The sequence below is a fragment of the Candidatus Nomurabacteria bacterium genome, assembly GCA_020631905.1.
Lineage (GTDB): Bacteria > Patescibacteriota > Saccharimonadia > Saccharimonadales > VXPC01 > JACKGQ01.
Window position 1 is genome coordinate 458,609 of record JACKGQ010000001.1, and the last position, 57,671, is coordinate 516,279.

A 57,671-nucleotide genomic window follows, 5' to 3' on the forward strand; every position below is an offset into this window, starting at 1 on the left:
CGATTGGCTAGATTCGTCGCAAGTTGCTGTCGAAGTTCGACGTGGTGGTAAGGTCGAAGAAAAGCTATATGCGACTGGCGATAGTGTCTTTGCGAATATCCCAACTGTTGTCTTGATTAACGAAGGGAGTGCGAGTGCTAGCGAAATCGTGGCCGGCGCACTTCAAGATTATGGTGTTGCTAAATTAGTCGGCAAACAAACTTTTGGCAAGGGCAGTGTCCAAAATATAGATCAGCTAGATAATGGCCAGTTGCTGAAGATTACGACAGGACATTGGTTTACGCCAAACGGCAGAGGTATAGATAAAGAGGGGATAGCCCCAGATGTTGAAGTCGAGCTGACAGACAAAGATTATGATGCAGGTCGTGACCCGCAGCTAGACAAAGCTCTAGAACTTATAAAGCAGTAATAGTAATAATTTTTTGAAAGCTAAAGCTTCTGATTGCATGTAGCAATAAATACCATAGCCATTTTTGTGGGTAGTTTGGTATGATGTTGCGAGTTGGTATAACGCGCACGTGCTCGTGGCCAAAGTAGTGTAAAAAATGATTTATGAACAAGCCTGAATGGCTAGAAGACAATTTTCTCTTGCTCAATGTATCGCTTCAGATACACTTCGCTCGACAGAGTTTGCTTCCATCTCATTCATCCTAGCCCATAAAACATTCAATACACTACAATGCCCACATGTTTACCAGCGCTAAATATGGCAGAAGATGAAATAATCTTCGGTGGGTCTAACGCCCTCAAAGCCAAAAGCGCTATAACAAACACGTAAAGGCGCGTCTTTTTATTTTTTGGAGGTTATAAATGAAACTGATTAACATTCGATTCTTCACTAAGAACTCAGAACCAAGAACTCAGAACTCTCTGGCAGCAGGAGTTTGCGGTGCGTTTCCGGTAGATCTGAAAACCACGTATGAGGAGCTAGATTGGTTTTTCTTGGCGAGGAAGCTCCAAGGAGATGTAGATTGGCTACTTCGACTGAGCCCCACAGCCAAAAAAATCAAGCTAGCCCTCAAGCAAACTCAGAGTGCCGGGCTTTGCCTGGCAGCAGGAGTTTGCGGTGCGTAGTTCTCAGAAATACATAATTGTCACTGGCGGGGTAATATCTGGTAACGGCAAAGGCATAACCAGCGCCAGTATTGGTGCCTGTCTAAAGGCGCGAGGAGTGAAGGTGAATATGCTGAAATTCGATATGTACCTAAACGTCGATGCGGGTACACTCAAACCAGGCAAACATGGAGAAGTCTTCGTAACCAAAGATGGTGCCGAAACTGACCTCGACCTTGGTCATTACGAACGTTTCTTAGATACCGAGATGACTCACAAAAGCTCAATTATGCAGGGGCGAATTTTAAAAGAGATAATCGACAAAGAGCGGTCTGGCGGCTTTAAAGGGGATGATGTACAAGTCTTGCCGCATGTAACTAACGCCATACAAGATAAAATTCTCGAAGCTGCCGAAGGCTTTGATGTGCAAATGGTTGAGCTTGGTGGTACGGTTGGAGACTACGAAGGCATGGCGTTTGTCGAAGCGGTACGTCAGTTTGCCCACAGGGTCGGCCGCGAGAATATCATCTATGTCCACGTCGTTTATTTGCCTTACTTAGAAGTAAGTAACGAAATCAAAACCAAGCCTGCTCAAAATGCCGCCCGTGACTTGCGGAGTATTGGTATAAACCCAGACTTTTTGGTTGCGCGCTGTGAACACGCCCCGCAATCAAACACCATTTTTAAACTCAGTTTATTTACAGATATACCCGAAGAACGCATCGTGGTCTTGCAAAACGCCTCGACGGTTTACGAAGTGCCTCTAACGCTCGAAAAGCGAGGTATGGCCAGTGAGATAGCCCGGAAACTTGGAGTCAAACATCAACCAGATTTGTCTGCCTGGAAAACAGTGGTTAGCTCTGCCAAGAAGCAATATTCCAAGACAGTAAAAATCGGCATGGTCGCCAAATATCTAGACAATCTCGATACCTACATGTCAGTTACCGAAGCCCTAAAAGCAGCTGCCTGGAGCGAAAAAGTTAACCTCGAAGTAATTTGGGTAAATGCCGAAGAGATCGAAAAGCTTAATCAGCGCGAGTTGGCTCTAGAGCTCATGAAATATCATGGTATTTTGGTTCCAGGAGGCTTTGGTGAGCGGGGTATCGAAGGCATGATTGCCACAGCCAACCAAGCTATCCATGCTAAAATTCCGTATTTTGGTATTTGTCTTGGCTTGCAAGTTGCCACAATCGCGTTTGCCCGCAATCAAGGTTTAGTACGAGCAAACTCTAAAGAATTCAACCCAAAAGGTGATCAGCTGGTGATTTCGACTATGCCTGGTCAAGAAGGTAAGGAAATGACTGGCGGCACGATGCGCCTAGGTAACTACCCCTGTGATTTAACCAAAGGCTCGTTAGCCGAGCAGCTATATGGCAAGCCTAAGATCGTCGAACGGCATCGGCATCGGTTTGAATTCAACCCAGAATATAAAGACATGCTTGTAGCAGCTGGACTGAAAATAACTGGTATATGCCCAGAAAACGGACTTGCAGAAATTATTGAGCTTGGCGACCATCCATATTTTATTGGCTGTCAGTACCACCCTGAGTTTTTGTCGCGCCCAACCCGACCACATCCGCTCTTTAGTGGACTAATCCGAGCGGCTAAGAAACGCACCTAAATTAAGGAATAGACCTATACTTGTCCATAAACGAGAAAACCCCGAGCCCCACGAGAGGGCTCTAGGGGGCTCTCAATCGTGGTTTCGGGGTGTGGTAGATCAGAAAAAGACGAGTAACACGCCGGCTAAAACGGTCACGATGATCATGATCGCAACCACCGACGTAACGAACCAATAATCCTTACTCTTACGCGTCTGCTTGTTTTCGGAAACAAGCAAGATTGTCAGCATCAAGCCCATCAGAAGGCAAAGAATGCCAATAGTAATGTCGAAAACTTTCAACTGTCCTACCTTATAAAAAGTGGTTGCTCCACTACATACGCACCATGCGCAGTAACATGATTATATAATAAAGTAATGTATGCAGCAAAGTGTATTTTGATTAATGTGCCTACGTCTAGTTATTTCTGTTTTTAATCCGATTAACGTGGTATATTAGTGCTTATGGATAAGCAGAAAAAAGTACTTTTTGTAGAAGATGACAATGGCCTAGCAGCCGTATATGTAACCAGGCTCGAAGCCGAAGGCTTTAATGTTCGTCGTGTCGAAAACGGCGAAGAGGCCTTAGCAGCCGCGCTCGAATACAAGCCTGACATTGTATTGCTCGATGCAATGATGCCTAAGGTAAGTGGATTCGATGTTCTCGATATTTTGCGCAACACCCCAGAAACTGCCAATTTGCGGGTAATAATGCTTACTGCACTTAGCCAAGATAGTGATAAGCAGCGAGCCCAAGAACTGGGTGTCGACGATTACTTGGTCAAATCTCAAGTGGTTATTGCCGATGTCGTCGAACGAATCAAACACCATCTTGGCATCTAGACTCAAGAATTGACTCAGGTAACTTGTAATATCAGTATAAAAATGCTATAATATCTTGGTACTGGAAAGTATCCAGTGTTCTTCGAAAAACAAGGGAACTGAGATGGACGAAGCTACGATTATCACTTTGGTGTTGTTCTTGCTGGCACTGGCTTTCATTTCCGGCTACGGCGCTGGACTGGTACTGAGCGAGACGCCGAACAAGCGTCCGAACAAGTATGTCCATGCGTTGTATGCCATGACGGTCGGATTTGCGACCGCTGCGTTCGCGATTCGTTTCGACTACAAAAACCTTGAGATCGGCAGCTACTTGTTGCTGGTGCTTGGGTTTGGACTGATTTCAGTATGGTCTATCAAGGTCGTGGCGTTCGGTACCAACGCTTTCAAGGGTTGGGGATTGATCTGGCAGTTTGGCTATTTCGTCGTCGGCTTGCCGGCGCTGATGGTGGCGCTTGCTTAGGTGACTACTTGTTTTTGATATAGAGGGGAGCACATGGCTCCACCCAGGTTGAGGTTAGCTGGCAAGACTAGCACTTGAACCTCCCTGGGCTTTAGGGCTTGAGATTTCTCAAGCCCTATTATTTTTTGCTATAACCATAACCTTTACAAAAACGCATAAACATGCTAATATTTAAGATGTAAATATCTAAAAACAAAAAAATGCATAACATCGACTCAGATCCCACCTTAACCGTTCCAAGTAGTTTGGTGGAGTTGCGTGAGCAAAGGCACAAACGAACTGCCGAAGCAGCTCTGGCTCAATTTAAATCTAAGCTTCAAGACGTGGCCGACCCATATATTGGTATTGGCTTGTTAGAAGGTACGGTTGAACGTGGTTCGACTACCGACGAGTACACGGTATTTTCGAAAACAAAGGTCATTCTGGGCGAGCTCGGTATGGATGTCGACAGCTTTTTAGAAGGAGACGATGACAGCGCAAAGATCGAGTTACTAGGCAGCAATTTTGTGGCGAGTAAGCTCGGACCGCATGGGTTTAGCCTTAGGGTAGTCGAAAGGCCTGATTCCGGAGAGTTCAAAGCAAAGTTAGCTGCAAAAGTCGAAGGACTGCCAGTATTGACAGCCTGTAATGAGCTACTTGCCAAAGGTGACATCCGTGAAGAGCAGGTGGTCGAAGCCAAGATAACCGATAGACTCGAGCAACTTTGGATACTCGAAGCTATGTTGGATGTGACTTTGGACAAAGAAGATAAAGACCTGCAATTAGAAGCTGCACTAGACCGGGCAATGGCCGATGGCGCCAAACTTACCATGGAAAACAAAGATGGCAGTCGTATCTATCGGCGCTGGAATAGCTTCATCGAGCTCGGAGTCTGGATTCGACCTGGTAAAACTGGCGAAGAAATAGTTGGTTTGTCGGCGCGGATGCATGACCAGGCAAATCAAGAATATCTAAATCAAAATGTATATGTAACCGTAGAGCCACTAATCGAAACTTCTGAGGCAGAGTCGTTTTTTGCCGAGTTGGAATACCGTGGACTAGAGTTAGCCGATGAAATAAAATGGGTTCTCACTAACCCGGGGCAGTCGAATCGCTACGGAGGCCCATACACTCTGATGAGCCGCGAAGTCGCGAAATGGGTCATGGAAGGCGGGGTAGATGAATATAGATTGGCTAAAATTTTTAAATTCGATAGTGATGCCTACCTAGGCACAATAGATGCCCTAAAATCAATAAATGTAGATGTACTCGGTGAAGGCTTTGCAACACTTGTTGGGTTGATGCAAGACTGTCTCGAGCCAACAGGACAGGGTTTACCAGCGATTCATGCCACTAATATTAGAGGCGAAATAAAAGAAGGTGCATGTGCAGATATGGCTACTTATTACCTTAGAGCAAAACTCAGAGAAACTAATATTGGACAAGACAGTAATCATGTGCCTGCTTGGCACAAATTAAATGAAGGTGTAGAAACAGTTATTACCAAAGAGCCGGCGAGTATCAATGGTATCAAGGTACCTCCAGGTGCTTTACTGAAACAACAGGCGGATGGTGGGTACTTACTCCAGCGATTAACACCTTGGGCGCTCGGGCAGTCAGAATCTCGATGGCAAGTTTTTGGTGCGGAACTCCAAAAAGCAGCCTCACTGGGTAACACATTCCATAACTTGAGCGCTATAGCAACTAGATACTTGGTATAAACATAAGCTTTACAAAATAACATAAATATGCTAGTATTTATGATGTAATAAGAAAAATAAATATGTCTACAACTATAGAAAAACCAGTCGGCGCACCTTACGACCAAGATGAAACTAGTAGTTTTGATATGAACTACACCCAAGCCGCCCCAAGGCGTGCCAATGAAATCGGTGCAGCTCGCTTATTTAGCTATAGAGTAGTTGATGGCCAGAGGGTTGAATACTTTGCAGATCGACCGACGGTTAATCGTAATACTTTTCCTATCGAAGGCCATGTCGATGTTAGAAACTGGAATACACGCAATACCGAACACGAATTAGTCGGCATTGCAACAGTTATCGATAGCCAAGGCGAATATGCCGATGCCTATGCCAGGCTGTACGACTCGTTCCAAGACGAACTAGGCGCAGGAATCAAAGATGTAGATATTGCCAAAGCCGCCTATCAGACAGTCCTAAAAAATATCAAGTATGACTTAACAGCGACCGAGCAAACATATAAATTTGTCCGAGACAATCCCGATACTGGTGTGAGCAACAGGGTAGATCTGGGAGAATATATCGATCAGGGTTATGGTGTGTGTAACGAAATGATGCTGATGGCTGGCTGGATTCTTGGGGAAGCAGCTCAGAGAGGTCAAATGAGTAGTGGCGTCAAAGTCTCTTGCCATATTAATCAAGAAACTAAAGCGTATATGGGCGCTCACGCTTGGGTGCGAGTTACATTGCCAACTGGCGAAGTTTATATTGCCGATCCTGCCCAGCACTTTTTCGGGACGCTAGAGCAAGCACTAGAAGATAAGCAACGAGGTGAGCAGCGCTGGGAATACTTTACCGATAAAGGTGAGCGCGATCGCTACAGGGCTAAGCTGGCTGGCAAAGCAACGACTACTCAGGTCGAAGTAACGCCAGATGCAGATCCTGATAAGCTCAAGATAATTCAGACCAATGGCCGGTTTTATGGACTCAAACGAGACGGTAAGCTAATAAGACACATGGAGCCAGTAAATTATATAGTTAAAGATGGAAAAGTAATTGTCCATCTTATGGTTAAGGAAGAAGGCAGGAACGTCGACGACGCTGCAATCTTCTGCGCTTTGCCGTTAAAAGAATTTATTGATCTTCAGCCACCAGGTGTAATGCGCGAACAAGCCGAAGCCGATTACAATAATTTTATGTCAAATACGCGCGGTAAGAGCGATACTAAAGAGGTTCCTCGGCCAGAGATTACCTCTGAGACAAAATTACAGGCCGAAATTAGAGATCAAATTGCGGATGTTGAAGCTGAGCTCGCCAAGGTAGAGGGGGAGTATCAGCAACTACAGACTATGGCCGGCAATCACTTGAATGCTTTAGAGATGGTCGGCTTATACATGGCTCGGAAACGTGACGCACAGGCTCGTGATGACGGCCAAATGTCTAACGATATGGAGAGAGAAGCCGGAAAATACTACCGACAATTACCTAGGGAATTGCAAAATCAGTGGCAGAGATTCTGGAATCTTTCGACCGAGATCGAAGCGTATCAACAGCGAATAGTTGAGCTACGAGCTCAATATAAAAGTAGCGGCCTAATTGCGAGTGTACCCAGATAGCCGGTGACTATTCGACGATAACTTCTGTGCGTGGAGCGGTTTTGCCGGTGAAACGACGAACGTTGCGAGTGTTGAACTTAACTACACCGTCTTTAGCGGCATGAATCGAGAAATTACGGGCCATGTAAGTGCCTTCGCCTGAACGTTTGGTAGCGCCTACCTGACGAACGATGATATCGCCAGTTTTGACAGCCTGGCCAGCAAAACGCTTAACACCAAGCCGTTTACCAGCGGTTTTTTTGGTGTTTTTGGTACTTCCTTGGCCTTTAACCTTTGACATCGACTTACTTCCTTATTTTCTTACTAAAACTAATAATTCTCGCGCAACAACTTGGCCTGGCCTGTGGTAGATCAGATCTTGCCGACGAGCATGTTTAAAATCTAGCCGATTATAGCCGAATTCCTCGAGAGAGTCAAGTAGTGGCAAGTGCTTGAAACTGGAGCTTAGATCTTGGAGCTTAGATCTTGGAGCACTTACTGCCCAGGCAGGGACAGCTATGCACATCCGAGTGCCAGATCTGGTTTGGGAGGCTAAGTTGCGCAAGAATTGGCTAAGCAGGTGATTTACATTGGTTATGTTTTGTTCGAGCTGTTCCAGCTCGGGCAGCTTAAAGTAGGCTTCGCCAAGAAATGTCTCGCAGGCAACAGCGCCGATCTCTGGTTTGGCTGAAACCGGTTGGTTAACATCTTTTAAGAAATCTAGCCAGTTAGCCGAACAGGCATCAGCAGGTTCGTAAGTTGTGTGGCCACCTTCAGGTACAATCGATGATGTTAACTTTTTGTTGGCCCAGATGCCATTGTCGGCGGCCATCTTAACCATTCGCGGCTCAAGGTCGGTGTTCGCCCTATAGGCTAGACCCATTAAGTACGCTTCGATGTTTATGACGCCAGTACCACAAAAAGGATCAAGGAGGTATTCGTCGGATAAATCTTCGAGTTTAGGGCAGGCAAGATTGATGATGATTTGGGCTAGTTTGGGTGGCAACATGCCGACTTTTGCGTCGCGGGCTGGACGGGAACGATCGCGGTAAGTATAGGCGTCGAGGTCTTGGATAGCGACAGTTTGGGCAATGATTGTCTGATTATCCCGCCGAACAAGACAAAGCTCCCAGCCTTTCGAGTGGAGTTTGTTGTGCAGAACCTGAGCGTCGTTTAATGTTTGGCTATAGGTTGGGACAAGCCGGACGTTTCGTCCGGTACGTTTAACTGCTTTTTTGATGTTTAGGCCAAGTTTTTCGATCTGTTTCTGGCCAAAATCTAGACCGTAAACAGATACACCAATCGATAATTTTCCTTCGGGCCACTGCTGCACATGTTCGACGCAGGCAACAGCCAAGAACTTTTCTATATCGGCTAATTTAGTGGAGTCGAGAACAGTTAAGACTTTGGCAAGTTTAGTACTACCACCGAGTCGATAAAATGGAACTTGTCCGGACTCGATGTCGAGCAGGGCAATTTGACCGAATGTATCAGCGATCGCCGCGTCTCCAAAAAGGCTCTCGAGCTCGGCGAGGCTAAGTTTTGGTTGTCGACCCAAAAATATAATTGTTTGGTAGTTCACTTCAAATAAGTATAATTGACTGCAGTCGAATAAGGAATCAAACTTGAAAAGCTCCAGAATTAAACTATTTATCAACCTGTTGACCTTTGTTGCACTTGGAGCATTGATATTTTTCTCGAGAGCTCAAATTAGCGATGCCCTACATCAACTAAAAGAACTGAGTGTTGGCTTTTTGGTGCTACTCGTGCCGACTCAGCTGGTTAGCTACTACGCAATCGCCCAACTATACTATTCTTACTTTAAGGCCACCAATACGCTGGAAAAACTAACTCTTAAAGAAATGTATTGGATTAGTTTAGAGCTAAACTTTGTGAACTGTGCATTTCCGAGCGGTGGCTTGAGCGGCTTCTCGTTTATGGGTTTACGTCTGCAACCCTATGGCATACCGGTGGCGGCGACCACACTCTCGCAGATAATTCGTTATTTTATGACTTTTATAAGTTTCTTGGTGCTATTAGCCGCAGGCACGCTTTTTTTGGCTTTTGGTAACCATGTAAACGGTATTGTCTTGTTGGTAAGTAGCGGAGTCTTTTTTGTGACGGTAACCGGCACCTTGATTGTCGTCTATATTATTAGTAGCGAACATCGGATTAAGTCGTTCATGCTGTCTTTACCAAAGACAATCAACTGGATTCTACGGAAAGTTGGTCGGAGGTCTGGGTCGTACTCGATTAATCTTAATAGGATTGAGCGAGTTTTTTCGGAGTTACATAGAGATTACTTACTACTAAAAAAGGACCCAAGCATACTCAAGCGACCATTCTTGTTTGGGCTAATGACAAACGCATGCGAGGTCCTGACAGTTTACTGGGTATTCTTAGCGTTCGGTTCGCCTGTAAATCCTGGAGCAGTAATTTTGGCTTATGCAGTGGCCAACATGGCATCGGTGATTTCAATTTTGCCGGGAGCTGTTGGCATGTATGAGTCGCTAATGGTTTATGTGGCAGCAGCGGCTGGTTTGTCGCGGGGGTTATCGATCTCGGCAACTTTAGTATACCGAGTGTTTATGCTGTTAATTTTCGTACCTTTTGGAGCAGTTCTTTATCAAATGTCAGCAAATCGACGCAAAACGCAAAATACCCATACTCTAGATGGATAACATAGTTTTGAGCCCGGCAGATTTTGTGGCGCTGACCAATCAGACGCTTGAGTTTGCCATGCCTTTTGTAACCATCGAAGGCGAACTAGCCGAATTTAAGATTCGAAAAAACCAGTGGGTATATTTTAAAGTAAAAGATGACTACGCCAGCGTGGACTGTTTCGGAACAGTTTTTATGCTGCCAGGGCCGCTAGAAGACGGGATGATGATAAGAGTCAGTGGCCGCCCCAGACTACATGAACGATTTGGCTTTAGTTTTTCGGTGCAGTCGATTATGCCGGCAGGCGAGGGAAGTCTAAAAAAAGCTTTTGATTTACTCAAAGCCAAGCTAACCACCGAAGGCTTGTTCGATACACTTCGTAAGCGTAGTTTGCCGTATCCTCCAGACACAATTGGAGTCGTTACATCGGCCGAAGGAGCGGCGATTGGTGATTTTTGTAAGGTTTTGCAAGCACGTTGGCCGTATGCTCAAGTTATTTTAAGAGATGCTTTAGTCCAAGGCGAAAAGGCTCCAGATTCGGTAGTCGCTGCCATTGATGCTTTTAATCGAGATAGTCAACTTGCGGATGTACTGGTGATAATTCGTGGCGGCGGCAGTTCCGAAGACCTAAGCGCGTTTAACGATGAAAGAGTTGTTCGAGCCGTAGCTGGCAGTCGGATTCCTACGATGGTCGCCATTGGCCATGAACAAGACGAGTCGCTTGCCGAACTTGCGGCTGATGCTCGTGCTAGCACACCAAGTAATGCAGCCGAAATGCTAACACCGAGCATAGTTTCAGAAAAGCAAATTTTCGCTGAATATGTAAAATTCCACCGAACGGTATTGAGCCAACTCAAAGACAGACTAAAGCTGGAGTTGTCGACATTTAGACAAAGATTGACCAACAGTAATCGTCGGATACTTGATGCCGAGACCTACACGCTGCAGGCATATCGCAAATCTTTGCAACTACTTGACCCCAAACATGTTTTAAAACGTGGCTATGTTATAGTCCGGAGTCGAGGCAAGTTAATTAAAATGAGTCACCAGCTAAATAACGGACAAGCTATTAGCTTGCAGTTTTATGATGGCCAGAAAGATGCAATAATAAAGCCATGACAAAACGGAGTTATGCAGAAATTAAAAAAGAGCTCGAAGCCGTCTTAGACTGGTTTGAATCTGCGGATATTGATTTGGATGAAGCAATTGCAAAGCACGACCAAGCTCAACGCTTAATCGACGAATTAGATGCATACCTAAAGCAGACCAGTAAAAAATTGATCCAGAAATCATGATCTATATTTTGTTAACGTTAGCAGGCCTAACTATTTGTTTCGCTTTCGTATTATTAATTGGGGCACCATATTTACCGACCGGAAAAAAACAGATTGAGCAGGCTTTAACGTTGTTAGATTTGCGGCCTGGTCAGACTTTATACGAGCTGGGTGCAGGGAGCGGGGGCTTGACTTTAGCTGCCGCTAAGCAAGGTATTCATGTAACTGCTTACGAAGTTAATCCAATCTTGGTGTTGGTACTCAAGTGGCGATGTCGCAAGTTGAAGCATGTAAATATAGTTAATAAAAATTTCTGGAAAGCAAACCTGCAGCCTGCAGATGGCATTTATGTATTTTTACTCGACAGATTTATGAGTGCTTTGGATGTCAAGATAAGTAAGCAGGCAAAAGCCGGAACAAAACTAGTTAGCTATACATTTAAGATTCGAGATAAAAAGCCTGCCAAAACGCTTGGACCAATGTACTTATATGAATATTAGACTACTGGTCTGCCAAAAGAGCTTATGGTAAGATATGCTCTAAGATGAAGCGACTCAACGATTCCAGCCAGGGTAGCGTACAGGTTATTCTACTTATTCTGTCAACGAGTCTACTGGTCTTTTCGTTAATTTTTGGCTTTTGGGCATTTGCAAGTCGCCAAGATTATAAAAATAATGTCGACAAAAAAATCGATGCAGCAGTCGAATCCGCAAAAGCCGACCAGAAGCTAGAAGACCAAGCTAAATACGACGAAGAAGCGAAGTCGCCATATACTAGCTATACTTCTAGTGAGAGCCTTGGGTCTGTAGAGTTAACTTACCCAAAAACTTGGGACGCCTACATAGTTGAAGACGCCGACAGTAGTAATAAACCGGTTGATGCATATTTTAACCCAGGCTTTGTACCTGGAGTTAGTACTGGCTCATCGTATGCATTAAGGTTTGAGATTATCGACTCAACTATCGACAAAGAACTTAGTCCATTCAACAGCAAAGCTACAACTGGGTCGGTGACCGTCAAGGCTTATCGGCCAGCCGCTGTCAAAAATGCTCGAGCTGGCTACCGTATTGATGGAGAAATCTTTACGAATCGCCAAGGTAGCTTGGTTCTAATTCCTGTACGCGACAAAACACTCGAAATCTGGACCGAGCAAGAGAAATACGTCAAAGATTTTGAAAGTATTATTTTAGCCAATTTGAGCTACGTGCCGTAAAGTCTTATGTTTGCAGACAGAATCTAAAGGCTTTAGAATAAATCTCAGCATGGAGGGTAACTTGTATACGCTAGGTGGCGTTCACAAATCTGAGGGTATTTATTTTTCGTTGATTTCTGAACTGCGAAATCCTATCTTAGAACTGAAACTTTTAGCAGAGGCTAGAGGCGATTTACAGGCAGTAACCTTAGCCAAGCAAACACTCGAGCTATTTGACGGCTTTTTATTTTTGAACGATGTTACATTTTCTGGCGATCAGCTTCAATTGGTACCGTGTAATTTGGCATCGGAAACCGATGATATTTTGCATGGTTTGGAGCCACTTGCGCGAATCTATGACATTGGCTTGAAGCGTTCTAGTACAAAAGCTCGCGTTAATGCGGCTCTAGATAAACAAGCATATGCACACGCCACTCACGGTTTGGTATATGGGGCGATTACTAGTCTGCAAAACAAACCAGGTAGTATAATTCAAATTCATACCAGCGGCGGCAATACCCCCAGTCTAAGAGTATTTTCGCCAGATTTAGAGCATGCAATCGAACCTCAAGCATCTGGTAGACTCAAACATATGCCATTACCTCAGAGTGATGGGATCGGCAGCGGCTTTACTTTAGCGAAACTACTATTTCAGCAGCTGGGTAGTAAACTGAAATACACGAATAATCAGTTTGGTCATGGGGTGAGTGCTGGATTTATGCCAACCAAACAACTTTCGCTGGTAGATATAATTTAAGTATGAAATTACTGGTAGTCGATCAGAGTACGGTGGTGCGCAGTTTCTGCTCTAAAACTATCGAGGAACTTGGGCATCGGGCATATACCGCCAGTAATAGTCATCTGGCAATAAAGCTCTTGGATGAAAATATAATTGATGGCTGTATTATCAATGCCCATCTACCCGGCAACAGTGGACTTGAACTGATCTATGAGATGCGTAGCTATAAGGATTTGGCAGACCTACCAATCACGCTTATGGCAGAAGATAAGATCGCTCGAGATTTCGCTATCCAACTCGATAAACTAAAAGTAGTAACAATAATTCAGAGATCGGAATTATCGGAGTCGACCTTAGCTAGGGTTGTAGCAGTAATGCAGAATCGGGCAGCATGAATTACGTCGTAGACAAGGCGATAGTGCTTGGTAGAATTAACTACGGCGAGGCCGACAGGATAGCCACATTAATTTGTGAGCAGACAGGTAAGGTGACAGTCTTAGCAAAAGGTGTTCGGCGGCCAAAAAGCAAACTCGCCGGCGGTTTAGAAATTTTTAATATCAACGAAATTACCTATATTCCGGGCAAAAAAGATATTTCAACCTTGGTCTCTTCGCGTTTACAGAAACCCCACCACAAGCTTGTGCAAGATTTTACTGCTAGTCAGAAAGTATTCGAGGCCTTTAAGTGGTTGAATGGTCATCTAGAGGCTGGCACAGGGGCGGAATACTATAGCTTGCTGGCAGGTATGTTGGAGTTGGCCGAATCGAACCCTAATTTAGCGATGATCTGGTTCTACATGCGAGCGCTAGAGCAGTCTGGCCACAGCATAAATCCGTTTCATGATCCTAGTGGCAACAAACTAACCTCTGCCCAAACCTATGCCTTCGATTACGACTCATCAGTATTTGTACCAAAAACCGATGGGGAATATAGTCAAGAAGATATAAAGCTGTTACGACTAGCCTTGGGTTTGAGTATCGAAGATTTTGCGCGAATAGGTTTAAGCGATAAACAAGCTGAGCGAATTCTGCTCTTAATTAATCGATCACTTCAACTCAACTTTTGAGTAGCCCATTTAGCGCTAGAGTTATCGATTGCAAACCGGTATACTTTGGTGTAATGAGTGAAGTTAGCCTAGAAGACATTGTTAGTTTATGTAAACGCCGTGGATTTATTTTTCAGGGCAGTGAAATTTATGGCGGTCTGGCCGGTACTTGGGATTACGGACCACTTGGTGTTCAGCTTAAAAAGAACCTAACCGATCTATGGTGGAAGACCTTTGTGGAAAGCCGCGAAGATATGGTCGGTGTAGATGCAGCAATTCTAATGAACCCCAAAACCTGGCAGGCGAGTGGCCATGTCGATACTTTTACCGACCCGCTTGTAGAGTGTACTGAATGTCGCGGCCGATTCCGTGCGGATCACCTAGAAGGTTCAAAATGCCCGAACTGCGGTAAAGAAAACACAATGAGCGAACCACGAGCCTTCAATATGATGTTTAAAACAGCAGTTGGTCCAGTCGATGACGGTGAGTCAGTGTCTTATCTTAGACCAGAGACAGCTCAGGGTATCTTTACCAATTTTAAGAATGTAGTCGATACGCTTTATCCGGATGTGCCATTTGGAATCGCCCAGATTGGTAAGGCTTTCCGCAATGAAATTAGCCCGCGTGATTTTGTTTTCCGAAGCCGTGAATTCAACCAAATGGAAATTGAATATTTCGTACACGAAAATGATTGGCAAAATAAGTTTGAACACTGGCGTACAGATATTAAAGCTTTCTTAGCGCAAGCTGGTGTCGACACTGACAAAGTTACCGAACTAGAAGTGCCAGAAGATGATCTGGCTCATTACAGCAAGCGGACTATCGACTACGAATTCGAATACCCACACGGTAAAGACGAACTACTTGGTCTGGCTTATCGAACCGACTTCGACCTGCAAAATGTGGCTCGTGAGTCTGGCAAGAATGTGGAATACCGGCCAAAAGACGGTGGGTCTGCATATGTGCCGCATGTTATCGAGCCAAGTTTTGGAGTCGAGCGGCTAGTTATGGCTGTGCTAGTAAGTAACTACAAGGTCGACGAGCAAAATGGTGAACAGCGGGTTTATCTAAGCTTGCCAGAGCATATTGCCCCAGTCCGTTATGCTGTCAGCCCACTGCTCAAAAACAAGCCCGAGCTGGTCGACAAGGCCAGGGAAGTCTACAAGATGCTCAAAACCAAATACGGCAATGTGATGTGGGACGACAATGGTAATATTGGTAAGCGCTACCGCCGCCAAGACGAGATTGGCACACCATACTGCGTAGTTGTCGACTTCGACACCATTGAGAAAGACGGCCTTGTAACCGTCCGAAACCGCGATACTCTCGAACAAACCCGAGTTAAACCTGAGGATATTTAATCTTGAAAATCACTAAGCTTGGTCACTCGTGTGTATTGGTTAAGGCAAACGGCTTGGTAGCCTTGTTCGACCCAGGTGGTTGGGCAGAACGCGAACTAATCGATGCTGTCAAACATGTTGATCGGATTGTTTACACTCACGAGCATGGTGATCATTTCGATGCGGACATACTTAAGAGTTTGTTAGTAAAGTTTCCGCAGGCGCACATTGTCTGTAACCGCGAGATTGCTGGGCTCATCCAAGCGGCTGACATAACAGCTATGGTGCGCGAGGAGACCGATTGCACGCGCAAGTTTGAGTCACCCCACGAATGTTTGCCAGTACCAGGCAGCACACCACCAGCCGAGAATGGTTATCACTTCCAAGGCGAGTTTACTCACCCCGGCGATAGCCAAAGCTTTAAAGAGACCAAAAAGGTGTTAGCCATGCCGTTTATTGGCCCGTGGGGCAAAACTGGCGACTCGATCGACAAAGTCTTAGAGCTCAAGCCAGAGTACGTTTTGCCAATACACGACTGGCACTACACTGAAGAGGCTAGGCAGTGGCTCCAAAGTCTACTAAAAAGCGTTTTTGAGCCCGCTGGGATTAAACTGCTTACGAATGTTAACGGTCTTGAGCAGAGTATTGAATAATTATAATTTTACTTGACATGTATACCAATGGTAGTATACTAACGGTATACAATAAATTATTAAGGAGTATTGAATGAGTGGCGTGTCGTCCGAATCGTTATTAAAGTCGTCTTGGTCTATCTTAAAAGCTGATACAAGGATTTTAAAAACCCAACTCGTAGGGTTTTTAGTTATGACGCTACTAGGGGTAGCGATGGTAGCTGGGGTATTTCTGTTAGGTGATCTGACCATTAGCAGAGATGAGTTTGCTTTTGCTATGACACCAGCCTCGATAGTGTTTTATTTTGCGATGTATATAGCCATAACATTCGCAAGTTCGGTTGTTCAAGCGACCGTACTCGCATATTCATTAGCTAAATTTCGTAAACAAAAGCTAACAGCTAGCGAAGTTTGGAGCCAGGTAAAGCAGTCAATGGCCGGTTTGGCATTATTTTCGTTGCTAACTGCTACGATTGGTCTAGCTCTCCGATTACTCGAAGAGAGATTGCCTTTAGCTGGCAAAATCGCGACATGGATCTTCGGCGCTATTTGGGCAATAGCTTCGATGTTCTCAGTAGCAGTAATTGTCGATAAAAAAGAGACCGACCCAATCGAAGCGACCAAAGAGTCTGCAAAAGTCATCAAAAATACTTTTGGGTCAAACGTTCGGGTTAATCTTGGCCTAACTAGTTTAGCCTTGCTAGGAGTGCTAACGGTGGTGGTTACCGGAGGCTTAGCTAGCGTCGGACTATTCTTAGTCGCCGAAGCAGCAGGTGTTGCTGGCATAGTTCTATCCTTTATAGCCTTGCTCGGATTACTCGTGGTAGTCTCGACATTATCTGGCATTATCAAGGCTGGTTTGTATGAATATTCGGTAAGCGGTAAATCTCCCGCAGAGTTTAACGAGAACTTGCTTAAGTCTGCTGTTACTCAGAAGAAAGCTAGAAAAGCATTTCGCTGGAGCTAAGTCAGATGCATTTAGACGAATACGAAGAAACACTTTTGACTGGCTGGGAAGAGACCTACAAAAAAAGTCAGTTAACCTTGTGGACACTTCTAGCTTTGAAAGATGGCCCTAAATACATGAATGATATTAAGGAGTTTATTGAAGAGGCCACAGATAAGAAGCTGACAGTCGATGATAAAAGCATGTATCGGGCTTTACGAAGATTCAACGAGATTGGGCTAACAATCTACACAGAACAAGAGTCAGCTGGAGGACCCAAGCGGAAACTGCTCGAACTCTCAGCTTCTGGTAGGAAAGTCTTAGATAATTTTATCTATCGCAACATCACTAGCATTATTAATCACCCAAAGAATAAACATCTGTTTACATAGTGCTACAATACAGTCATGAATAAGCTTATGCATTTGATTAAGCGTTGTTGGCGGGCTAGCAGGCAAGGGCACCGGATTAATTATGTAGTGATTGGAATTTTGCTGGGTTTAATCTCTGGGTTCTATCTTTTCCATCGAGAGTCGAGTGTCGATAAGCGGTTGCGAGAAATTGCCGAAGCTTCGTATCCGGATGACAGCAATAAACAGCGCCAAGCTCTGCGGGAATTTAGAGACAGTCTCGATGAACTTTATAGTTTTTCACAGAATGGTGGCGTTGAACAGGCGAGGCTCGATGCCCTCGACGCCGAAGGCAAGAACGATATTAATACCATCTATTCTGTATTAGAGTCTGGTTTCGCTAGTAATGGATATTATCCCGGTGAAGTTAATCAAACCAATCTGGACGGCATTGCATATGAAGCACTTGTCGACAAAACCGGCAACTTAATTGCAAGCGAGTATACGCTCGAAGATAGCGAGCCATTCAATACTTTTGGTAGCCAGGCTCCGGAACCTCGTTATCGTTATGCCGGTTACGACTGCTTGCCACTTCAAGAAGTAGTTGCTTGCCAACATTATGTTTTGTTTGCTTGGTTGGAAAGTGGTAATATCTATACCAAGAAATCAATCAACTAATTTTTCAAAACAATGCTAAATAAAGTAATCCGACGTAAGCAGCCTAAGGGTAACTTTGCTTTTATTGATAGTCAAAACCTTAATCTGGGGGTTCAACGTATCGGCTGGAAGATGAGTTGGCGTAAATTGCTCGAGTATTTACAAGCCGAGCACGGTGTAACCAAAGCTTTTTTGTTCATTGGCTACATGCAGGAAAACGAGGATCTTTACAAGCAAATGCATGAAATTGGCTACCACGTGATTCTCAAGCCAACCTTGGATATGTTCGAAGAAGTTGCTAAAAAGGAAGACAAAGACATTAAAGGTAATTGTGACGCCGACTTAGTGCTCGAGGCTATGAAGCAGTGGCCGAACTATCAGAAGGCGATTATTATTTCTGGGGATGGTGATTTTTACGGCCTAATTGAGCATCTGGCTGAAAAGAATAAGCTACTAAATGTGATGGTGCCAAACTGGCAATACTCGAGTTTGCTAAAAGACTTTGAGAAGTATATCGTACGAGTCGATAAGCTCCAGAACCGACTCCAGCACTACGACAAAAGAAAACCCAAAACCAAATTTAGGCATACACAGAAAAAGCAACGGCCTAACAATAGTCAAAACCGCAACAAAAACTAGGCTAGTTTTGTGCTAAGATGACACCCAGATTGTGATGGGTAAATTATGAAACAAACAGAGGCTTTAGCTATCTTGGAGAGTGGTCCAAGTGTTTTGTTAACTGGTGCAGCTGGCACCGGCAAAACATATGTGTTGCGTGAATTTATCGAGCGTGCTCGGCGTCGTGGCAAAGTAGTCGCGGTTACAGCCACAACCGGGCTTGCTGCTACACATCTGAACGGTAGTACTATCCACGCCTGGAGTGGTATAGGGATTGCCGATGAGTTTCTACCGCAAACTATCTCAAAATATAGTAAAAGTCGTATCGAACAGATAGAGTCCGCGGATATTTTAATAATCGACGAGATAAGTATGTTACATGACTTTCGGCTCGATATGATCGATCATGTGACACGTAAAATCCGTGACAGTGATGAACCATTTGGGGGTCTACAGGTAGTTCTCTGTGGTGACTTCTACCAACTACCACCAGTCAATCGGAGTGACAGCCGCCAGGGTGGTTTTGTAACCAGTTCAAGGGTTTGGCAAGACCAGGTGTTTGAGGTTTGTTATCTTGAGGAGCAGTATCGCCAAGCTGGTGACGAGCTGTATGCCGCCATTCTAAATGGTATTCGGGCCGGCAAATTAAAACGATCTGAGCTAGAAGCTTTGATGCAGCGTACAAAATCGATCGCCGATCCTTGGCAGGCTTCGACAAAATTATTAACCATTAATGTCGACGTTGATAGCATTAATATGGCAGAGTTACAAAAACTCGAGGCAGACTCGCGTGAGTTTGATATGCAGACGACTGGTGGCAAACAATATGTTGAGACACTCAAAAAATCTTGTTTAGCCAACGAAACACTGGTTCTTAAAGTCGGTGCAAAGGTGATGTTTATACGTAACGATCAAGCAAAGAGATACTCAAATGGGACTCTGGGGGAAGTGACAGAATTCGAGCCCTACACCAACTATCCAGTAGTGAAACTCAAGTCGGGCAAGACCATCACAGTCACCCCCGACACCTGGGAATTAGTCGATGGCGAAAAAAAGCGAGCCAGCCTTACCCAGATTCCGCTTCGATTGGCTTGGGCAATAACTGTCCATAAAAGTCAGGGCATGACTCTAGATTCCGCTCAAATTGATCTGAGTAAAGCCTTTGTTGAAGGTATGGGATATGTCGCTTTATCTCGAGTACGCTCGTTAGAGGAGCTGTATTTACTGGGAATCAACGGTCGTGCGTTACAAGTAAGTCCTGAAGCAATTCAGATCGACAATACTTTACGTCAAGCAAGTCAATCTGCTTCACGACGCTTTAAACAAGCTATCGATAACTGGCAAGCAGACATACCAGAAGCATCGGAAACAGCTGTGAAGGGAAGTTGGGCAGAAAAGCTTACGAAGATGCGCCAGAAATACCCGAACGCATACAAGCCTTGGAAAGAGGCCGAAGACGGTCAGCTCCTAGAATTGTTTGGTGAAGCAAAAAGCATTAAGCATATTAGTCAGCAGTTAGGCCGCCATCCCGGGTCGATTAAAGCCCGACTCAAGAAACACCTTGGAGAAGACATTTTGTAGATTATATACACTACTGGTAGTGTAGTGCGCGACCTATACACTACTGCTAGTGTCTGTGGATAAGTTGACAAAGTTTTTCAGCTATTTATCAGATTTTAGGTTGCAGTGGGTAGTCGTGGGTAGTATAGTGGTGCTAGTGGGTAAATGTGGGTAACTACATTGAAAATAAAAACCACTAAAAACAAAATCAGGAGCAAGGAGTTCTAAAATTGCCACAAAGCGTAGACTACTTCGAGAGAAAGCTCGACGACAAACGTCGTTTGACTATTCCTGCGAATGTCCGCGCCGAGTTTGCTGATGGTTATGTGATAACCAGAGGCTTTGGTGAATACTTGCACTTGTACCCTAAAAAAATCTGGGACCAAGAGGTCGAAGCAGCCTTGCAGGGAAGTATCCTTGACGAGCGTGTTGCAGACCTAAACGTCCAATTCAGGATGGGCAAAAGCGAAGGTATGCTCGATCAGAAACAAGGTCGAATTACATTTGAACAACACCAACTTGAATTTGCCAAGATTGAAGGCGATATGCACGCAGTGCGAGCCGGCAAATACTGGCGGGTAAGTAAGAGCTGATTTGTTATAAAGCACATTAACAAGATGGCGTTGTCGATTAAAAAAATCGATAGCTAAACACGACTCGAGATCAGCGAATTGGCAGTCAGCCGGAGTATCGGGGTACTTCGTTATCAAAACCCTTGCACCTTCCAATAAACACCTCCCAAAACTCCACCTCACACATAAATCTCTCTTTCGTGGACCCACTCGCATACTTTTTGCTTTGCGTATTTTCAAAAAACGCATATAAATATCTGTATGATGAGCCACGAAATTACAAAAACAAAAACAGTTCAAAATAAAAAGTTGACTGCTGATTCGGTGACCTTGCAAAAACAAAAATTAAATCAAGACAACACCGAGATAAGTCATCGAGGTCAAAATGTCTGATTCAAAAATAAACAATCATATTCCGGTTCTATTGAACGAAGTTGTTGAATATCTGAAGCCAAAAGCGGGCGAGAGGTATTTAGACTTAACTGCTGGTTATGGTGGGCACGCGTCGGCGATAATCGCTAGAACTGCTGCACCCGACCAAGCAACCTTGGTTGACCGAGATATGAACGCTGTGCAAGCATTAAACCAAAAGCTGCCAAAATCGAAAATTGTTCAAGCTAATGCGGCTGAGTATCTAACTGATAGTCTAGACGTAGCTTATGACATAATTTTGGCGGATATTGGTGTATCGTCACCGCACATAGATGTAGCGAGTCGTGGTTTTAGCTTTATGACTGAGGGTCCGCTAGATATGCGCATGGATCAGAGTCAGCAATTAACAGCTGAAACGGTAGTCAATGCGTTTTCGGAAGTGGAGCTGGCAGATATTCTGTATACCTATGGCGACGAAAAATTTAGCCGACGTATTGCTCATGAGATCATAAAGAATCGACCATTGTATAAAACGACCGAACTAGCTGGAATCATTCGAGGCTGTTTAGGTACACGTAAAAGCGCACACCCAGAAGCTCGCAGTTTTCAAGCATTACGGGTATTCGTAAATGACGAAATTAGACAGCTCGAAGTAATCTTGGCGCAAGCACCTTTCCGACTCAATCCGGGAGGCAGGTTAGGGATAATCAGCTTCCATAGTCTTGAAGATAGATTAATTAAGCAAAAGTTTAGTGAACTTGGTCAAAATACATATGATAGTCAGTACCGTTTACTGACAAAAAAACCGATATCGCCATCTAACATTGAAATAGTTTCCAATCCGCGGGCTCGCAGTGCAAAGCTGAGAGTTCTGCAGCGAAAATAAAAACAAAAGGGGCATGTATGTCGATTCACGTAAAAGACATGTCGCACCGTGAACAGCGTATCGACGTCCGACGCGGTCGCTAGTCACGAAGCCCGACGGGAACACCTAAAATAGGTGTTCCCACCAAAACAAACACAAAAAGGATAATTAATGACCTACGCCAGTCTTGCTGCACAAAGAAGCAACTACATACGCCATCAGAATACTGTTAGTTTTTCCGGCAACAAAACAAAACTCGGTCCGATCAGCAACTTTGTTGTCTTGCTAGTTTTGGCATGTCTGTTGGCAGTAATCTACTTATCTCAGGTAATTAGGACTAACAACTACAGCTATAGCTTAAATGCACTCACAGAGCAGAAATCTAACCTCGAAAAAGACACCGCCGCGCTAGAAGTTCAGTCGGCGCGATTACAGTCAATTGAACGCATTAGTGATAGCCAAGTAGCTGCAAATTTGGTTGAGCCGAGCGACGTAAAACTGATAAACTAGTCTGCGCGCGCTATGAACAGTCGAACCCAGACAGCTAATGCCAATGGCCGCTTAAAACTATTCGGTCTTTTTTTGGTTGTGTTAGGGGCAGTATTTGTTGTTAGGCTATTTTATTTACAAATTATCAAAGGCTCTGAGTACCGTAGTGCTGCAGATGCTAGCCAGGTAAAATCACTAGAGATACCTGCCAAAAGAGGTGATATCTATGCTTATAGTGGCAGCGAAAGAGTTCCGCTAGTTTTAAATGAACGAAGATGGCTAGTGTTTGCTGACTCGCAATTTATCGATGATATTAATGGATTAGTCAACCGGCTCAGTGAGTATGGTATAGACCTTTCGGATTCACAGAAAGCCCAGCTAGAGGATGGAAGTCGGTACGTAGTCTTGGTTAAAGATTTCAACGATCAACAGAAGAGTCAGCTACAAGCTGCAGAGTTCACTGGTATATATTTTCAGGAAAGATCTGTCAGAGCATATGCAGAAGATTCACTTGCGGCACAGGTGCTGGGTTTTGTTAATGCTGATGGCCAAGGTCAATATGGTATAGAAGAGTTACTTGCTAATGAGCTCACTGGTACACCAGGCAAACTCAAGGCGATTACCGATTCTCGAGGTATACCGCTGGCTTTCGAGGAAAGTAATATCGATATTGCCCCAGTTGATGGCCAGGATGTAACTCTGACCATAGATGTTGGTGTTCAGAAACTTGTTGAACACGCAGTTGCCGATGAGGTTGACAGAACAAATGCCAGAGGTGGCACCGGAATAGTTATGGATGCTGACACAGGTGCAATATTGGCAATGTCTAACTATCCTAGTTTTTCACCAGCTGCCTATAATCAGGTCGAAGACATTAGTTTATTCACCAATAACACAATTAGTTCGGCAATCGAACCGGGTTCGGTGATGAAAGTACTAGTGGCGGCAACAGTACTAGACAAGGGGCTTGTCGGCACAGAGTACGAATACTACGATCCCGATCAGGTTGTGCTCGATGGTTCGGTGATTAGAAATGCGATTGATTATGGCGCCCAAACACGCAAAATCGAAGACATACTGATCAGTTCACTTAATACTGGTTCGGTTCATTTACTTCAGGTTATGGGTGGTGGGGAAGTTAATCAACAAGCCAGGACCACCTACTATGACTATTTAGTTAACCACTTTGGCTTGAGTAAACTTACAGGGGTCGAGTTGCAAAATGAAGCCAGTGGTCAGATTTTTGGCCCAAACGAAGGCTATGGGCTAAATATTCGTTATGGCAATATGACATTTGGCCAGGGGCTAACAGTTACACCGATTCAGCTCGCCACGGCCTATTCGAGCATATTTAATGGCGGTACACGCATGAAGCCGTACATAGTTTCTGCGATTGGCCAAACCCAGACTACACCTGTCGTTGCTCAGTCTAGCGTACTGAGCCCGTCGGCAATTGAGCAGTTGCGTGAATTAATGCGACGCATGGGTGTCCATAAATATGGTGATGTCCAATACGCTGGCCTAGAGATATCAGGCAAAACAGGCACTGGTCAGATAGCTAACCCAGATGGTGGATACTACGATGATCAGTACACTGGTACATTTGCAGGCTACATAAAATCATCTGATAAAACTTACGTAATAGTTGTGACAATCGATCGACCTGATGTGCGATTTGCGGGAACCGATGCAGCCGCACCGGTCTGGAAAGACGTTGTTAAAGGTATGATTAACACCGGCAAAGTCGACTAAAGGTGATACAATAGCAGCCATGAGTTCATTAGATCAGCAAATCAGTTTCTTTAATCAAATTACACGCTTTGACATCGTCAAATTACTAATTCCAACAATCGTAGCTTTTGCCGCAGGTATCTTGGTAACCCCACTTGTTACAAAGTACATGTTCAAGTACGAGCTCTGGAAAAAGAAAAGTGTGTCTCGTTCTGTTGATGGTAGGGCAGCTCCATTAACTCAGAAACTACATAACGACGAAGCCCGCAAAGTACCCCGGATGGGTGGTATGATTGTTGTTCTGGCGGTATTATTTACGACCATCGTATTTTGGATCTTATCGAAGGCAATCGATAGTCAGTGGACATTCGAGCTAGATTTCTTAAGTCGAGCCCAGACGCTCCTTCCGCTTACAGCACTTGTTGGCGGTTTCATTATTGGCGTAATAGACGACCTAGCCGTTGTTGGCAAAATAAAAGCCACCCAAGGTTTATTGGGTAAGTACGTTGGTGGTGGTATTCCATTGAGAGTCAGGATAGGTTTTGTAGCGCTTGTTGGTCTATTCTGTGGTTGGTGGTTCTTTAGTAAATTAGGCTATGAATCGATTTATATTCCGTTTTCGGGGGATTTGCAGCTTGGCTGGCTGATTATCCCATTATTCGTAATAATCATGGCTGCGACGTACTCGGGTGGGGTAATTGATGGTGTTGATGGACTATCTGGCGGGGTTATGGCGATCATCTTTACAACTTACGGCTTAATTTCATTTATGCAGTTTCGATTTGACCTAGCTACATTCTGTATGGTTATCGTGGGCGGCTTACTCGCGTTTTTATGGTTCAACATACCGCCGGCACGATTCTTTATGAGCGAAACTGGCATAATGGCTTTAACCTTGGCATTGAGCGTTGTGGCGTTCTTTACAGATACGGTTGTACTATTGCCAATCATAGGGTTGCCTTTGGTGGTATCAAGTGGTTCGGTGATTATTCAAGTAATATCTAAAAAACTAAGACACGGCAAAAAGATATTCCTGATTTCACCACTGCACAATCATTTTCAGGCAGCAGGTTGGCCAGCAGCAAAAGTTACCATGCGCTATTGGGTGATATCTCAGATTTCTGCGACCACCGGCTTTATAATTTTCTTACTTGGATACAAACTTTAATGAAGCTGGTTCAGGCAAAATAATGAATCGTGACTGGTGGGTATGGCCTGGTCCGAGTTCGCGTCGACACCAAGCAGATCGATCAATTTTCGTCACTACGCTAATATTGTTGGTAATTGGCTTAGTGATTCAGTATGCTATCGGACCAGCGGTTACCGCCGGAACAGACGGAATATCACGAAACTTCTATTTCTATCGACACTTTGCTTCGATATTAATTGGTTTTGCTAGTTTATATATCGCCTGGAAAGTACCAATTAAGTCGTGGATTCGACTTAGTCCTTGGCTTCTGGCGGCCGGAGCGGCTTTAAGCCTGATAACTATCGCGATCGATGGTATCGCGAGTCGATGGATACAGATTGGTTTCTTTTCGTTCCAACCGGTAGAGGTGATTAAGCTAGCGATGATATTGGGTGGGGCAGCTTTTATCCTACAAGCTCGACAAAATAACAATTTTACCTCTAGCTGGCGGCCGGTCAGCCAGTTGCTCTACGCACTAGTTGGTGCAACTTTTTTGGTGGTTATCTTACAGCGCGACTTCGGTTCTTGGTTTGTGATTGCAGCAGTTGTGATGCTGATGCTCTTCGTAGGTGGTTTTAGTTTAAAACTGTTTGGCATGGGAGTCCTGATAGCCTCATTACTAGCTAGTGTGTTTATATTATCGACGCCGTATCGTCGCGATCGTTTAAATACATTCCTAAATCCTCAGGCCGACTGCTCCGATGCCGGCTATCATGCTTGTCAGGCAGTAATTGGAGTTGGCTCGGGAGGTCTGTTTGGGCGTGGTATAGGTAAATCGGTTCAGGTCTATGGTTATTTACCAGAGGCTAGTAACGACTCAATATTTGCAGTCTATGCGGAAATCATTGGGTTTATAGGTAGTCTGTTGCTTTTGGCCTTATATTATCGTCTGTTTAAATCAATTTATATCATCGCGCAACGTTCGGAGCTGCTACTCAGGCTAATTGCGGTAGGCATACTTACATGGTTTAGTCTGCAGTCGGCAATGAATATTGGGGCGATGATTGGCCTTTTGCCACTAAAGGGGATTACTTTGCCTTTTGTCAGCTATGGTGGATCAAGTCTGATGCTGGTAATGTTTGCAACGGGTATAATCTTGCAGATTTCCGCGTATACTGTATATAGCTATGAAAAAACAGAAGACAATACTCCTGGCAGGAGGCGGGTCAGGCGGACACGTTACGCCACTCGCTACAATCGCCCAGGAAATTAAGCTCCAACGACCCGATCTGCAGTTAAGTTATATTGGTGCTTTTGGCGATAAAATTGCTTCTAAAATGCTTGTCGAATCTGACCTGGTTAACAACTATCATCGGATACTTAGCGGCAAATTAAGGCGCTATGAAGGCTTTTCTGGCTGGCAGAAACGTAAACTATGGAAGTCTTATCTGTATAATCTTCGGGATATTTTTGGTCTGAGCATTGGTTGTATCCAAGCAATTAGCCTACTTTTATTTAAGCGTCCGGCGTTAGTATTTAGCAAAGGTGGCTACCCAGCCTTACCTGTGTGTCTGGCGGCTCGGATTCTGAGAATACCAGTGATTACTCATGATTCAGATGCTACCAGTGGGTTGGCTCATCGACCTGTCCGCGCTACGGCTAAACTACGTCTGTTTGGCGTAAAGCCAACTAGTTTGCAACCAAATTGGCGGTATGTCGGTGTGCCAATCAGTGTAGTTTACCAGTCTAAAATAAGCGCCCAGGAAGTTGAGGCGATTAAACAGCAGTACGGGATTACTTCTAAAGATTTTATTTTGGTAACTGGAGGTGGTGGGGGAGCGCGCAACTTAAATCAGGCAATACTAGAGATTATGCCGGAATTAGCTGAAAAATCTCAGATAGTCCTGCTAACTGGCAAGAAATACTATCAGCCAACCTTGGCCGATGCGAGCAATCTAGAGAGTAAACTCAGACAACGCTTAATTATCGTAGAATTTAGCCATGATATGCCGAACCTTCTGCGGGGAGCACAAATTATTGTTAGCCGAGCCGGCGCGACCGCACTTGCAGAAATAGCCGCCGCTGGTAAACCGAGCATAATTGTCCCGAACGATCTGTTGCCGGGTGGTCACCAGACCCAAAACGCCAACAGTTTCATAAAAGCTGATGCTACTATGATAGTCAAAGACTACGGCAGAATGCTTGATGCGCGTGACTTACTAACAAAATTGAACCTAATCTTAACCGATCACGAACTTCGGCAACGGTTAGCCGACAATGCTCGGCAATTAGCGGTGTTTGATTCGACCCACAGAACCGTCGAAGCAGTGTTTGAGGTACTAGATGAAAAAGCCTAAAGCGCGGAGAGCCTTTGCAATTAAGCCGGTGGCATTCAATGTTAATTGGCAGTCTGGACTTGATGCTGTTAAAAAGCGTCAGCGTTCTTTAAAGCGTCATCAGCTAACTGTACGTTTTGAGGCCGGTGTGCTTCTTATCATGATTGTCGTGGCGTTAATTATTGGCCTAAGATTATCGACAAATCCTGTTGTGTCTGTCGAGTCGAGTCAATTTAGTCAAGCGACAATACAAACTGTCAGCAAGAATGTTCGCAGTATCGCGACTGAAGTGCTCGAGTCGAAGCTACAATACCGGCTCAAGCCATTCGCGCCAAGAACAGAGTTGATTAACAAGCTAAAAACTCTACCAGAAGTTGAGGATGCAAGGCTGGCGATAAGTCCATATGGCGCTCGGCCAGAGATTGTGGTTGATCTGATAAAAATTGTAGCCATCTACAAGCAAGCAAGTAACCGATACTTTTTAACATCAGCAGGGAAGGCGGTAGAGCTAAGAGGGGACGTTTTAATTGACCAGGCTAGTTTACCTCTGATTGAGGATACTCTATATAAAGTCGATCAGCTCGAAAACGACCAGTCGATATTCAGCCTGGATGAGCTAAATAGGCTTATGCAGCTAAATAAATTTCTGGAAGAGCAGGGGAGTGAGCTCGAAAGTGTTATGCCGGCGAAATATCAGATAAACCAGAATCCTACGGAAGTAGTCATGATAAGTCAAACTGGCACCAAGTATGTATTTGTAAATGACGATAGTCTTTTGCAGCAAGCAGCTGGAGCGATAGTATTTGAAAGAGATAAAGAGCTAGGTGGTAAATACCGTACAGTAGATGCAAGAATCGTAGGCCGAGTCGTATATCGATAGGTAGCCACTCCACCTTCTCTTTCGCCATGAAGTAGTCATATGTTCGCTTTTTGTACAGGTGAATAATATATTCAAAAAAACATAAAATAATATCAAACTGTGGAAAAGTCAAAACATCAAAAAAGGGGGAATAGGGCAGAAATACTTAAAATTGTCAAATATGGTGATTAAATATACAACGGTATGAAATGTTTCACGCAGGCTCTACGTTTGGTTCTGAATATGCCGAACAGTACTTAAATCAAGATCCTAGTGGACGATAGCAGCATATTATTAACGTGACGAACAAAAAGGAATCATACATGGCTAATATGCCAAAACTCCCCTGTTAGAGGATGTATAGTTAATCATCTATTATGTACAATATTAAGTCGTAAAATATACATTGTGCGACGTAAATACAATTTGTGAATATTGTCCCCTATGCATTTTTACCGCTTTGGTTTTGTTACTATTGTTGCGTGTAAAATTTAAAATTTTTCGACCGCCCTGCTGCTAGCGTATGCTTATTTCCTGATTTTCTTGGAGCACGTCGTTTTTTTGATTTTTTTGGGCATTATTATTAATTTGTTGATGTTCGCTATTTGTACGGTTAATCGATGATTCGGTTTTCTTGTTTTTTGAACGGCTGCGCTTGCGTTTTCTTTTTGGTTTTACTACCCTAGCATCGTCGTTGCCATTGACTGCTTTAGAATCACCTAGACCTAGACCCAGAACGTTATTAATCGCCAGTTTTGCTGTACTAAGTTTGCCGTTGTTTGGTTGATCGGTTTTTGGAGTAATGTGCTTCGTATTGGTGTTCGTGTTCGTATTTTGTACAGGTTTTGAATCGTCTGTTGTGGCCGCCTGTTGGCTCTGTGTGACCATTTCTTCGACTTCTGATACCGGCTTAGCGTATGTCTGCCTAGAGTGTTCGATAATCGCACTACTAAAATCATTTTGAGTCTCGGGGATTACTAATGTTCGTCCACTAAACGCTGGTGCTTTTTCGCCGCCAATAGTCATGGTTGTAACAAAACTACGATTCGCCAGCTGGATAATGTCTTGGGCTGTAAATTGTGGCGTGTAATACTTTTCTAGGAAAGGAGCATCGTCTGGGCTGACTCGAAATGAGACCATCGTACCAACGTTTCCAAAAACTGCTCCGCGTACAACATCACTCATCTGAGATATATACTGGTTTGCCACGGTCAGGTTGAGGCCGTATTTGCGAGCTTCGCTTAAGATTACCGCAAAGCTATCGGTGGCAAAGTTCTGAAATTCGTCGACGTATAAGTAGAATGGGCGTCGGTCTTCGATGCGAGGAATATCGGCACGGCTCATGGCTGCTAACTGGACTTTAGTAACCATCATTGCTCCTAAAATGGCGGCGTTATCTTCACCGATCAGGCCGCGAGATAGGTTCATAATCAGTATCTTGCCTTCATCCATAATTTTACGGATGTTAAAGCTACCTTTCGGCTGTCCAATTATATTGCGGATCATTGGATTGGCTGTGAATGCGCCAACTTTGTTTAAGACTGGGGCGACCGCCTCGGTCGCATATTTTTCGTTCCAACTCGCAAACTCTGTTACCCAGAAATTCTTAACCACTATATCTTGAATATGATCAATAACATCTCTTCTAAAGAATTTGTCTGTCAACATGCGTGTAATATCGAGCATGGTCGAATTGGGATAATCGAGCAAAGCGAGTAATGTATAGCGCAATATATACTCAAGTCGTGGTCCCCAGGAGTCGAACATACGCTTCATAACTCCTACAAGCTCTGAGCTGATCATCCCTTTCTGGGTATTATCGTAAACCTCTAATGGGTTGAACCCGATCGGATAGCTCGCATCGGCGGGGTTAAAGTAAACAACATCTTTAATACGGTGCTCAGGGATAAACCGCATATTATTAACGGCAAAATCGCCATGGGGATCGATAATCGCGTAACCCTGATCGTAAAACACATCACTCAGCGCTAGTAGCTCAAGTAGTCCACTCTTGCCTGTACCGGTTTGGCCTAAGATGTAGATATGTCGTCCTCGGTCAGATCTGAGGGCGCCAAAAATCTCGTTGTGCCCGCGAAAATTAGTGACACCAAACAAGCTAATCGCACTATCGTGGTGTTTGCCCTGAGATGGTAGATTTGCCGGTGGCTCGGCGGTTTTACTGTTTGCCCAATCAATATTGGGTGTTTCGACACTTGTGTGCGGTAAATGATATAAACTAGCGACTTCCTCGATATTTAAGATGTAGCCGTTATCTTTAAATTCGCGAGCGGCATAACTTTGTACGACCTCAGGATCGTAGCTAGTGCGTTTACTCGTAAACCCGTTTAAGTTGGTGGTATTAAACTGCTTAAACGTGCCAACCATCGCTTGTAAGCGTAAACGAGCTGTAATTTCGTTATTGCCAGCATAGATAATCCTAACCTTAACCTGATAGCCAAGCTTTGTGCTCTTTGTCTCGATAGCACTAACTCGGCCGCGATCACGCTCGCTAAGTTGCTTCTCGCCGCCGGGCTTTTGGCTATATTCAGGAACCTTCATTGGCGCGCCTAGTATCTGGGCAATATTTGTACCAAACCCAGAGCCTCCCCCACCCTTGATTTTCTCAATCATTTTAGCGCCACGTTTATGCCAATCATCCTGGATCGGCCTTGCGATAATCTGGATCCACATTTCTTCGTTGGGGTCGTCGAGCTTGGCTAGAGTGGCAGTCATTGCTGCCAACGGATCGACTTCGAAACTCGGAAAGGTTTTAATTGGAATAGTTTCGTTATCGGTTAAGACGAGTTCAGTACTATGAACTACGGTTTGCTGTAGTTGACGACCCGCATAGTCTTGCTCTAGTTCTTGGATCTGAACAGATGGATACTGCGCATAAATTTGGCCTTCGACAAAACTCTGGAGTGACCGAGGTGTCCAGACATAAAAGCGAATCCGTTTATCGATTGCGGCAATCTCGAAACTGATGTGCTCTTGTTCTTCTGCCCCACCCCAGCGTTTGCGCGGACGTAAGATTCCATGTAGGGCTGCAAACATCTGTTCGGCAGCTAACTCTTTTTTATCGTTGGCTCGTGGTACCTCGAGTAACAGTAGTACACCCTCTTCCATCACAAAGACTTCCCTGCACTTTTTTGAAGGTGTAAACACATAAGCATATTATAACTCAAGAATCAGCATGTTAGAAGCTGTCTACTAGTTTCTGCCTAAAGCAGTTTTTGTCTAGGCTTTTTCGGCTAAAGTATAGGTGGCTTTAGCGACTCGTTTGAACTGTGGTTTGCCCTGCAAGTTCAAGAGAATAGTCGTTTCTTTTACCTGGCGCTGTTTAAGTACCTGCTTGATAATTTCATCACGGTGCATAGGTTCGCCATTTTTACGCAAAATCTTAGTAATTACATCGGCTACAGTACCCTTGTTGTAACCCCACTCGCTTAATGCGTAGATACCTCGGCCGATCAACACGAACCGTTTATCCTTGATTAATTCGTTGTGGATCGCTTGGGTAGTTACATCTTTACGCTTGAAGTCGCTAGACTTGATTGCTTTGCTGATTTCCGAGAAGTGCATCGGTTTTCCGTCTTCCTGAAGAATCAGATAAATTTTGTCGCGAATATTCTTTGGGTTTACAGTTGGCCATTTGGTTAAGCCCCATAAACCATTGAGGGTTGAAAGCTGCTTACTTAGCGATGCGAGGCCAGCTACGTGATCTTCGTGCGAAAGTTTCGAGTTGTACTTTGCGTGAATCGTCTTCGAATCTGTTGGTTCACCATGTTCTTTGATGGTCTTTACTAGTTCTGCAATATGGCCTTTCATGGCTTTTTCGTCGTGGTGTTCAAGTAAGCCGGCGCCTAGATAGTGGTTATCATCTTCGTCTACCACTGCTAATTCTGGAGTTAACTTTGCCAAGAAAGCGACTCTGGCTTGGTCTATCTTGGAGTTATCTTTGGTTAACTTAGCTGTTAAGTCGCTAATCTTACTTGCATTGCCCAAGTCTTTTATAAAGTGTGTTAATGTCTGACTGATTTCTGACATGTGTGGCAGATTGTTCTCGGCAGCTTTTAGTTTTGCAACCACTGCCTTTTCGAGCTGGCGGACGCGTTCGCGAGTTATACCTAATAATTCGCCAATTTGCTCTAAAGTTTCTTTACGGTCAAATAGCCCGAAACGGCGAGCGATAATCTCGCGTTCGCGTTCGCGTTCGATAGTGCCTAAAATATCCTTAACTACTGCTTCGATGTTAAGTTGTTGAGGGGTGGCTGCTGGGCTGGTTTCTTCCATAAAACTCCTAATAATGGCAGTCATTTAATAAATAATACCATATTATAAAACTAGTTTGTTAATAAATCAATACATTTCGTAATAATATCTATTTTACCACACATTGGCAGTCAACACATAATTGTATTTAGCCTAACAACACTTTAGACACATTGTAAAAAACACATGGTCGACAAATATTATTTTTTCTTGATTGGGCGTCGTTTGCGGCCAGGTTTGGCCTCGGCAAGTAGTTTGGTGGCTTCGGTTTCGGAAATATCTTCGGGTTTCTTGTCTTTAGCAATCCGAGCGTTCTTCTTGCCGTCAGTGATATACGGTCCGTATGGCCCACGAAGAATCTTAACTTTACCCCAGTCGGCAATCACCTTCTTGGCTTCGGCTGCTAGTTTGTCGGCAATTAACTGTTTGGCTTCCTCCAAGCTGATCGTGTGAGGGTCGTGACCTTTGATACTTGCATATAACTTGCCAGCTTGGACATAGGGTCCGAAACGACCGATGTTGGCCTTAATCTCTTCGCCATTATCGTCTTGGCCAAGGATGCGTGGCAGCTTGAACATCTCTAGGGCTTGCTCGAGTGTAATGGTGGTTATCTGGGCTTCCTTAGGCATAGGTGCGAATTCGGGCTTTTCTTCTTGGTCTTCGGCCCTGCCCTTTTGCAACATTGGTCCAAACCGGCCCATTCGGGCAAAGATTTTTTTGCCGTCTTTGGGATCGACACCTAGTTCACGCATGTTACTAACTTCGGCCCGACTAACGTCCTGGGCTTTTAAAATGCTTGGGTGGAAGTCTTGATAAAAATCTTTTAGGTAGTTGTTCCAGATGAGTTTGCCGTCGGCAATTTCATCGAAATGTGCTTCGACACTAGACGTAAATGAATAGTCCATGATCTGAGAAAAATGATCGCTCAGAAAAGTCGTTACCATATTTGCCAGTGGTGTCGGTAGTAGTTTATTGCTGTCTCCAGCGTAATTCTCCGATTCCTCAGTTTCGGTGATCATGTTATTTTCTAACCGGATTAACTCGACTTGCCTTTGTTTCGGCGCAATATCGGCTTTTTCGATATAGCCGCGGTCTTGAATTGTGCTGATAGTTGGGGCGTAGGTGCTCGGTCGACCGATCCCTAACTCTTCTAGCTTCCTGACCAAACTTGCTTCAGAATATCTTGCTGGCGGTTTTGCATATGTTTGGCGAGCTTCGACCCAGTTTAGGGCTAGCGAGTCGCCTTCGCTAATATGCGGCAAAATTACGTCGTCTTTGGCGCCACCGTAGGCACGCATAAATCCGTCGAACACCAAGACCTCGCCTTTTGCCACAAAGTACTCTGGCCTAGTTTCTACTGGTATGGTCAGCTCTGTGCGAATTGTTTTGGCTTTGGCCATCTGACTGGCCAGCGCCCGGCGCCAGATAAGGTTATAAATTTTCTTTTGCTGTTCGTCGGCACCGGCTACTTCGTTGGTAAAGTTAGTCGGCCTAATTGCTTCGTGTGCTTCCTGAGCGCTGCTATTCTTGGTTTTAAAATTTTTTACATCGACATAGTCTTTACCGTATGTTTGCTCGATATAGCTCGCGGCGGCTGCCATAGCCTGCTTACTTAAATTTGTACTATCGGTGCGCATATAGGTGATATGGCCGGCTTCGTATAGTCTCTGGGCGAGTTGCATAGTCTGGCGAACGCTATAGCCTAAACGACGTGAAGCCTCTTGCTGGAGCGTACTGGTAGTAAATGGAGCCCCAGGGTTTTTGGAGCCAGGTTTCTCAGATATTTGGCCAACTTTAAAGCTTCGATTTTGGCACGCCAGCAGAAACTCTCGAGCACTAGTATGATTTGGGAGTTTTTTGTTTAACTCGGCTGGCAAGCTCGCATCACCTGCACTAAACTCGGCAACAAGTCTAAAATTGGAATCGGCCTCGAAGGCCTCTATTTCTTGTTCGCGCTCAACAATCAGTTTGACAGCTACCGATTGAACACGTCCAGCGCTCAACCCGGTCTGGACCTTTTTCCAGAGAATCGGGCTAAGCTCGTAACCGACTACCCTATCGAGTACACGGCGAGCTTGTTGGGCGTCAACCAGTTTTTGATCAACCGTACGCGGGCTGGCAATTGCTGCTTCGATGGCCGGCTTGGTGATCTCATGAAAGACGATTCGTTTGGTAGTGGCTGGCTGCAAACCCAATGCGTGGCATAAATGCCAGGCGATTGCCTCACCTTCACGGTCTTCGTCGCTGGCTAGAATAACTTCGTCGGCAGACTTAACTGCCTTTTTGAGTTCGGCAACCACTTTCTTTTTATCGGGGTTGATTTCGTATTTGGGGGTAAAATCGCCTTCGATATCGATATTCATGCCTTTACTAGGCAAGTCGCGAATATGCCCGACAGAGCTCATAACTTTATAGCCTGCACCAAGATACTTCTCGATTGTTTTGGCCTTGGCCGGCGACTCGACGATAACTAACTTCACGAGTTCGCCTCTGTTAACTTGTTGCTTATGTTAAAAATCATTCGCTGGCTATACTAGCACCGAACACTCGATTGTCAAAACTAGCAGCCAGGCAATGGCCTACCTAAGGCTCCAAATACCGGCGACGCATACTATTTCGCCGCGGATCTCCATGAGCGTCAGGGCTTGCTGTAGAGCGATGGGTTCTAGGTTTGTATTTAGCTGAAGGTTTTCGGTTGCAAGTGGCTGTGCACTCAAGGCTTTATAAATCTTTTCTTCTTCGGGACTTTCAAAGACTAGTCTCGGCTGTTGTTTCTGCCGAGGCGAGATCTTGAGTGCATCGAGTATATCTGCGCCCGAGGTAATCATACGAGCACCTTGTTTTATCAGCATATTGGTTCCAACAGATAACTGGCTATTTATCGGACCAGGTACGGCTAAAACCTCGGTGCCAAGATCGAGTGCAAAACTAGCGGTGTGCAGACTCCCGCTATTAGCCGCCGCCTCAACAATCAACACGGCATCGGCCAGTGCGGCCACAATCCGATTACGTGCGATAAACTGATATTTTTGAGGCAGTGTAGTGCCTGGGTACTCACTAATAAGTATGCCGTTGCTGCTAATAATGTTTTCGCCTAGCTTCTGATTTGTGCGTGGGTAAATTGTTTCGATACCGCATGGTAGCACTGCCCCAACAGCCAGGCCAACATCAAGACCGGCCCGACAAGCAAGCCCGTCGACCCCGAGGGCTAGGCCGCTAATGATATTGATTTCGTAACCTCTGATCGAACTGATAAGTTGCTCGGTGACAGTTTTTCCATAGGTCGATGGACTACGGCTGCCGATGACTGCAAGGGTTGGCTTGGTAAAATCGAATTGACCACGCGCGTATAGCAGTTCTGGTGGATCTGCCAGCTGGCTGAGCCTTTTGGGAAAATCTGCAAGCGTAAGCTTTTTGACAATCATAATATTTTATTTAATAAGGCTTGACTATAACGCAACTATGTGCTAAACTAGCGCGGTAAATAGTTAATTTACTATTTATAGTACCTTATACCCCCATTCTAACATTTGTTAGGTTGATTTAGAGCGTGCCATTATGTTGCTACCCTCCACATACTTGGCTTCTGGTTTGACCAGGAGCGTTCTAAGTCAAACTAATCCCTTTAACCACGCTTCCCCACTCGTTTTGATTGAGTTTGGTGGAAACGTACAAGCCTTCTGGTGGGCCCTTTGTTACTCTTGCGAGAAAGTAACAACCGTAGGAGCCTTCAAGGTGGGTTGAAGGGTGTATAGATTGGCCCGAAGCTTTCGGGTCATGTAAAGAGCCTGCAGCGGTGCCCACCCCCTCTGCAGGCTCTTTTTATGTTTAATCTAACTCTAGCAACAGGTTTCTGATATTTACCAGAGTAATTGATAATTATGTGCAATTTGATAACCAATAGTTACTACTAACCAGTTTTGCTTTCTATGCCATCGGCTAAACCTTAAAACATTTGTAATCATGCAACAATATGGTACAATATGTGGGCTATTCTCAATTCACGTTGAGACTCCTGATGGGAAAGCCTCATTGGAGTATTTGGTAGCAAGGGAGGGTCAGTAATGACCCAGAATCTTTCGGATCTACAAGTTGATCCGCGGTTGTTAAGCACGCTGGCAGAGATGCTCAAGCGGATTGGCAACGGCGGTCTCGACTCGCGTGTTGCGGCTGTGCATCTTCAGGCCTTGCTCGAAGGCAAGCCTTCGAGTGAATCTTCGTTGGCCGATAGCGCGGTCGGCAAGTGGGAGGGAGTTGTCGTGACTGAGAGCTTTCTGAGCCAGACGATGGTTTATAAGGGCCAGCTGCTCAAGCGCCACCGAAATGGTGGTGGCTGGGTGCCGGCCGAGCAGTCGGAGGGCGATGAGTCGAAGCCTTATGTGGACGAAACGGCCTATGTCGGCCCGTTTGCGATGGTCTTCGGCAACGCTCGAGTCTTCGGCAACGCTTTGGTCTGCGGCAACGCTCGAGTCTTCGGCAACGCTCGAGTCTTCGGCAACGCTTTGGTCTGCGGCAACGCTGAGGTCTCCGGTGAAGCTCGAGTCTCCGGCAACGCTCGAATCTCCGACAACGCTCGAGTCTGCGGCAACGCTCGAGTCTTCGGCAACGCTGGGGTCTCCGGTGGAACTAGTCTCGAAACTGGCTCTCACGGCTAGGGCGGTATGCCGCCGCCACCCCCCCGCCACATCGATGATGGCGGGGGTTTTGCTTTGTAAAATTTTTACTGGTTGTGCTTGCGTTAATGTTACGGTTTGTCCAGAATAGTTCCGATATGGGCGAAAGATACAAACCAGTTCCGAAAACCGACTCTGACAAGGATTTAATCCTCCCAGGTGTTTATCCAAGTACAAATCGCAAGATTTCGCCACTGTGCAATTACCGGACCTTTACTAGACGTGGACGCGAAGAAGCAGAAAGGTTTGACATTGACCGTCTCGGTGCGGCGTTTGGACTGGCGTCTGGGCCCGAACATAGTTGCTCTGGGGCAACAGAATTTTGTGCAAACGACTGCTATTCAATCGAAGCCGAACGCACTTTCAGCGGAACTGGCAACAGCATGCGCCGTAATTACGAGCAACTTAAGGCCGCCAGTTTCGAACAGATGCGCGCGACTTGCTCGGCTATCCTCAATGGCTACAATCTTCGATGCGAGCGAATGGGCGTGCCAGCAGACAAGCGAATCTTCCGCTGGCATTGGGCTGGCGATATTTTTAGCCGCGACTACGCCCGGGCAATTGCCGCTGCCTTTAATGAGAACCCAACGGTTATGGGGGCGATCTATACGAGAGTATATCAACCCGACTTAAATGTTGTGCCTGAGCTAATAAAAGCCCCTAATTTACGCGTTTTTTTAAGTGTCGACCCCGATAACCTCGAGCGGGCAGCCGAGGTATATCGAGAATATCATCGATCTGTCAGGTTGGCATTTTTAGGCCAAGATTATCACCACGGGCGCACACTAGCCGAGAAGATGGCAGGTTTGGGCGTTCCAGACCTAGACGTTACCCAGCTTGTCGAAGCCAGCATCGACAGCGATGGCCATATGCCATATTCGTATCCAGATTTATTGTACTGCCCTGAGCTATACCCGTACGGCAAAAAAAGGCGCGATGGCAGTCGAAGTTTTCTGAGCCTAACAGTTCCTGACTATGTTGAACTCAAAATTGAACAAGCAAATGCAAGAGCAGAAGCACGAGAAGTCGACATTAGTCGAGTTAAGCATCGTGGAGCATGTTCGGCTTGTATGGCATGTTACAGCCATTCGGCACTCCACACTCGTCATGTAATCTTCGTTAAGAATAAAGAGATGCATAGTCAAAAAGGAACTCCTGGTGGTTTGTATCAAGCGGCTATGAGTGAAGTACTTGATGTGCCGGTGGAGATTGCCAGACGGCGACGACCAGCCAGCTTGGCGGTGGCCAATCAGGTAAGCCTCGAAGACCACCCTAGCCTGTTCGACTGAGGTCATACCGGCTAACTAACCAAAGCTTTTAGTGTTATTCCTAGCTCCGTTGTCTGGGTTGCATAAGGGTGTTAAGATGAACCTATCTTGAGTCATCATAGAATATACGTCGTTATGCTTGGCATATTTTTGGTCGGCACCGCTGCCGCTGCAGGCTTATATTTGAGTGCAGACGATTCCACTGCCCTACAACAAACAGCCATAAATAGCGATCAGCAAACGCCGAGCAAGACTAGCCAGACGGTTCAGTCGGCACAGACAGATAACAAAGAAGCCGAATCAACCTACCCAGAGGTCGACAAGGTGGTATACAATACAGACCTAGGCGTGTTCAAATGTAAACCTTCATGCTTCTTAGCTGCGGTCGATAAACAACATTCCCTGCCAGAAAGTTATCAGCCAGAAGTCCAAGTAATTGCCAGCTATGGCTCGAGCAGATTAGTCAAAGATGCGGCCGATGCACTGCTCGAACTGATCGACTTTCTAGAGGCAGAAGGTGTAAAAGTCGAACTGACCTCTAGCTATCGTTCTTTTGCAAACCAGCAGTCAACTTTCAACCGCTGGGTCAAAATACTTATGGAACGAGATGGCCTGAGTCAGGCAGAGGCACGTATCCAGGCAAATACTTTTTCGGCCCTACCAGGCCATTCCGAGCATCAACTTGGCACAACTGTTGATATCAACACCGTAGGAGCCGAGCCATTTAATATCGATGACAATCGGCTACTCTATGGCTTACTCGAAAAATATGCGTATCGGTACGGATTTGTTATCAGCTATCCAGAAGCAAAAGAAGATCTAACTGGTTATGTGCACGAGCCCTGGCATATACGTTACTTAGGTATCGATTTGGCTACAAAAATCTACAAAACTGCTTACCTCGATCCTAGCTCGACTATGTTCTCGACAAAGTATTTACGCGATTACGGATTTAGCGACTAGGCTACACTAATTGTCTGCGGGCTTAGGTTGGTGGCCGTTGCCTCGCCCAAGATGCTGGCTGCCTCGTTGATAATCATCTTAAGCTTTTCTAGTTGATCGGTAGCAAAGTTTTGGAGCACAAAATCGGCTAAATCGATTTGAGCTGGGGTTTTTGGGCCAATGCCCACACGGATGCGTGTAAAGCTGTCCTGGTTGTGCTGGAGTAACGATTTAAGCCCATTGTGGCCGGCAGCTCCCCCGGCTTGCTTAATCTGGAGTTTACCAAAATTGATGTCGACTTCGTCGTAGACGACAACCATTTCCTCGGGGTTAAGCTTAAAAAAGTTAAGTACCGCATGCACAGCCTCTCCACTATTGTTCATGTAAGTTGTTGGTTTGACTAAGATTGTTCGAGTGCCACCAATGTCACCACTGGCTAATACACATTTTAGATCTTTCTTTTCGGTCCACTGTAGATTGCTGCTGGCAGCGAACCTATCGAGGACCATAAAACCGACATTGTGCCGATTGCCAGAATGTTCTGCGCCTGGGTTGCCAAGGCCAACAAAAACTCGCGTGCGCCCAAAACCAGTGGTGTAGATCATTGCCACTTCTGTTTCTTCTTCGGTCTTTTTTACAAATAGTGCCATAGGTAGCTTAGTATAGCGTAAATTATCCGCTCTGGCTTAGATTATATAATCGATTATATAACTATACTCCAACTCATTGGTGCTCGAGTTCATGCCGGAATTCACGGTTTTCTTCGATGAGTTCGTTGATTTCGCGGTTAAAAGCTTGCATATCACGCCGTAGCTCATCCTCGACTGGATCGGGCATTGGCTCGTGCTTGTAGCGCTCTAGTGCTCGTCGAAGTTCGTCGAACTTACGCATAACTCGGGCGTGTTGGTCTCGATATTGTTGCTGGTCGCTCATAGGCTTATCTTACATCGGTTTATCTGCCAAGGCTAGACAGTCCGCCGAAAATCGAATTACCTAGCCCTGCCTTACCTGAGCCAGTTCTCACCAAGTTTAAAGTGATTCGTAAATATTTCTGATGCGACTCAAGCGAAGTGACTTATGTGCTTTGCACAGAAGCTATATATATAGTATAATATTGCTAATGAATAGGACTGAAAAACTAATCAGGTACGAAGAGGTAGTACCTGAGAATTTACGTGAAAGGACTGCTCGAAGACGGGCATTATTAAATGATGCCGTAGAGGTTGATGGGCGTGGCGACATAGGTGGCCAAGGTACGCCTAATCAAGTCAGAGGTAGCAGATTCGGAGCTTTAATTGATATTGAGGGAGTTTTCTGTGATCTCGAAGCCGTCAAGGCGCGCAGGCGTTTGGTGGAAATTCTGACATGCGACAGCGGTAAATTTCCACATGTCGACGATGTTGCAGAAGATGTACGTGATTTAACCTGGACCAACTATCGTGTTGAAGCTCAACAAACCAACCAAGACAGAAGAGTTGGCCTAATCAAACATTTCGACAACAATAGCCTTGTTGCCTGGGTTGATCTACCAAAGAAAAGACGAGCTCGCAAACAATTATTAGACCAAGACTTTGGAACAAGTCAGATTCATTTTGGTTTAGCGTATGATTCGCTCGACAGTGGTAGAAAAGTATTCTTGCCGCTACTAACGAGCATTAAGGGTGGACAAGAAGGTGCGTGCCATATCGTTGCTGCATCTGAGGCAGTCATGGATATGGCTAGCTATTCCACACGAGAGCTAGCTGGCCTTCTATATTCTGTCATCGATGACCTGGAAAATCTGAGTATTGATCAGATCATCGATTTAATAGAAATCATTTCCAAGATTTTAGAAAAGATTCCTGCACAAGTTGGTCAACAGAATTTGCTCGCAGAAGCGTTACGCAGGATCAATTCTGATCCGTCTGGCCAAGACCGAGTTGCCAAGTTCAAGGACTTAAAACTTAAGCAAATGTTGAGGGTGCCAACAAGACGACAAGTATTACGTCATGTTGGTCAGCAAGCGAGCGAAGTCGAAGTTCTAGATGTTGTCTATCGCAAAGAAGAAGCTTTACCTAATGGCAGCAGTGTGTCGGTTGCAAACTATATAGTAAATGAAGGTGTTTTTATGGCCGATAATGGTATTTGTTTTTGCCGGATGACAGTTTATAAAACTATCGACCCAGAACAATATGGAGTTGAACGAAGTCAATTACGACCATGGATTCATATCGACTATTCTGAGATTGGTGGTTGCGAAATTTCGGCTTTGTCTGAAAATGGCTATGGGTATCGTGATCTCGACGGTGAAGACTCAAGATTACTTGAAGCGTTGAACCAGATTATCCGCGGAAAACTCATGGAAATCCAAACTAGAAAGTTAAGGATCTAAAACTACTTATTTATGTAGGGGTTTTCGGAAGTCTTTTCGACGAAAAGTAGCTTGACCGATGTACCATCGAAACCAAATTCTTCGCGCATCGACTTCTCGAGGTAGCGTTTGTAGCTCCAGTGCAAGAATTTCATGTCTTTACCAAAGAACTTAAATGCCGGCGGCAAGCCCTCTAACTGGGTGACGTAATTTAGTTTGGGATGAGTATTTTTGAGTCCGGCTGGTGGGTGCTTGAGCTTAACGCGGGTTAACCACTGGTTGAGCTGGCTGGTTTTGAGTCGCTGTTTGCGGTGTTGGTCGATTTCCAAGACAAGCTCAAATATTTTACTGACATTTTGACCAGTTACACTACTAGTGAAAATTAGCCCAGCCCAGGGTACGAAGTCGAATATTCCGCGAACTTGGCCACTTATCTGGCCATGAGTATGGGTATCTTTTTCGGCGAGATCCCATTTACTAACAACTAAAACTAGCCCTTTGCCGGCCTCTTTAATCAGTCCGGCAATTTTTTGATCGAGCACTACGCCGACCTCATTGATATCAGTCAGTAGTAAGCAGATATCAGCCTCCTCGATAGCCGCCAGACTACGGAGAACACTAAACTGTTCAATCCCCTTCTCGATCTTCCCGCTGCGGCGGATACCGGCAGTATCCAGTAGTTCGATATTTTTCTGCATGAATTTTACTTGGTGTCGGTTGACATCTCGAGTGGTACCGGCTCGAGCACTCACTACAGCTTGTTGCTTTTTTATGAGGGCGTTAAACAAAGCACTTTTGCCAACATTTGGTCGACCCAAAAGAGCTACCCTAATCTGGTGTGGGTCGTAAGCGATTGTGCTTTTAGGGAGTGATCGGTACAGGTATTCCTCTAATTCGAAAATACCCGACTTTGTTGTAGCGCTAGTTAAGAAAATATCTTTTATGCCTAATCTCTGGTAATCGGCACTTTGCCCGCGTCGGAATTTATCGTGCTTGTTGACGAGTAGGCATACAGGCTTTTTGCTCTTGAGCGCTTGGGTGGCCACCCGGCGGTCTTCTTCGGTGATACCGGTTTGGGCCTCGATAACTACCATAATCAGGTCGGCTGCTAGGACGGCTTCTTCGATTTGTTCCTGAATGGTGGCTTCGAAATCATCTTCGGCACGCTTGAGTCCGGCAGTGTCGACTAGCCAAAAATCTTTGTCGGCGATGCTTAATTTGGCCGTAACAGAATCACGTGTTGTACCGGCTTCGCGGGCAACGATGGCCTCTTTACGTCGAATAAGCACATTAAACAACGAGCTCTTACCTACATTGGCTCGACCGACTATCGCGACGATGGGTGTTTTTTTCTTAGACATAACTGACCAATAGTATAACAGAGGTGGTATTTATTGTAAATCAATTAACATGATTGTATAATATTGAAATGTCTAAAGATGAGTTAAGTTCTGCCGAAGGTGTTGCACCGAGTTTTCAGAGCTTGTTTGATGTAGCGGTAGGTTTGTGCATCTCGGATACAGATAGTTTGGCCGATAAAATCGCCAAAGCACAAGATCGACCAATCGAGCCAATACCAGTCTGGAACTTAAGAGCGATTTTAGATACCACGCGAGCAGACGAGCTTTATCGTTTTGGGGGCAGATTGATATACGACGGTACAAACTATACTGACTTAGCTAAAGAGCCGAACACGCAGCTTGGTGAAAGCCAGCCAGCTATACAGGCTGCAATCGAAGCATTTGGTCAACAACTACTCGAAGAAATGTTTGATTGTCTTGGTGATGACGCGTCCGAAAAAGCCGAAAGATTTGCGAGTACAGACTCTCTTGCAGAGCAACTCGAGATCATCACTTGGCTTGAAAATAGAGTTAACTCGATACACGACACCCGCAGAGATGAAGAAATCGGTAGTCTTGTAGTTGAGCTTAGTGAGGCGGTTGAGCGCGAAAGTAACAACTATCTTGCCGATGTTGGCATTCAGATTGTTGACCTACCTGAAATTACTTTGTCTGAACCAGTTACAATTACTCAAGAACCTGGCGACCAACCACAAATCGAATATGTCAGGCTAGGCGATTTAATCGATGATGGCTGGGAAGTTGATTGCGAAGAAGATGGCGATATTCAACCTTATCACCCGATCAAGATTAGCCCTAAGTTCATCGGAAAATATCCAGATAATATGCAAATACCGACCTGTCTGGGTAAATCAATCTTGGTAACCGCCTTCTTCGATAAAGCCGGTGCACCTGTTATGCACGCAGGTGTTATGCGGACTGCTCTGGAATTTGCTAGGTTGAACCATATGAAGATTGTCGATCAAATTAAGGCCGCATCGGCCGAAGGACAAATAGTTGTATCGGCAGATTTACGCGAAAGATTGGACACTATAGCAAGCGACTACGCAAAAAAACTCGAATCTGCAGCTGGGCGCGGTTATCATGCGGCGGCGATTGTTCGATTAAAAAACGGGAGATGGGTGCAGGTTGATCCGAATTATCGTATGGGACTAATAGTAGGTGCATCAAGCCGATTTCTTGATGAGCAGTACGGTGTTTTGTCTTATGCTAACAAATATCTCAAAGGTCTAGAGTCAAGCTTCTTAGGAATCGAAACTTCTGCGTCGCTCCAACTAACATATTTAGTAAGTGAACTCCTCCAGGCCTTACCAGACGATCAGACCTTAAAACGTGTTCTCAATGATGCCAAAGTAATGCAAGACCCGCGGGATGCGACCAGGGGCTTTGTTATTGATTTAGTCACGTCTACATTAGAAAAAAGCCAGTTCGCTTGTCGTCAGGATGGCGGCTACTTCTTGGATGATCTAATTGACACACTTTTACTGGAGTTTCGGTCACCACAAGTGCATAAAAAAGAAGGCCTGATCGATACTACACTAGATGAACTGATTAGAGATTATATGTTTTCTCAAAGCAGTGCAGACAATGTTTTTGAAAACCTTAGGATTCTGCCGATATTATTTGTGCTAAAGCTCAACGGTTTAGTTATAAATAAGCTCATTACCAATATAGCGAACGGCAAGAGATATTTACATACCGCTATGGAGTTTGGTATGCCAGCCTTTAGGATTGGCGCCTGCGCACTTAGTGACATTGAGCTTCATACAGATACAAAACTACCGTTTAAGTTTTGGGCGAGTAATTGGGCTAGTGCTGTTACCTTTGGGAATAATCCTCCCTCTGCAGATGACTCCGACGATAACGCGTGTTACCGCAGTTTAGTTACCAGAGCTTATTGCCCAGACTTGGCATATGAAGGAGCTGATGTTATAGTATCTTATAGCCTAGGATAGTAGGAGGTGAATCAGAGTGAGAAGGAGTAAGCTGGAGGCCGAGCTGATAAGGCTCGGTGTCGATCGAGACACCCAGAGGACGGTGCTGGCAGCGCACGATCAGGCCACCAAGCCTGCGTCGCGCGGGCGGTCGTTCGGCCACGGAGCACCCGAGATGGATCTGTCGCCGACGCCATCCATCTGACCAACTGTGGTGCCCGTCTCGCCAACGCGTTACGGGCACCACAGCGGCCATTCCCTCTCACTTCTTCTAAATTGTCTGACTTTGGGTAGTCAAACACTTTAATAATCCTAGGCCTTTTCTATACGAACATATTGATATGATTTATCTCCGAGAAAAGTCAAAAGATCTATACGCTGGTGCAGTCAACTTCTTGCCCGAGCGAGTATGGCTGGCACAGACCCAGCTAGATTTGCTATAAAACGTTTTATAGAATCCACGACCCCTGAAGACATAATACTGCTAGTTGCTGCCTATTTGCTTGAGTCGACGATACTTCATATTGAATTCCCCAAACAAATGCACGCTTTTGATTGTCACGATCCGATTAATCAACAGATACTTGACTGTAGCGACGTTAGTCCGTAAGTATTTTCCAGCCGGCCAGCGGAATCTCGACCAGGTTATAGCCTGCTAACTGAGTTCGATGCAGCGAGACTACGGTGTAACCAAGTTTATCAAAAGTACGCCGAATCTGGCGGTTGCGGCCTTCGCTAAGCTTAACCTCCCATGCCCTTCCCTTGCCTGTAATTATCATTCTGCTTAGACGTGAATCTCCGATATCAACCCCCAGTTTTACTTGGGCTTCGGCCTGCTTACTTAGCGGTTTATCGAGTTCTACTTGATAGATCTTTTGACCGCCCTTGCTAGGGTGGCTGAGTTTCTGAATTAGATCACCATTGTTACTCAATACCACTAAGCCAGAGCTATCTTTGTCGAGTCGACCAGCAATCTTTAGGTGACGGTAAGTTTCGGGCAACAGATCATAAACGGTCTGACTTCCCTGCCCGTCGCGGCTGCATACATAACCCATTGGCTTATTAAGTAAGATTGTTGGAGCTTTTTGGTCTAACTTTTTGTAACCATCGACTTCGACAATGTCTAGGTCTGTTACGTCTTGACCGACTCGTACTCTCGAGCCGTTTACCATCACTCGCTCTTGTTCGACTAAACTATCGGCAGTACGCCGAGACACGCCAAAATTAAGTGCAATATACTTGTTAACTCGCATTATGATTTAGTTTATTGGTAATTCTAGGTAATTACTAGAGGGCAATTGCGTTTGGATCGGTCTCTTCGGCTTCTTCTTCTGGCTCGGGGAGTGTGTATTTATCCGGTTGGGTGGGTGCTTGTGGAACATTGGTTGGCTCGGCCGGATCGCTGACTGGTATATTAACCGCAGTTGAAACTTCAGGGGTTGGCGGTTCGGCTGGTTCCTCTACCACAGCCACTTCGGGCATGACTGGTATCTGAGTTGCAACTGGCGTAGCTTGAGCGGCAGCTTCTTTTTCTGCTTCTGCTGCCACCAATTGGTTGATGTCTGGCGTGCTACTCTGGAGTGGTTCGATTACCCTTTTTATACTTGAATTGGCTGGTTCAGAGGGTGATTCTTCGGGGTCTCTAGAAGTGCTAACAACTTCAATTGTTGTGGCCACTGGGGCTTCGTGTGGGGCCGTAGTCAGGTCTGTCTGGATAGCTTGCTCTACCTGAGCGCCCATTTCCTGACGTTCCTGATCGCTAGTAATTGCCTGGGTTTCAGTTTCGGCGGCAACCATATCGTTATCTAGGTTTGTAGACGGCAAGTCTGGAGATGGTTCCTCGGCAGCTTGGGTGGGCTCGACGGCGACTTCTACAGGCTGTGCATCTGATATCTGACTGTCATCGCTAGTAGTGGCTGGGGCGATAGCTGGTAACTGATCTTCTACGGCTGGAGCAACTTGACTGTCGTCTGTTTGATCGGTCGCCTGAGTATTATCATCTGGTATCTGAGCATCGTCATTGACAGTTGTAGTAGCTGTAGAGTTGTCATCGGATCCTGAATCGTCGCTAGTCGTAGCCGTAGGCTGAGTAGTGGCTGGTTCGTCGCCAAGTAATTCGTGAACCACACGTGCTACGTCTTCTAGGGTTACCTGCGACTTAACTAGGTACTTGTCTGCTCCGAGTTCGCTAGCTCGCGACTTGTCCTCGGCTTGGCTCAGCGCTGTCATCATAATCACCTTGGTATCTTTCGTTTCAGGGGTTGAGCGCAGGATATCGAGCATATCGAAACCACTAATTTTAGGCATCATAACATCACTAATAATCAGATCAGGCTTTTCTTTGACGGCCATTGCAAGTGCCGCCTCACCGTCTTGAGCGGCAACAATCTCGTAACCTTCGGCCATTAGACGTGCGCCATAAATCTCTCTCAAATTTGTGTCGTCTTCAACGAGCATAATCTTCTTGCTCATAGGCAACCCCCTGTGTGTTGACGTGATTTCATTAGCATAAAGTATACCATAAGCGTAAAAATCAAATTATATATTACCAGTCTTTGGCTGGGTTGCTGTCTTCGAGAGTTGCCGTTGGGCTTCTTGAGTGCTGAGTCTGGGTAGATTGATATAAAATGTACTGCCGGCTCCAAGCTGACTCTCTGCCCAAATGCGGCCACCATAAAGTTCCACAATCTTTCGACTAATAAATAATCCTAGCCCTGTCCCACCAATTGTTCGGGTGGATGAGTTGTCTACTCTATAAAACTTCTGGAATAGGTGCGGTAGATCTTCTGCCGGTATACCTGGTCCGGTGTCGCGGACACTAATCTGGACAACTTTTTCGTTACCAGTTAGCGCCAGAGTTATTTTGCCGTTCTCGGTGTACTTGACGGCGTTATCGAAGATATTAGTAATCACCTCGCGCATCCTATCTGGGTCGACCAGCGCATAATACAACGGACTGACTACTTTGGTGCCGCCTTCTGGTGTGTCGGCTGAAGGGGCCGCATGACTGCCATTGCCGAGTAAAAATTCGGTGACGAGGCTTTTCTTTTCGGCGGAGAACTTAAAACTGTCTGCCAGCTCTTGTAAGAAAGCGCCCATATCAGTGACACTAGGATGATTGGTTAGACGGCCATCTTCGCTTTTGGCTGCGGTAAGTAGGTCTTGGAAGAGCTTGCCAAGATGTTCGGTACTGGAGTGCGCTTTGTCGAGATATTCGCGAGCCTTACTATCGATCTTGCAGACTGCATCGTTCATGGCGAGGGCCAAATAGCCTTCGATCGCAGCAACTGGCGTACGCATTTCGTGACTAGCAGTGCTAATAAACTCGGCTCGTTGCGATTCTTCTGAACGCTCTTTAGAGACATCTCTAAAAACCGCGACTGCGCCCTCGACTTGACCACTCTGGTTCATCAGTGGCGAACAACTAATGAATATAGCAATATGTTTCTGACTGCTGGTGCGTAGAGCCACTTGGTTATCTCGGACTACCTTGGCTTCTTTAAAGACTCGCAAAACTGGATTATTGACTTCTGGGTAAGCTTGACCATCTTTATCGACGAACTGGAGGACGGTTGCAAAATTTAGGCTCGTGGCATCTTTGGCGCTCCAGCCAGTTATATTCTCGGCACCAGGGTTTAGGGTTAAGATTGTGCCTTGGGAATCAATCAGAACAACTCCATCTTCTATAGAGTTTAAAATGATATCGCTCTTTAGTTTTTCGTTTTGTAAACTACTTGCCGATACCGAACCAGGTTTAGATTTCTTAAAAAACATCCCCTAACCCACCAATACTACAGCTGATCTTCATAAGCATTTTCAGGCTCTATTATGGGCGAAGTAGGTGTCGAATGCAACATCTAGAGCTTACGGATTTCAGCTCTTTGGGCACGAGCCTCTGAAACCATGCGTTCAGTGTAACGTTGCATTGCCAGTAAGCTACAAGCGTTGGTATCAAACAGAACTTGACGAGCTTCCCCTTTATCGGCCTGGCCTTGACTATAGGCTATCGCACCTGCCCCGATCCGACCATAACGATAATGATTCTCGCCGGATACCTCGTCTCTGGCTTGGCGATATGTCATGTTGCCTTCTAGGATATAAGCGTTTATCGTGTGTTCAAGAATGCCTGGGTGATCCCAGTAGCGAATAGCATCTGGCTCTGGCTTGACCGGGTCGTTACCGCGACTTTCATCTTGGTGCCGACGTTCGACTAATTCGTGGACTTTCGCGACTATATATTCTTCCTTCGCGTCTTCATCGAGGGTTGGCAAACCTTTATCTTCGAGCTCTGCAAGATGTCTCGCTAGTTCTCGGTTGGCGGCTTCGTTGTCACTACAAACAAAAAAGGTACGTTGAATTATTTCTAGACCCTCAACCTGACGAGCTACGGCGGCCAAGTTTCGGCCATCGAGTATAACCATCGAAATACCATCGTCGGCAACCATTCTAGTTAAGTCGTCCCTAAACCTGGATTTAACACCTTCACGAACCGCCACCAATGGAGATACTTTGCCGACAAGTCCAGCTACGTCTCGATCGTATAAGACACTTTCTCCATGTACGTTGACGACCCTCTCCATATCGAACGCCATATCTTCGGTCTGTTCTGCAGTTAAACTACTTAAGTTTGTGGCCACATCCGATTCAGTCATCCCGGGTTCGATCAAGCCAGTCCGTAATGCCAAAAACGTAATGGCTCGATACAACTTGCCTGTTTCGGCAGTTCGAGTTCTTGGGAAAACACGTTCGAGATGCTTGGCACTAGTACCTTTTCCCGAACGAGGACTCCCATCAAATTCAACTGCGATTAGGCCAGTTTCGGTGGTAGTTTGTCTCATTACACATATTTAAGACTAGCTTTTAAAACTTCGCAAGCATAGGCGTTACAGTTTTTAGTGAAAAAGTCTTCACTGATTTAAGCAAATCCTAATCTTAAAGTAGGGTTTACTATGAGTACAACATTTTTCAAACATTTTGATTTACCAGTTAAACATCTCGACGAAGGCTACGATTACGTTCCACCAAAAGCTCGAGATTTAGCCGAGATCGAACGCCGACGAGCCTTACCGGCTGGTTCGGTGCTGGCCGAGGCGCAGCTGCGCGGTATCGAGACCGCCGCAAGAGTGATTGACTACTGTGCCGAGCACGACGACGGTGAGTTCTCGGCACGAGTTTTGGCAGCCACAGCAATGAATACAGCTTGGTACAACTTAGCTCGCGATGCCGAGCGGGTTATGCGTCGGCGACTGTATTTGCCAATTCACGGCCGCACAGAGCCAATTACAAGAGTTACGTTGTTGACTCGGTCCAGTGAACGGATGCAGTTTGCCCGCGAGATGGCCGCCAGACACAAGATATCTGTCGAAGGTAAACATTGTACAGCTCTCAAGCATCAGCGAGAACTTGGACTTCGGCTTGGCAACACTTCTCTATTTTTGGCGGCTGTAGAAATGGCCCCAGAAATCGAGATGGCTCGTGGCGAAACAGCCTTAGCGCAACGGATTACCCGCAGTGCTGCGCTAGAGGCGCTCGAGCAATCACGCAACTTGTATGCCGAGATTGGCGCCAACCCTACCCTCGCTCAACTGGCCGATGTTGATAGCCCGTTAAGTGTTTACTGGCGCCGCAACGGTAGCAACGAAGCCGTCAATGCCCTCGAGAACGCCATATCCTAGTCAATCAGACTAGAGGTTGAAAGTTTTTTGAATAAAGAAGAGTTGGTTATCTGCAAGTTTGTCGACCAAAACTGGCATGTTTGGCAGCATGTCGGGTGAGTTAAAATCCGGACCTTCTGCCCAAAAGTATTCTGCATGTGAATGACTTGGTTGCAGCTGCCCGCTAATATCTTGGCTATAGAGCAGCACAAAGTGCGTAAAACTCTCTAGGTTTTCCCTCGACCACATCTCAAAGATGCCACTACCTTTTACTGCAAAGTCGGCTGTTAATCCGGTTTTGGACAGTAGCTCTTGGCTAGCAGCCGTCTCTAGGCTATTGCCGATCACTGGCGATGCGTGCATAAAACCAATTCGGTCTTTTAATGGATGCACGAGTCGTTTGTAAAGTAGCCAAGGTCCATTAGCTCCAGCGCGAACTGCTAGGAACAAAATAGTATGAGCTTGCGGCCCAGATTTGGCGACGGTTAAATTACGTATACCTACTTGCCTACCGACAGCAGTTAAAGTGTAATTACCGGTTTGGTCTTTCTCGACCAATTTATCTCGTAGCAACTGCTTTAGATGGTAGTCGAACAACTTATTCTCGTATTCGTCTGGTTTGAGCTCGCTAAAGCGCAGGCTATCGTTAAAAGCCAGACGCATAAGTATCTTCTGCTGAATATGATGCATAGCCTATTCTATGCTCTTTACATGGGTTTCCTCAACCTTGTATTTAGAATAATTGCTACCTCTACATTACTCGTCTTTGTAGATGCTATAATCTAGGCTCTTGTGAATCACCTTGTTATTTTCTCTTTATCAACTGTCTTAATCGGACTATCGGCAATCTGCTCTGGTCTGAATGTCGCACTGATGGCTCTAGACTTAAGCGACTTGCGTCGCCAGGCAAAGCTCGGCAACAGAGACGCTCGCAAGGCATTAAGTTTACGCGAAAAGACTCATTTAAGCTTGGCGAGCATTCTACTCACAAATGTTGCAGTTATCTCGGCTTCGTCGTTAGTTTTATCAAGTGTTTTAAATGGCTTTGTAGCCGGCATCACCAGTACTCTGCTAATTGTTATTTTTGGAGAAATCTTACCGCAAGCTTTTGCAATTAAGCACTCACTCAAGGCGATAGCACTTTTTGCCCCTGTGTTGCGAGTTATGACAATCTTCGCATACCCTGTCGCAAAGCCGTTGCAGCTACTCCTAGATAAGTTAATCGGTCCAATCGAGCCGGATCTACATTCGCGCCACGAGCTTGGCTTGATAATCGCCGAGCATCTTGATCATGATGCATCGGAGCTGGACGACGACGAAGTTGAGATTGTTCAGAACGCCCTTCAGCTTAGTGAACGCCGCGTCCGTGAAGTTATGACCCCTGTCGACGAAGTCTATTACCTATTAGAGACAGATGTAATCGATGCTCACAAAATCGATGAAATGAAAGCCGAGAACTACTCTAGAGTCCCGATTTTTAATAGCAGTAAGACAGAGTGTAAGCGACTACTCGTCTTAAAAGACTTAGTCGATATAGATTTTGATGCACGGAGCTATAGTCTCGACGAGCTAATTACATATCCGGTTAAGACCATTGGCTCGATGACCGCCCTCGACACAATGATACGCAGGTTTATTTCCACACGGACTCATCTGATGGCAGTTGAGCGCCACCAGGCAATAATTGGGATTATTACCATCGAAGATCTGATCGAGTCTATTATTGGCCACGAAATCGAAGACGAAACCGACAAATAGCTGGCGAAAATTCAGGCCAATGCTGATTGAGTCTGCTTTTTTGTTGAATAAGCACAACCAATATTATAATTGTATATTTACAAAATAACAAAAATAATGTATGGTGCTTGAGTAAATCAAAATGTGTGTTTTAAAAATAAGCATTTTTTAACCCAACAGAAGGAGAGATTGATGTCGGGAAATAACGAAATAACAGTAGTCGGTGGTGCATGTACAGGTGCAGGCGCAGTTTGCCTACCTGCAACAGCTGGTTCTTCAGTTCTACATGATCGAGCCAAATATTGCTTGGACTGTTACCTTGCACGAGCGCACTAGTATTGCTGGGGGTCGAGTTGGCGGTAATCTTTACGTTTCTGAGCAGTACATTGCTGGCTACCAGGTAAAGATAATTACCGTTGCTGAGGTTGATGTTGTAGTTTTCGACGACGGTCCAGGTTTTACCGTTTATTTGTTCGGTGTGCGTTGGTACCGAATCCGATCGATAGCTAGAAGATGGCCAAGCTGTGAGGCTTACACCAGCTTCGATGCCCGTGGTGTAAGCGGTTGGAAACTCTTGGGTGCTGCCACCTGTTCCGGGATCGGTTGTACCTGTATCACCTCCGCCTGTACTGCCACTTGTTCCGGGATCGGTTGTACCTGTGTCACCTCCGCCTGTACTACCAGAACCGTCCCCTTGGTCGCTAGGTGTGGTTGCATCGGGGTTATCAATAATTACGCTTAGCGTGGCTTCGGCTTTATTACCAGCAGCATCTTTTGCTCGGACAATTATCGTTGCTGGTCCGTTAGGCTGAGTGGTCGTGTCGAGCAGTCCCACCCAGTTGGTCGTACCGGTAGCAATTTGCCCGGCGCCACCTGCAAATCGGTAAGTTACACTACTAACCTTCTTGTTATCGTAGGCCTTGCCACTAATTGTAGCGTCGCCCTCTAGCACCTCGCCACTTTTTGGCATAGTAATACTGATTGTCGGAGCTTCTGTGTCACTTGATGTTTCTGCGTTGGCTGTCGGGTACTCAATTTCAAAGGTATAGCGGGTTCCTCGCCGACTTAAGCTTTCGACTGCACTTAGCTCGAGATAGTAGTCTCCAGGGGTCACTTTCGATTCGATTGTTACAGGCTCACCCTTTCGTGTGGCTTGATAGCTCTCAAGTTCTTCTGCCTCTGAATCCAGTAAACGTAACTTAAAGCGGACCGAATCGGATCGCCGGCCACCGCTGTCTTTAACGGTCACTTTTAGCCGACCACTAGCGTCTATATGAATTGAATGTGTTCTGATTGGATTTTTCTTATTTAAGCTACCGGATATCGATGTGCCAGCCACAATTCGAAAAGACACAAAACCCGCACCTAAAATAACAAGCACTACTATCCCGAAAGTCGTAGGACTATGAAATATCTTATTTAACCACGACTTAAACTTTAAAACGAAAGAGTTCGGTCCGATTGTTAAATTCTCGATTGATGCTTGATTGTAATCCACACTTGCCCTTACCAAATAATACGTATTATATCTCATAATGTTTATGCTGGCGAAGAGTATTTATTCCTGTGACGACGAATGATCAACAATCAGATTATCACCGAATACTTTTCTGTATGTAAATAGTCCATAAACCAAGCTTGCCTGTCCCATAGTAACCCACAAGATGGTCATTCGGAACCTATGACCGCTCTCCATAAAGTACAGCTCTGGCAACCGCCAGACAAGCTGATCTGATAGAGCATGCTTGTGGCTAATGATTGCTCGTAAGGCGCGTACCATATGAAGATTTGCAAGCTCATCATCTGCTAATACAGCCTGCAATACGCCAACTTTACAGGAAGGAAAAATGGTGTTTTCTTCAAGTTAAGTTATTGCTATTTGTGTAGAGTTATTCTATAATATAGTAATGATTGCAAGATATTCTGCAGCTGAGATGTTTGGAGCTCCTATAGATAACGTTGCGAACGTTAATCTCGAAGATGGTTCACTGATAAGGTTAATGGAGTCTTATGATATCCAGCCGCGCGAGATACCTACTGATCCAACAGACATAACACCTTATTACTGGAAGCGTCCCGCATTCCGTTACTTTCTCGCCCTTGCGCATCCAGAGGGTCCGGCCACTGTAGATATGTTGCCTGTGGATGAGGACAGTGAGAATTATTTACTTCTTGGAGCAGAAGGCTTGGGAGCTGCTGTACAAGCTAGAGTTCGACATATTGAAGTGCCAACTGATCAGCAAGTAGTCGCTATTATTGGGCCTGGACCGAGATTTCCAGATAAGCTTAGCGTCCATGAACTAATAGTGAGCGACGAATACTAGTCATGCGTTTTTCCCGTCATCAGCAACCAGAAATCGGTATTGAACCACTCAGCCAATCAGATAGAGAGTCGTTTCCGGCTGTTATATATGAGCAACAAGCAACTTCGATAAATGACGCTACGTTACTAATTGAAGCGGTTGGAGTAGCTAGAGCCCTGAATCTGCCTTTCGCTATTGATGTCGATACCAGCGATGAAGGGTTAATCCAAGCTGTGGTTAGAAGCTCAGCTAAAGATAGGTTTGAGGCTCGTATACACAGTGCATTATTTCACGGTACATCAGCTATGATATGTGAGCATATGCCTGACCCGCAAACTCGTGATGAGATAGGTGCCACATTAGTACGGAGTATTGCTCAAAGCGCAATCGAGCAGATAGTCCGAGATGAAGATCTAGAAAAAGGTTTCGGGATTTTTTACTCAGGTCTGCGATGGCATACTGATCAGGAAAAGTTTGTATCAACGCTTTTTAAAAGTGCGGCTGAACTTGATTTTGAACGACTAGACCAGATGGTTACCACTGGTGAACATATACTCGCCATTTCATACGGCATCGAGCATGGCGTGTCTTGGGATACTACCAGAGAATGGCGTAAAATGACCGCCGAACAAGTATTGGAGGCGCATCCGGAATTTGACTACCGCAAACTTCAAGATCCAGAGTTTAGAGCTACTGATGAAGGAAAAGCTTTAGAAAAAGCTTATAATGACCATGTTGGGGAAGAGTTGGTACGACGCTATAGAACCACTAGAGCCAATATCGATAGCGAAGGAAAAGTAATACCAAAGCCAATACTACCATTGGCTCGATTCCCATTAATTGAATCACTGATCGTAGATGAAATTCGGATGATAAGTCCTAAGACTAAATATAACTTTGGGCCGAGTGATGTATCTGGTTTAATTCTAGACTCGGACAGCTTAAAGGCTCAGCAGGCACTTGTGGCAGCTGTAACAACGAGGATTGCTCCCGAGCAACGACATGTGATTGACGGTCCTGATGAGCTTCAACAGAAACGAGGCATTATCATCGACATTCTGCGCACATATCAAGACGAGACAGACCCAAAAAGAAAAGCGCAATTCAAAGATCAGATTATCAAAGTAATTGAAGCATATACTAGGGACGGAAGAGTCGCTGCTGACGTACGCGCCGAATACTACACAAGCAGCACCGACCGATACGTTTATGGACAGGATGTCCGTGCCGTAAGAAATATTTTGGGCGATATTTTGAAAGCTGGTCTTGCCTCACCGCACGCACAAGAAATAGTCGGTCGCTTGATGCAGGTCACAACTGGAGAATTAACTAAAGAGGTTGATCCAATTTCTCTAGGTTACGAAGAATTTGAAGAAGCGATATTGGAATCGGTATGGTTAGTTGATGAGCAATCTGACCCAGACTTTATAGAAAGTATAGCGGCTAGAATGTTCGGTCGCGATTTGGCGGCTAAGATTCGTTACGTTATTTGTATGCGAGCTGAGGCAAAAATGAAATCTAGCCAGCCCGAAGTAGTATTAGCACATAAGAAATGGGCAAACAACTTTGCTCCTTTTGATAGTCAAGAAGCCAAAGATTTGAAGCAAGCATATCTTAGCGCCGACTCCGAAGGCCAAGCTTTACGCGATAAAGCCGATGCCGCTATGAATGAAGTTCTGCTTACACTGATAGAGAGACTTGCTTTTGATCCTGATTCTATTAATGCAGAAAATAGAATACGAAGCTTAATACAAAAGCTTCGTCTGGGCAACTCATCTGATATGGAGCAGCTACCAGATACATACTACATGCTTATGGAGTTTGCCCGAGATCCAAGAGTAACGAGCTCTACTAGAGCGAGTATTCTGTGGAGATTTGCGGAACATTACAAATACGCAGCTGACGGGTTAGCCGCAAGACAAGTAACCAAGATTATCATTGATGGCTATCATTTAATGCTAGGTGACCCCAACCTGCCGTTAAGTGTTCCTGATCACGGTGTTAGCGATGGGCTATATGCCATCAATCAACTAGCGTCTCATAACGTTTTCAAGCAAGCAGATGAGACACAGTTGTTGGAGCTTTCCCGATATCGTTTCGCTCTATTGGATCTTATTCAAAGATTCACCGGCAGACAACTAACTTCTGGAAGACTTGAGGATATTGATTTGAGTGCGGAAAAAGCAGCAGAAGCCGAAGACAACCGCACCACTTATCATATTGAATCTGTTGTGCGCAGTTTTCAAAAACTTGAAAAGCAATACGAAGAATTCCTGTACCTAGAAGAAGTAAGGCGAGTGCCTCACGTCTACTATCCTTGGGTGTTAAGACAGTTAGTCCCGTTCTGGCAGAAGATGCAATGGGAAGTTAGTCCAGGCAACAGACCAAGTTATGACATAACAAGATTGCACAAAACAATTGAAGACTTAATATCAAGTAGACTAGTTGTTGAGCCAGGACATGAGTTCGACACAAGCTTTGACCCGATGGACGATGGGCATATTGATGAGCTGCTTGTCGCTTGCTATGAGCAGATGGTTGTCCCACACGATATCAAAAACAAGCAGACAGTCTGGACAG

54 protein-coding genes and 1 pseudogene (2 of these 55 running past the window's edge) are annotated in these 57,671 nt (G+C 45.3%); 39 read left to right on the forward strand and 16 right to left on the reverse strand.

The window, feature by feature from the left end; all coding sequences use genetic code 11:
- The 7 genes from H6798_02375 to H6798_02405 all read left to right on the forward strand — a co-directional run.
- Positions 1-409, forward strand: partial view of a S41 family peptidase gene (locus H6798_02375; protein MCB9821359.1) — the final stretch only. The gene continues 809 nt to the left of window position 1, outside the view; 409 of the gene's 1,218 nt are visible here — the last part of the coding sequence; the start codon falls outside the window, past its left edge; its stop codon occupies positions 407-409.
- A 401-nt stretch (positions 410-810) separates the two neighbouring features.
- Positions 811-1,074, forward strand: coding sequence for a hypothetical protein (locus H6798_02380; GenBank protein ID MCB9821360.1), 264 nt, complete (start codon positions 811-813; stop codon positions 1,072-1,074).
- Positions 1,067-2,674, forward strand: coding sequence for a CTP synthase (locus tag H6798_02385; protein MCB9821361.1), 1,608 nt, complete (start codon positions 1,067-1,069; stop codon positions 2,672-2,674). The genes H6798_02380 and H6798_02385 overlap by 8 nt, the downstream gene beginning before the upstream one ends.
- A gap of 444 nt (positions 2,675-3,118) precedes the next feature.
- The gene (locus H6798_02390; GenBank protein ID MCB9821362.1) at positions 3,119-3,496 is read left to right on the forward strand and encodes a response regulator; all 378 of its coding nucleotides are present in this window, start codon (positions 3,119-3,121) and stop codon (positions 3,494-3,496) included.
- A gap of 103 nt (positions 3,497-3,599) precedes the next feature.
- The gene (locus H6798_02395) at positions 3,600-3,956 is read left to right on the forward strand and encodes a hypothetical protein (protein ID MCB9821363.1); all 357 of its coding nucleotides are present in this window, start codon (positions 3,600-3,602) and stop codon (positions 3,954-3,956) included.
- Positions 3,957-4,156: 200 nt separating this feature from the next.
- The gene (locus H6798_02400) at positions 4,157-5,656 is read left to right on the forward strand and encodes a hypothetical protein (GenBank protein MCB9821364.1); all 1,500 of its coding nucleotides are present in this window, start codon (positions 4,157-4,159) and stop codon (positions 5,654-5,656) included.
- A gap of 62 nt (positions 5,657-5,718) precedes the next feature.
- Positions 5,719-7,251 carry a hypothetical protein gene (locus H6798_02405; GenBank protein ID MCB9821365.1) on the forward strand — a complete coding sequence of 511 codons (1,533 nt, stop codon included), beginning with the start codon at positions 5,719-5,721 and terminating at the stop codon, positions 7,249-7,251.
- 7 nt (positions 7,252-7,258) lie between these two features.
- Here the strand turns inward: H6798_02405 and H6798_02410 are convergent, their stop codons facing one another.
- Complete coding sequence (locus tag H6798_02410; protein ID MCB9821366.1) at positions 7,259-7,531, reverse strand: 50S ribosomal protein L27; 273 nt, start codon at positions 7,529-7,531, stop codon at positions 7,259-7,261.
- 12 nt (positions 7,532-7,543) lie between these two features.
- Positions 7,544-8,812 (reverse strand): hypothetical protein, encoded by a 1,269-nt coding sequence (locus H6798_02415; GenBank protein ID MCB9821367.1) that lies wholly within the window; start codon positions 8,810-8,812, stop codon positions 7,544-7,546.
- Positions 8,813-8,855: 43 nt separating this feature from the next.
- Here H6798_02415 and H6798_02420 point away from each other — a divergent pair, with 43 nt between their 5' ends.
- The 23 genes from H6798_02420 (at position 8,856) to H6798_02530 (ending at position 28,618) form a co-directional block, all read left to right on the forward strand.
- Positions 8,856-9,911, forward strand: coding sequence for a flippase-like domain-containing protein (locus H6798_02420; GenBank protein ID MCB9821368.1), 1,056 nt, complete (start codon positions 8,856-8,858; stop codon positions 9,909-9,911).
- The gene (xseA, locus tag H6798_02425; GenBank protein MCB9821369.1) at positions 9,904-11,010 is read left to right on the forward strand and encodes an exodeoxyribonuclease VII large subunit; all 1,107 of its coding nucleotides are present in this window, start codon (positions 9,904-9,906) and stop codon (positions 11,008-11,010) included. Before H6798_02420 ends, xseA begins: the two co-directional genes overlap by 8 nt.
- A complete protein-coding gene (locus tag H6798_02430) occupies positions 11,007-11,186 on the forward strand; it encodes an exodeoxyribonuclease VII small subunit (GenBank protein ID MCB9821370.1) in 180 nt (59 codons plus the stop codon). Before xseA ends, H6798_02430 begins: the two co-directional genes overlap by 4 nt.
- Positions 11,183-11,665, forward strand: coding sequence for a hypothetical protein (locus H6798_02435; protein ID MCB9821371.1), 483 nt, complete (start codon positions 11,183-11,185; stop codon positions 11,663-11,665). The genes H6798_02430 and H6798_02435 overlap by 4 nt, the downstream gene beginning before the upstream one ends.
- Before the next feature lie 44 nt (positions 11,666-11,709).
- Complete coding sequence (locus H6798_02440; protein ID MCB9821372.1) at positions 11,710-12,378, forward strand: hypothetical protein; 669 nt, start codon at positions 11,710-11,712, stop codon at positions 12,376-12,378.
- A gap of 49 nt (positions 12,379-12,427) precedes the next feature.
- On the forward strand, positions 12,428-13,114 hold the full coding sequence (locus H6798_02445; GenBank protein ID MCB9821373.1) for a hypothetical protein: 687 nt from the start codon (positions 12,428-12,430) through the stop codon (positions 13,112-13,114).
- Between the two features lie 2 nt (positions 13,115-13,116).
- Complete coding sequence (locus tag H6798_02450) at positions 13,117-13,491, forward strand: response regulator (protein MCB9821374.1); 375 nt, start codon at positions 13,117-13,119, stop codon at positions 13,489-13,491.
- A complete protein-coding gene (gene recO / locus H6798_02455; GenBank protein MCB9821375.1) occupies positions 13,488-14,162 on the forward strand; it encodes a DNA repair protein RecO in 675 nt (224 codons plus the stop codon). The genes H6798_02450 and recO overlap by 4 nt, the downstream gene beginning before the upstream one ends.
- Positions 14,163-14,215: 53 nt before the next feature.
- Complete coding sequence (locus H6798_02460; GenBank protein MCB9821376.1) at positions 14,216-15,502, forward strand: glycine--tRNA ligase; 1,287 nt, start codon at positions 14,216-14,218, stop codon at positions 15,500-15,502.
- 2 nt (positions 15,503-15,504) lie between these two features.
- Positions 15,505-16,134, forward strand: a complete 630-nt coding sequence (locus H6798_02465; GenBank protein ID MCB9821377.1) for an MBL fold metallo-hydrolase — start codon at positions 15,505-15,507, stop codon at positions 16,132-16,134.
- Between the two features lie 73 nt (positions 16,135-16,207).
- Positions 16,208-17,080 carry a hypothetical protein gene (locus H6798_02470; GenBank protein ID MCB9821378.1) on the forward strand — a complete coding sequence of 291 codons (873 nt, stop codon included), beginning with the start codon at positions 16,208-16,210 and terminating at the stop codon, positions 17,078-17,080.
- 5 nt (positions 17,081-17,085) lie between these two features.
- Entirely contained in the window at positions 17,086-17,451 is a 366-nt protein-coding gene (locus tag H6798_02475) for a PadR family transcriptional regulator (protein ID MCB9821379.1), read from the forward strand.
- Positions 17,452-17,466: 15 nt separating this feature from the next.
- Positions 17,467-18,087 carry a hypothetical protein gene (locus tag H6798_02480; GenBank protein ID MCB9821380.1) on the forward strand — a complete coding sequence of 207 codons (621 nt, stop codon included), beginning with the start codon at positions 17,467-17,469 and terminating at the stop codon, positions 18,085-18,087.
- 12 nt (positions 18,088-18,099) lie between these two features.
- Entirely contained in the window at positions 18,100-18,705 is a 606-nt protein-coding gene (locus tag H6798_02485; GenBank protein MCB9821381.1) for an NYN domain-containing protein, read from the forward strand.
- 45 nt (positions 18,706-18,750) lie between these two features.
- A complete protein-coding gene (locus tag H6798_02490) occupies positions 18,751-20,265 on the forward strand; it encodes an AAA family ATPase (GenBank protein ID MCB9821382.1) in 1,515 nt (504 codons plus the stop codon).
- Positions 20,266-20,474: 209 nt separating this feature from the next.
- Positions 20,475-20,837, forward strand: a complete 363-nt coding sequence (locus H6798_02495; protein ID MCB9821383.1) for a hypothetical protein — start codon at positions 20,475-20,477, stop codon at positions 20,835-20,837.
- A gap of 364 nt (positions 20,838-21,201) precedes the next feature.
- Positions 21,202-22,074, forward strand: a complete 873-nt coding sequence (rsmH, locus tag H6798_02500) for a 16S rRNA (cytosine(1402)-N(4))-methyltransferase RsmH (GenBank protein ID MCB9821384.1) — start codon at positions 21,202-21,204, stop codon at positions 22,072-22,074.
- A gap of 150 nt (positions 22,075-22,224) precedes the next feature.
- The gene (locus H6798_02505) at positions 22,225-22,563 is read left to right on the forward strand and encodes a hypothetical protein (GenBank protein ID MCB9821385.1); all 339 of its coding nucleotides are present in this window, start codon (positions 22,225-22,227) and stop codon (positions 22,561-22,563) included.
- Positions 22,564-22,575: 12 nt separating this feature from the next.
- Positions 22,576-24,294, forward strand: coding sequence for a penicillin-binding protein 2 (locus tag H6798_02510; GenBank protein ID MCB9821386.1), 1,719 nt, complete (start codon positions 22,576-22,578; stop codon positions 24,292-24,294).
- A 19-nt stretch (positions 24,295-24,313) separates the two neighbouring features.
- Entirely contained in the window at positions 24,314-25,441 is a 1,128-nt protein-coding gene (locus H6798_02515; GenBank protein MCB9821387.1) for a hypothetical protein, read from the forward strand.
- Positions 25,425-26,675: a cell division protein FtsW gene (locus H6798_02520; GenBank protein ID MCB9821388.1), complete on the forward strand. Its 1,251-nt coding sequence runs from the start codon at positions 25,425-25,427 to the stop codon at positions 26,673-26,675. The genes H6798_02515 and H6798_02520 overlap by 17 nt, the downstream gene beginning before the upstream one ends.
- The gene (locus H6798_02525; GenBank protein ID MCB9821389.1) at positions 26,590-27,759 is read left to right on the forward strand and encodes a glycosyltransferase; all 1,170 of its coding nucleotides are present in this window, start codon (positions 26,590-26,592) and stop codon (positions 27,757-27,759) included. The genes H6798_02520 and H6798_02525 overlap by 86 nt, the downstream gene beginning before the upstream one ends.
- Positions 27,746-28,618 (forward strand): hypothetical protein, encoded by an 873-nt coding sequence (locus H6798_02530; GenBank protein MCB9821390.1) that lies wholly within the window; start codon positions 27,746-27,748, stop codon positions 28,616-28,618. Before H6798_02525 ends, H6798_02530 begins: the two co-directional genes overlap by 14 nt.
- Before the next feature lie 495 nt (positions 28,619-29,113).
- Here H6798_02530 and H6798_02535 read toward each other — a convergent pair whose 3' ends face one another.
- From H6798_02535 to dprA, 4 genes and pseudogenes are all read right to left on the reverse strand, one after another.
- On the reverse strand, positions 29,114-31,762 hold the full coding sequence (locus H6798_02535) for a type IV secretion system DNA-binding domain-containing protein (GenBank protein ID MCB9821391.1): 2,649 nt from the start codon (positions 31,760-31,762) through the stop codon (positions 29,114-29,116).
- A 72-nt stretch (positions 31,763-31,834) separates the two neighbouring features.
- On the reverse strand, positions 31,835-32,890 hold the full coding sequence (locus tag H6798_02540) for a hypothetical protein (GenBank protein MCB9821392.1): 1,056 nt from the start codon (positions 32,888-32,890) through the stop codon (positions 31,835-31,837).
- A gap of 179 nt (positions 32,891-33,069) precedes the next feature.
- Positions 33,070-35,343, reverse strand: a pseudogene (topA, locus tag H6798_02545) (type I DNA topoisomerase).
- A gap of 105 nt (positions 35,344-35,448) precedes the next feature.
- Complete coding sequence (gene dprA, locus H6798_02550; protein MCB9821393.1) at positions 35,449-36,294, reverse strand: DNA-protecting protein DprA; 846 nt, start codon at positions 36,292-36,294, stop codon at positions 35,449-35,451.
- Between the two features lie 639 nt (positions 36,295-36,933).
- Between dprA and H6798_02555 the strand changes: the two genes are divergently transcribed.
- The 3 genes from H6798_02555 (at position 36,934) to H6798_02565 (ending at position 39,773) form a co-directional block, all read left to right on the forward strand.
- Positions 36,934-37,524 (forward strand): hypothetical protein, encoded by a 591-nt coding sequence (locus H6798_02555; GenBank protein MCB9821394.1) that lies wholly within the window; start codon positions 36,934-36,936, stop codon positions 37,522-37,524.
- A gap of 116 nt (positions 37,525-37,640) precedes the next feature.
- A complete protein-coding gene (locus tag H6798_02560) occupies positions 37,641-38,831 on the forward strand; it encodes a hypothetical protein (GenBank protein ID MCB9821395.1) in 1,191 nt (396 codons plus the stop codon).
- Positions 38,832-38,945: 114 nt separating this feature from the next.
- A complete protein-coding gene (locus H6798_02565) occupies positions 38,946-39,773 on the forward strand; it encodes a M15 family metallopeptidase (protein ID MCB9821396.1) in 828 nt (275 codons plus the stop codon).
- On the opposite strand, the gene H6798_02570 is transcribed toward H6798_02565, so the two are convergent.
- Together H6798_02570 and H6798_02575 are read right to left on the reverse strand one after the other, a co-directional pair.
- Positions 39,770-40,402 carry an aminoacyl-tRNA hydrolase gene (locus tag H6798_02570; GenBank protein ID MCB9821397.1) on the reverse strand — a complete coding sequence of 211 codons (633 nt, stop codon included), beginning with the start codon at positions 40,400-40,402 and terminating at the stop codon, positions 39,770-39,772. The genes H6798_02565 and H6798_02570 overlap by 4 nt on opposite strands.
- Positions 40,403-40,475: 73 nt before the next feature.
- On the reverse strand, positions 40,476-40,685 hold the full coding sequence (locus H6798_02575) for a hypothetical protein (GenBank protein ID MCB9821398.1): 210 nt from the start codon (positions 40,683-40,685) through the stop codon (positions 40,476-40,478).
- Between the two features lie 187 nt (positions 40,686-40,872).
- Here H6798_02575 and H6798_02580 point away from each other — a divergent pair, with 187 nt between their 5' ends.
- A complete protein-coding gene (locus H6798_02580; protein MCB9821399.1) occupies positions 40,873-42,123 on the forward strand; it encodes a hypothetical protein in 1,251 nt (416 codons plus the stop codon).
- 2 nt (positions 42,124-42,125) lie between these two features.
- Here H6798_02580 and der read toward each other — a convergent pair whose 3' ends face one another.
- Positions 42,126-43,463: a ribosome biogenesis GTPase Der gene (gene der, locus H6798_02585; GenBank protein ID MCB9821400.1), complete on the reverse strand. Its 1,338-nt coding sequence runs from the start codon at positions 43,461-43,463 to the stop codon at positions 42,126-42,128.
- Between the two features lie 68 nt (positions 43,464-43,531).
- Here der and H6798_02590 point away from each other — a divergent pair, with 68 nt between their 5' ends.
- Positions 43,532-45,418 carry a hypothetical protein gene (locus tag H6798_02590; GenBank protein ID MCB9821401.1) on the forward strand — a complete coding sequence of 629 codons (1,887 nt, stop codon included), beginning with the start codon at positions 43,532-43,534 and terminating at the stop codon, positions 45,416-45,418.
- Positions 45,419-45,996: 578 nt separating this feature from the next.
- Here H6798_02590 and H6798_02595 read toward each other — a convergent pair.
- The 4 genes from H6798_02595 to H6798_02610 form a co-directional block, all read right to left on the reverse strand.
- A complete protein-coding gene (locus H6798_02595; protein MCB9821402.1) occupies positions 45,997-46,650 on the reverse strand; it encodes an rRNA pseudouridine synthase in 654 nt (217 codons plus the stop codon).
- Positions 46,651-46,684: 34 nt separating this feature from the next.
- The gene (locus H6798_02600; protein MCB9821403.1) at positions 46,685-47,869 is read right to left on the reverse strand and encodes a response regulator; all 1,185 of its coding nucleotides are present in this window, start codon (positions 47,867-47,869) and stop codon (positions 46,685-46,687) included.
- Positions 47,870-47,935: 66 nt separating this feature from the next.
- On the reverse strand, positions 47,936-49,171 hold the full coding sequence (locus H6798_02605; protein MCB9821404.1) for a PAS domain-containing protein: 1,236 nt from the start codon (positions 49,169-49,171) through the stop codon (positions 47,936-47,938).
- An 83-nt stretch (positions 49,172-49,254) separates the two neighbouring features.
- Positions 49,255-50,235, reverse strand: coding sequence for a (d)CMP kinase (locus tag H6798_02610; protein ID MCB9821405.1), 981 nt, complete (start codon positions 50,233-50,235; stop codon positions 49,255-49,257).
- Positions 50,236-50,346: 111 nt separating this feature from the next.
- Between H6798_02610 and H6798_02615 the strand changes: the two genes are divergently transcribed.
- The gene (locus H6798_02615; GenBank protein ID MCB9821406.1) at positions 50,347-51,072 is read left to right on the forward strand and encodes a hypothetical protein; all 726 of its coding nucleotides are present in this window, start codon (positions 50,347-50,349) and stop codon (positions 51,070-51,072) included.
- Positions 51,073-51,081: 9 nt separating this feature from the next.
- On the opposite strand, the gene H6798_02620 is transcribed toward H6798_02615, so the two are convergent.
- Complete coding sequence (locus H6798_02620) at positions 51,082-51,741, reverse strand: hypothetical protein (protein ID MCB9821407.1); 660 nt, start codon at positions 51,739-51,741, stop codon at positions 51,082-51,084.
- 102 nt (positions 51,742-51,843) lie between these two features.
- Between H6798_02620 and H6798_02625 the strand changes: the two genes are divergently transcribed.
- Positions 51,844-52,809 carry a DUF21 domain-containing protein gene (locus tag H6798_02625; protein ID MCB9821408.1) on the forward strand — a complete coding sequence of 322 codons (966 nt, stop codon included), beginning with the start codon at positions 51,844-51,846 and terminating at the stop codon, positions 52,807-52,809.
- A gap of 130 nt (positions 52,810-52,939) precedes the next feature.
- Here H6798_02625 and H6798_02630 read toward each other — a convergent pair whose 3' ends face one another.
- Both H6798_02630 and H6798_02635 read right to left on the reverse strand, forming a co-directional pair.
- Positions 52,940-54,286 (reverse strand): Ig-like domain-containing protein, encoded by a 1,347-nt coding sequence (locus tag H6798_02630; GenBank protein MCB9821409.1) that lies wholly within the window; start codon positions 54,284-54,286, stop codon positions 52,940-52,942.
- A 60-nt stretch (positions 54,287-54,346) separates the two neighbouring features.
- Positions 54,347-54,610 (reverse strand): hypothetical protein, encoded by a 264-nt coding sequence (locus H6798_02635; protein MCB9821410.1) that lies wholly within the window; start codon positions 54,608-54,610, stop codon positions 54,347-54,349.
- Positions 54,611-54,695: 85 nt separating this feature from the next.
- On the opposite strand from H6798_02635, the gene H6798_02640 reads away from it, so the two are divergent.
- Positions 54,696-55,112 carry a hypothetical protein gene (locus H6798_02640; GenBank protein MCB9821411.1) on the forward strand — a complete coding sequence of 139 codons (417 nt, stop codon included), beginning with the start codon at positions 54,696-54,698 and terminating at the stop codon, positions 55,110-55,112.
- Positions 55,113-55,114: 2 nt separating this feature from the next.
- Positions 55,115-57,671, forward strand: the 5' portion of a protein-coding gene (locus tag H6798_02645; protein ID MCB9821412.1) for a hypothetical protein. Its footprint extends 143 nt past the window's final position; the window shows 2,557 of its 2,700 coding nt (coding positions 1-2,557); the start codon lies at positions 55,115-55,117; its stop codon lies off the right edge, out of view.

What these genes read in the sequence shown, in the direction of transcription:
- H6798_02575 (MCB9821398.1), bottom strand. Translation starts at nt 40,685, where the DNA reads ATGAGCGACCAGCAACAATATCGAGACCAACACGCCCGAGTTATGCGT.
- H6798_02395 (MCB9821363.1), top strand. Translation starts at nt 3,600, where the DNA reads ATGGACGAAGCTACGATTATCACTTTGGTGTTGTTCTTGCTGGCACTG.
- H6798_02590 (MCB9821401.1), top strand. Translation starts at nt 43,532, where the DNA reads ATGTCTAAAGATGAGTTAAGTTCTGCCGAAGGTGTTGCACCGAGTTTT.
- H6798_02410 (MCB9821366.1), bottom strand. Translation starts at nt 7,531, where the DNA reads ATGTCAAAGGTTAAAGGCCAAGGAAGTACCAAAAACACCAAAAAAACC.
- dprA (MCB9821393.1), bottom strand. Translation starts at nt 36,294, where the DNA reads ATGATTGTCAAAAAGCTTACGCTTGCAGATTTTCCCAAAAGGCTCAGC.
- H6798_02405 (MCB9821365.1), top strand. Translation starts at nt 5,719, where the DNA reads ATGTCTACAACTATAGAAAAACCAGTCGGCGCACCTTACGACCAAGAT.
- H6798_02390 (MCB9821362.1), top strand. Translation starts at nt 3,119, where the DNA reads ATGGATAAGCAGAAAAAAGTACTTTTTGTAGAAGATGACAATGGCCTA.
- xseA (MCB9821369.1), top strand. Translation starts at nt 9,904, where the DNA reads ATGGATAACATAGTTTTGAGCCCGGCAGATTTTGTGGCGCTGACCAAT.
- H6798_02540 (MCB9821392.1), bottom strand. Translation starts at nt 32,890, where the DNA reads ATGGAAGAAACCAGCCCAGCAGCCACCCCTCAACAACTTAACATCGAA.
- H6798_02440 (MCB9821372.1), top strand. Translation starts at nt 11,710, where the DNA reads ATGAAGCGACTCAACGATTCCAGCCAGGGTAGCGTACAGGTTATTCTA.
- H6798_02470 (MCB9821378.1), top strand. Translation starts at nt 16,208, where the DNA reads ATGAGTGGCGTGTCGTCCGAATCGTTATTAAAGTCGTCTTGGTCTATC.
- H6798_02620 (MCB9821407.1), bottom strand. Translation starts at nt 51,741, where the DNA reads ATGCATCATATTCAGCAGAAGATACTTATGCGTCTGGCTTTTAACGAT.
- H6798_02595 (MCB9821402.1), bottom strand. Translation starts at nt 46,650, where the DNA reads ATGCGAGTTAACAAGTATATTGCACTTAATTTTGGCGTGTCTCGGCGT.
- H6798_02490 (MCB9821382.1), top strand. Translation starts at nt 18,751, where the DNA reads ATGAAACAAACAGAGGCTTTAGCTATCTTGGAGAGTGGTCCAAGTGTT.
- H6798_02380 (MCB9821360.1), top strand. Translation starts at nt 811, where the DNA reads ATGAAACTGATTAACATTCGATTCTTCACTAAGAACTCAGAACCAAGA.
- H6798_02450 (MCB9821374.1), top strand. Translation starts at nt 13,117, where the DNA reads ATGAAATTACTGGTAGTCGATCAGAGTACGGTGGTGCGCAGTTTCTGC.
- H6798_02560 (MCB9821395.1), top strand. Translation starts at nt 37,641, where the DNA reads ATGGGCGAAAGATACAAACCAGTTCCGAAAACCGACTCTGACAAGGAT.
- H6798_02600 (MCB9821403.1), bottom strand. Translation starts at nt 47,869, where the DNA reads ATGAGCAAGAAGATTATGCTCGTTGAAGACGACACAAATTTGAGAGAG.
- H6798_02615 (MCB9821406.1), top strand. Translation starts at nt 50,347, where the DNA reads ATGAGTACAACATTTTTCAAACATTTTGATTTACCAGTTAAACATCTC.
- rsmH (MCB9821384.1), top strand. Translation starts at nt 21,202, where the DNA reads ATGTCTGATTCAAAAATAAACAATCATATTCCGGTTCTATTGAACGAA.
- H6798_02525 (MCB9821389.1), top strand. Translation starts at nt 26,590, where the DNA reads ATGAAAAAACAGAAGACAATACTCCTGGCAGGAGGCGGGTCAGGCGGA.
- H6798_02565 (MCB9821396.1), top strand. Translation starts at nt 38,946, where the DNA reads ATGCTTGGCATATTTTTGGTCGGCACCGCTGCCGCTGCAGGCTTATAT.
- H6798_02515 (MCB9821387.1), top strand. Translation starts at nt 24,314, where the DNA reads ATGAGTTCATTAGATCAGCAAATCAGTTTCTTTAATCAAATTACACGC.
- H6798_02530 (MCB9821390.1), top strand. Translation starts at nt 27,746, where the DNA reads ATGAAAAAGCCTAAAGCGCGGAGAGCCTTTGCAATTAAGCCGGTGGCA.
- H6798_02505 (MCB9821385.1), top strand. Translation starts at nt 22,225, where the DNA reads ATGACCTACGCCAGTCTTGCTGCACAAAGAAGCAACTACATACGCCAT.
- H6798_02430 (MCB9821370.1), top strand. Translation starts at nt 11,007, where the DNA reads ATGACAAAACGGAGTTATGCAGAAATTAAAAAAGAGCTCGAAGCCGTC.
- H6798_02510 (MCB9821386.1), top strand. Translation starts at nt 22,576, where the DNA reads ATGAACAGTCGAACCCAGACAGCTAATGCCAATGGCCGCTTAAAACTA.
- der (MCB9821400.1), bottom strand. Translation starts at nt 43,463, where the DNA reads ATGTCTAAGAAAAAAACACCCATCGTCGCGATAGTCGGTCGAGCCAAT.
- H6798_02485 (MCB9821381.1), top strand. Translation starts at nt 18,100, where the DNA reads ATGCTAAATAAAGTAATCCGACGTAAGCAGCCTAAGGGTAACTTTGCT.
- H6798_02480 (MCB9821380.1), top strand. Translation starts at nt 17,467, where the DNA reads ATGAATAAGCTTATGCATTTGATTAAGCGTTGTTGGCGGGCTAGCAGG.
- H6798_02475 (MCB9821379.1), top strand. Translation starts at nt 17,086, where the DNA reads ATGCATTTAGACGAATACGAAGAAACACTTTTGACTGGCTGGGAAGAG.
- H6798_02555 (MCB9821394.1), top strand. Translation starts at nt 36,934, where the DNA reads ATGACCCAGAATCTTTCGGATCTACAAGTTGATCCGCGGTTGTTAAGC.
- H6798_02605 (MCB9821404.1), bottom strand. Translation starts at nt 49,171, where the DNA reads ATGTTTTTTAAGAAATCTAAACCTGGTTCGGTATCGGCAAGTAGTTTA.
- H6798_02435 (MCB9821371.1), top strand. Translation starts at nt 11,183, where the DNA reads ATGATCTATATTTTGTTAACGTTAGCAGGCCTAACTATTTGTTTCGCT.
- H6798_02570 (MCB9821397.1), bottom strand. Translation starts at nt 40,402, where the DNA reads ATGGCACTATTTGTAAAAAAGACCGAAGAAGAAACAGAAGTGGCAATG.
- H6798_02400 (MCB9821364.1), top strand. Translation starts at nt 4,157, where the DNA reads ATGCATAACATCGACTCAGATCCCACCTTAACCGTTCCAAGTAGTTTG.
- H6798_02610 (MCB9821405.1), bottom strand. Translation starts at nt 50,235, where the DNA reads ATGAGACAAACTACCACCGAAACTGGCCTAATCGCAGTTGAATTTGAT.
- H6798_02580 (MCB9821399.1), top strand. Translation starts at nt 40,873, where the DNA reads ATGAATAGGACTGAAAAACTAATCAGGTACGAAGAGGTAGTACCTGAG.
- H6798_02445 (MCB9821373.1), top strand. Translation starts at nt 12,428, where the DNA reads ATGGAGGGTAACTTGTATACGCTAGGTGGCGTTCACAAATCTGAGGGT.
- H6798_02460 (MCB9821376.1), top strand. Translation starts at nt 14,216, where the DNA reads ATGAGTGAAGTTAGCCTAGAAGACATTGTTAGTTTATGTAAACGCCGT.
- recO (MCB9821375.1), top strand. Translation starts at nt 13,488, where the DNA reads ATGAATTACGTCGTAGACAAGGCGATAGTGCTTGGTAGAATTAACTAC.
- H6798_02640 (MCB9821411.1), top strand. Translation starts at nt 54,696, where the DNA reads ATGATTGCAAGATATTCTGCAGCTGAGATGTTTGGAGCTCCTATAGAT.